Origin of the sequence: Actinokineospora pegani (assembly GCF_009745975.1) — a bacterium.
In the GTDB taxonomy this organism is placed as follows: domain Bacteria; phylum Actinomycetota; class Actinomycetes; order Mycobacteriales; family Pseudonocardiaceae; genus Actinokineospora; species Actinokineospora pegani.
Map to the genome: position 1 here is coordinate 57,672 of NZ_WHOL01000064.1, position 57,671 is coordinate 115,342.

A 57,671-nucleotide genomic window follows, 5' to 3' on the forward strand; every position below is an offset into this window, starting at 1 on the left:
GATCCCGCCGCCGGAGCTGCACTTCACCGGGCGCGCCGCCGAGCTGTCCACAGTGGCCTCGATGCTGGGCCCCCAGTCCACCGCCCGGATCTGCGTCATCAGCGGCCTGGCGGGGGCGGGCAAGACCGCGTTGGCCGTGCGCGCGGCCCGAGCGGCCCGGGACGACTTCCCCGACGGCTGCCTGGCCGTCGACCTGCGCGGGCACACCCCCGGCGCCGAGCAGGCGGGCGCGGGCGAGGTCGCCGGTCGGCTGCTGGGCATGCTCGGCGTCGAGGCGGGCCGGGTCCCCGGCGACGCCGAGGGCCGCACCGCGCTGCTGCGCGCGGTGCTGCGCGACCGGAAGGTGCTCCTGCTGCTGGACAACGCCCGCACCGCCGCCCAGGTCCGACCGCTGGCCCCCGACGGGTCGGGCAGCCGGGTGCTGGTCACCAGCCGCACCCGGCTGCCCGCCCTGGACGACGCCTGGCACCTGCCGCTGGGCATGCTGTCCGAGGCCGAGGCGGTGCTGCTGTTCCGCGCCGTGGCCGGGAGCAGCGCCCCCGACGACCACGCCGCGGTCGCCGAGATCACCCGCCGCTGCGGGCGGCTGCCGCTGGCCGTGCGGATCGCCGCCGCCCGGTTCGCCGCGGGCGGCTGGACCGCCGAGCGGTTCCTGGCCCGGCTCACCCGCGAGTCCACCCTGCTCGGCGCGCTCGACGACGGCGAGCGCGGTGTCGCCACCGCCTTCGCGGTCACCCACGACGACCTCCCCGACGAGCCGCGCCGCCTGCTGGGGCTGCTGGCCCTGCACCCCGCCGGGGTCGTGTCGACCGCGGCGGTGGAGGCGATGGGCGGCGTCGGCGAGGGGGAGGCCGACGCCGCCCTGGACCGGCTGCACGACGCCCACCTGGTCACCCGCGACGAAGACGGGGACCTGCGGGTGCACGACCTGGTGCGCGCCTTCGCGGTGCGCCACGCACTGCCCGCCCTGGCCCCGGCCGTCCGCGCCGCGGCCACCGACCGCCTCGTCGACCTCCTGCTGGGCACCGTGCACGCCGCGGACGAACTGCTCGACCCACACCGCTACCGCACCGACAGCGACGCCGCCCGCCCGGCCCGGCTGCCCTTCTGCGACGCGGACACCGCGCTGGCCTGGCTGCGCGCGCACTGGCCCGCGGCGGTGGGCGCGGTCGAACTGGCGGCGGGCGACCGCCGGAGCTGGCGGCTCGCCTTGCTGCTGCGCGCGTTCTTCTTCCACGACAAGCTGTTCGCCCCCTGGATCGCCACGCACCAGGTGGCGCTCACCGCCGCACGCGACCTGGGCGACCAAGCCGCGACCGGCCGACTGCTCAACAACCTGGGCATGGCCCACGTCGAACAGGGCGACGCCGACACCGCCGCCGAGTGCCACCGCGCCGCCCGGACCGCCTTCGCCGAGGCGGCCGACCACAACGGCGAGGTCGACGCCCTGTCCAGCCTGGCCTGGGCCAACCTGTACCGGGGCGACGCCGCGTCAGCCGCCCGCGACCTCGAGGCGACGCTGACGGCGACCCGCCGCACCGGCCGCACCCGCAACACCATGATCGCCCTGCGCGGCCTGGCCCTGGCCCACACCGCCCTGGGCGACACCGACCAGGCGCTGACCCACGCCAGCGAGGCCCACGAGTTGGCCCAGCAACCGGTGGACGCGGTGATGGGCCTGACCTGCCTGGCCTGGGTCCACTACAACGCCAACACCCTGGACGCCGCCCACGACCACTACCGCCGCGCCGCCGAACTGGCCGAACTGGCGGGCAGCCACTACGAACGAGCCCGAGCCCTCACCGGCCTGGCCAACACCGCCGCCCGCCGCGACGACCCGGACAGCGCCCGCGCCCTGTGGTCCGCCGCGGACGAGATCGGCCTCCCCGTCAACCGGGTGGTGGTAGGCGAAGGCCGAGCCCGCCACCTCCTCAACACCAACAACGACCAGCCCCCACCCCCATGAACCACCACTCCCCGCCCACACCCCCATCACCCAGCACCCCATCCCACCACCACACCCCACCCAAAAGCTTTGTCATCCCTGGGCCTCGACCCAGTCCTGGCCGCCCGTAGCTCCGCGGCCCCACGGGACAGGCCCCACCCAGCCACAAGCAAGCCTCTACCCCCTCAAAGCACCCCCACCAACCTGCCCGAGTCAATCTCAGCAACCGAGGACACCCCCGACAACCCCATCGTCAAATCGAACTCCGCGAGAACATTGCCAACAACATCAGCCACCCCCCGCCACCCGTCCAAAGCCAACCCATAGATGTGCGGCCTGCCAAGCGTCACCGCATCAGCCCCCAACGCGATCGCCTTGAACACGTCAGCCCCCGTACGAACCCCACTGTCGAGCACCAACGGATAACCCTCCCCCACAGCAGCCCGCACGCGGACCAACGCGTCGAGGGACGCCGTCGACCCGTCGACCTGCCGCCCACCGTGGTTGGACACGATCACCGCGTCCACCCCCAGGTCAACAGCCTTGCGCGCGTCATCGGGATGCAGGATCCCCTTGAGCACCACCGGCAACGAGGTCCGATCCCGCAACGTGGCGATGTGGTCCCAAGTGAGCGCGGGATTGGAGTAGACATCCAGGAAGGTCTCGACCGCCGCACGCGGAACCGGCGAGCGCAGGTTGTCCAGCAACCCGCCAGGGTGCTCCCGGCTGATCGACAACAGCGTGCGCACCGCCGCAGGCGTGACGCGCACATCCCGCGCGGGCCCGCCCAGCCGCTGCCGCACCAATTCCGAGAACCTGGGGTCCGATGTGTACTGCGCGATCCCGATACCCTGGGAGAAGGGCAGACTACCCAGGTTCAGGTCCTGCGGTCGCCACCCGAGCATGGTCGTGTCGAGGGTGACCACCACCGCCCCCGCCCCGATCGCCGCGGCCCGGCCGAGGAAGCTGTCCACGAGGTCCTCGTCGCGGCTCCAGTAGAGCTGGAACCAGCGCGGCGCGTCGCCCATGGCCTCGGCGGTGCGCTCCATCGGACTGCTGCCCTGGCAGGACAGGATGTACGGCACGCCCGCCGCGGCCGCCCCGCGCCCGATCAGCACGTCGGCGTCCCGGGCGACCAGCCCCGCCGCGCCCACCGGGGCCAGCAGCAGCGGCGTGGGCAGCTCGACGCCGAGCAGGGTGGTCGACAGGTCGCGCTCGACGACGTCGCGCAGCATCCTGGGCACGATCTCGTGCCGGTCGAACGCGGCGCGGTTGGCCGCCATCGTCCGCCCCTCGCCCGCGCCGCCCTCGACGTAGGCCCACGCCCTGGTCGAGCAGCGCCGCCGCGCGGCCTCGCGCAGCGCCGCGGCGTCGGTGGGCACCCGCGGTCGGGTGCCGGACACCCCGGCGCGGTAGATCGCCTCCTGGCGCAGCCGCCCCAGACCGCCTGTCAATCCGGTCATCGGTCCTCCCTAGGTCAGGCGGTCGAGCAGGTCGAACGCCTCGGTCAGCCGAGCCCGCTCGGCCGGGGTGTAGCGGTCCTGCAGCGCGCGGGCGAGCCACTCCTCGTGCTGCTCGCGGGCGCCGCGGATGACCTCCACGGCGAGCTCGCTGAGCTCGACGAGCTGGCGGCGGCCGTCGGTGGGGTCCGGGCGCCGGGTGATCAGCCCCTGGCCCTCCAGCGCGGTGAGGGTGGTGGCCATCGACTGCGGGCGGATGCGCTCCGCCGCCGCCAGCGCGCTGGCCGTGGACGGCCCCCGCGCGAGCCTGCTCAGCACGGAGGTCTGCGACGGGGTCAGCTCGTGCCCGTCGCCCACTTCCCGGAGCCGCCTGCGCAGCCTGCCCACCGCCGCCCGGAGGGCGTGCGCGGAGCGCACGGCGTCGGGGGAGATCTCGTCGCTCACCGCACCACCGTAAAACCCGCAGTTTTGACTGTCCAGTTTCACCTGACTACCCGGCCTGCGCGGCGGCCGCGCGACCCGCCGCCCGACCGGAGAACAGGCACCCGCCGAGGAACGTGCCCTCCAGCGACCGGTAGCCGTGCACGCCGCCACCGCCGAAGCCCGCGACCTCGCCCGCGGCGTAGAGGCCGTCGATGGGCGCCCCGTCGCCGCCGAGGACCCGCCCGGACAGGTCGGTCTGCAGCCCGCCGAGGGTCTTGCGGGTGAGGATGTTGAGCCGCACCGCGATCAGCGGCCCCGCCTTCGGATCGAGGATCTTGTGCGGGACAGCCGTCCTGGCGATCCGGTCGCCCAGGGTCCGCCGGGCGTTGTGGATGGCCATGACCTGGAGGTCCTTGGTGAAGGGGTTGTCCATCTCCCGGTCGCGCGCGACGACCTGCCGCTCGATGTGCGCGAGGTCGAGCAGCGGCTCGTCGGTGAGCTTGTTCATGCCCTCGACCAGCTCGGCGAGGGTGTCCGCGACGACGAAGTCGACCCCATCGCGCTTGAACGCCTCCACCGGCCCCGGCGCGCCCGCCCGGACCCGCGCGAGCATCAGCCTGGTGTCCTTGCCGGTCAGGTCCGGGTTCTGCTCGGAGCCCGACAGCGCGAACTCCTTCTCGATGATCCTCTGCGTGAGCAGCAGCCAGGAGTAGTCGTAGCCGGTCGCCCCGATCGCGCCGAGCGTGCCCAGGGTGTCGAAGCCGGGGAAGTTCGGCGCGGGGAACCGCGTGCCGCGCGCGTCGAGCCACAGCGACGACGGGCCGGGCAGGATGCGGATGCCGTGCCGGTCCCAGACGGGGTCCCAGTTCTGGATGCCCTCGGTGTAGTGCCACATCCGGTCGCGGTTGACCACCCGCCCGCCCGCGCCCTCGGTGATCGCCAGCATCCGCCCGTCGACGTGCGCGGGCACCCCGGTGATCATCCGCTTCGGCGCGGACCCCAACCGCGCGGGCCAGTTCCGCCGCACCGCGTCGTGGTCGGCCCCGATCCCGCCCGCGGTGACGATCACGGCCTGCCCGCGCAGCTCGAACTCCCCACCTCGACCCGCGAACTCGCCACCCCCCGCGCCGCGGCACTGGGCTCGAGCACACCCCCGCGCACCCCCACGACCTTCCCGCCCTCGACGACCAACCCGTCCACCCGGTGCCGGAACCGCACGTCGACCAGCCCGTCGGCCCGCGCCCGCGCGATCTTGGCCAGGAACGGGGCCAGCAGCCCCGGCCCGGTCCCCCAGGTGATGTGGAACCGGGGCACGGAGTTCCCGTGCCCGTCAGCCAGGTACCCGCCGCGCTCGGCCCACCCGACCAGCGGGATCCACCGCACCCCGAGCCCGTGCAGCCAGGCCCGCTTCTCCCCCGCCGCGAAGTCCACGTAGGCCCGCGCCCACCGCGCCGCCCAGTAGTCCTCCCCGCCGGGCTCCTCAACCCCGCGGTCGAACCCCGCACTCCCCTGCCAGTCCTGCCAGGCCAGCTCCACCGAGTCCCTGATCCGCATCCGCCGCTGCTCCGGCGAGTCGACGAGGAACAGCCCCCCGAACGACCAGAACGCCTGCCCACCCAGACCCGTCTCGGGCTCCTGGTCGACCAGGACCACCCGCCGCCCCCGCGCGACGGCCTCCGAGGCGGCCACCAGCCCCGCCAGCCCGCCCCCCACCACGATCACATCGGCGTCCATGGCCCGCAGCCTCACACACCCCGTGTTAAGCGAGCGCTCACCTCCCCGCCCACCCACCGCCACCACGGCGCGGTGGCGCGCCCCGGGGGGTCTTGGACGGTGGCCGGTCGGGATTCGGCGGCGACCCGGGGGTGCCGCCATTCGGCGGTAACAAGACGATCGGGACCTGGTGGGATGGCCGTCATGTATGACGCCATTGTGGTCGGTGGGCGGTGCGCGGGCGCGGCCGTGGGGACGCACCTCGCGCGGCGGGGGTTGCGCGTGCTCGTGGTGGACCGCGCGCGGTTCCCCAGTGACGTGTTGTCCACGCACTTCGTCTGGCCGCACGGGGCGAGTTACCTCAGCAGGCTCGGGGTGCTCGACGAGGTGTTGGCGGTGACGCCATCCCACGAGCAGGTGCACATCGTCAACGAAGGTGTGGCACTGCGTGGCGGGGTGCCCGAGGAGCTGCTGCGCAAGCAGTTCCGCGCGCTGCACGGCGACGACGACGGCGTCACCACGCAGTACTTCTCCGTCCGCAGGCACATCCTCGACAAGATCCTCGTCGACAACGCCGTCCGCGCGGGGGTGGAGTTCCGCGAGGGCTGCACGGTCAAGGAACTCGTCACCGACCCGGACGGCACGGTCGTCGGGATCACCGACCGGGACGGCAACACCGAGCGGGCGCGGGTGGTCGTGGGCGCCGACGGGCGGAACTCGTTCGTCGCGCGGGCGCTCGGGGTGGCGAAGTTCGACGAGCGGCCGCGGTGCACGTTCGCCTACTGGAGCTACTTCGACGGCATCCCGGTCGGCGAGGCGCGGATCCACCGGCGCGGCCGGCTGGGGATGGCCGTGGCGTCGACCAACCACGACCAGACCATGGTGCTCACCTGGGGGCCGAGCGAGTGGGCGGCGGACTTCCGCGCCGACGTCGCGGGCAACTTCCACCGGGCGCTGCGGCTGATCAGCGGCGAGGTCGCCGACACCGTCGCCGCGGCGACCGGGCGGGAGCGGTTCTACGGCACCCTCGACCAGGCCGCCTACCTCCGCGAGCTGCACGGGCCGGGCTGGGTGCTCGTCGGCGACGCCGAGTCGTTCAAGGACCAGTGCACGGCGCTGGGGATCACGCACGCCTTCCGCGACGCCGAGCTGGCGGCGGAGGCGGTCGCGGCGTGGCTGGGCGGGGTGGACCGGGAGACCGCGATGGCCGGGTACGCGGCGAAGCGGCGCGGGCAGAACGCCGCCGCCTACTACGACTACGTGTGCACGCTGGCGGAGATGAAGCCGCTGCGCCACGACGAGGTCCAGCTCTTCTCGATCCTGCGCGGCAACCAGGGCGAGATCGACCGGTTCATCGCGACCCACGTCGACGTCGCCCCGGTGTCGGAGTTCTTCGACCCCTCCAACGTCTTCCTGCTCAACGACACCGCGCGCGAGACCTCCGACCGGCACGCCGTGTTCGAGGACTTCGAGGCCACCTACCTGGCAGGCCACACCAACCCGTTCGCCCGCGCCGAGGCGGAGGCCACCCGATGACCAGCACCACCCAGCGCGAGGACGGCCAGATCGTCGCCGACCTGATCGCCGCCGCCGACCGCGCGGACGCCGCGGGCGTCGCCGAGGCGGCCCGCGCGGTCTCGGACATGATGCGCAACTGGGCCACGCACATCCCCTGGGAGGACCTGGAGGAGTTCGACGGGCTCGCCCCCGAGGCCCAGCGGCGGTTCCTCGAGGTGGAGTTCCCCGCCGTGCGCGCCGACCTGGAGCCGATGTGGGAACCGGCCGTCGCCGCGGCGCGCCTCGACCCGGACGAGGAGCACGCGCTCGACAAGAACGCCTACGACTTCTTCCGCCCCGTCGGCCGCGACCTGCTCGCCCGCACCGAGGAGTTCCACGGCTGGGTGCAGGCCCGCAGGCGCACCGAGACCTGGCAGTACTCGCGGGTGCTGGAGGCCGCGCCCGGCGGCATCGCCACGATCACCAACGACCTGAGCAAGCCCGCGCGCGGCATCAACTTCAACTCCCAGGACTACCTGTCGTTCAACACCCACCCCGCGGTCCGCGAGGCGGCGCTGCGGGCGATGCGCGACTTCGGGCCGCACAGCGCCGGGTCGCCGATGGTGCTGGGCAACACCCGCATCTCCGACGAGCTGGAGGTGGCGCTGGGCGAGCTGGTCGGCCTGGAGCACGTGACGCTGTTCTCCACCGGCTGGTCGGCGGGCTTCGGCACGGTCACCGGCCTGGTGCGCCAGGAGGACCACATCCTCATCGACCGCCTCGCCCACTCCTGCCTGCAATCCGGCGCGCGCGCGGCCACCCGCAACATCACCCGCTACGCGCACCTGGACGTCGAGGCGGTCCGCGCGCACCTCGTCGAGATCCGCGCCACCGACAGCCGCAACGGCATCCTGGTCATCACCGACGGACTGTTCTCCGTCGACTCCGACTGGCCCGACGTCCTGGCGCTGCAAGAGCTCTGCCACGCCTTCGACGCCACCCTGCTCGTCGACGTCGCCCACGACCTCGGGTCGATGGGCCCCGGCGGCACCGGTGTGCTGGGCGTGCAGGAGATGGTCGGGCGCGTGGACCTGGTGATGGGCGCCTTCTCCAAGTCGTTCGCGTCCAACGGCGGGTTCGTCGCGGCGCGCTCCCCGGCGGTCAAGCAGTACATCAAGATGTTCGCCGGGTCGCACTTCTTCTCCAACGCCCTGTCCCCGGTGCAGACGGCCGTGGTGCTCGAGGCGGCCCGCATCATCGGCACCGCCGAGGGCGACGCCCTGCGGGCCAGGCTGTTCACCGCCATCCACGCCCTGCGCGACGAGCTGACCGACCGCGGCCTGACCTGCATGGGCTCGCCCAGCCCGATCGTCCCGGTGCTCATCGGCAACGAGAAGCTCGCCAGGACCGTCAACCGCCTGCTCTTCGACCGGGGCGTGCTCGCGTTCATGGTCGAGTTCCCGGTCACCCCGACCGGCGCCTCCCGCTTCCGCCTCCAGGTGCAGGCCGCGCACGAGCCAGAACAGGCCCGTTCCGCGGCCCGCACCATCGAGGAGGCGTTGCGCGACGCGCGGGAGTACCTCTCCAGCGCGTTCGGCAACGAGTTCTAGGGGGATCGCCCGGCTCGGGGTGGTCTCGGCGAACAGCAGGTGGTCGGCGGCGCCGAAGCCGGTTCGGGACCAGGCCGATTCCGCTGGTCAGCGGCGCCGCACGGGCGGCGGTGCGCCCCGCACCGGGCGGGGCCCAGCCCGCGCCGCCGCGGGCTGGGACGATCGGGTGCGGTCTGCCGCAGTGGCGGTGCGCACGGCCGGGGGCCGCCCGCGACGTGGACAACCGGGTCCGCGGGCGGCATGCTGAGGTGGAGGGAGCCGACCGGCTTCGTGTTCGGTGTGGACGGTCGGCGCGGACGAGCGAGGAGGACGCGTGCAGTCTCCGACCCCGGTGGCGTCGACGCGGATGCGCGACGTGCTCGGCCACTTCGCCTCGGGCATCGTGGTGATCACCGCGGCGGGCCGCAACGGCCCGGTCGGGTTCACCTGCCAGTCGTTCGCCTCGCTGTCGCTGGACCCGCCGCTGGTCAGCTTCTCCCCGGCGCGGACCTCGTCGAGCTGGCCGGTCATCCGCGACATCGGCAGCTTCGGCGTCAACGTGCTCTCCGCCGACCAGCAGGACGTCTCGGCCGCGTTCGCCCGCCGCGGGGCCGACAAGTTCGCGGGCGTGCCCTGGCGCCCCAGCGACAACGGCGCGCCCGTCCTGGACGGCGTCTGCGCCTGGCTCGACTGCACCCTCTGGAACGAGTACGACGGCGGCGACCACACGATCGCCGTGGGCCACGTCCACGACCTGGCCGCCGACCCGACCCGCGAGCCCCTGATCTACCACCGCGGCTCCTACGGCATCGGCTAGCCGGCCTAGGCCTCCCGCTCGGGCTGGGCCGTCGTGAGCCCCACCCGCTCCTGCCTGGCCAGTCCTATCGCCGCCGCGACCCGCCGCCCCCGGAACCGCGTGTCGATGTACCGCTGGACGAGCACCCGCACCGGCGGCACGAGTCGGGCCCACCCCGGTGCCGCGATCACCCGCGAACGCCGTTCGATCCCCCTGACCAGCGCGTCCACCCCCACCTTCAACGGCGCGGGGGTGTGCATGGGCCCACCGGTGACGGCCTGGGCCGCCTCGGTGCCGAACCCCCGGCTGGTCATGTCGGTGTCCAATTCGGCGAAGTACGCCACCCCCACCCGGGCCCCGCTGCCCCGCAACTCGATGCGCAGCGTGTTCCCCAGCGCCTCCACAGCCGCCTTGGACGCGCTGTAGGCGCCCAGCAGCGGCAGGTGGGCCGCGGCCGCCAACGACGAGATCAGCACCGCGTAGCCACTGGGGTGCGCGATGTGCTCCCCGGCCGCCCGCACCGTGTAGTAGGCCCCGAGCACGTTGACCCGCAGGATCGACTCCATCACCGCCGGGTCCCCGCCCACCAGCGGCAACTGCGCCGCGATCCCGGCGTTGACCACGACGACGTCAAGCCCCCCGAGCTCCTCGACCAGCTCGCCGACAGCCCGGTCGACCTGCACCCGGTCGCCCACATCGCACACCCGCCACGGAGCGTCCCCGCACTCCCGCGCCACAGCCGCCAACTCGTCCGGCTCCAGCCCGGCCAGGGCGACGAGCGCCCCACCCGCGTGCAACCGCCGCGCCAGCGCGGCCCCGATCCCCCTGGCAGCACCCGTGATCAAAACCCGCATGACCGAACCCTAGTTTGCGAACGTCCATGTTCGCAAACCATGGCACCCACCCTCAATCGCCACCCGCCCCTTGCTCAACGAGTGACAAACCTGCCGGAAACGCCACACCCCCAGCCGCGAACCGTCAGAACGCAGCGCTCAACGCATCCCGGTAGACCCCGTAGGCCAACTCGTCGTTCTGCGGGGAGTGCTGGGCGAAGCGCTCCAACGTCACCGAGCTGTTGACCTCCAACACCTCCGCGACTCCGCCCACCGTCGCGATGTCCACCGTGCAGAACCGCAGCCCCAGCACCTCCGCCGCCCGCTGGGCCATCACCACCAACCCACCCCGGAACTCCCCCTCCGCGACCACGCCGGGCACAGCCCCCAACCGCAGGTTGTGCCGCCACTCCCCCTCCCCGGCCCGCACCTTCCGGTAGGTCAGCGGCACCTCCCCGTCCAACACCACGACCCGGTACTCGTCCTCGATCTCCCGATAGGGCGACAACGCGATGGCCCGGTACTTCCCCGCCAAGAACTCCAGGGCCCCGTCCAACTCGACCAGCGACGCGACCCGCATCACGTCGATCCCACCGCTCTCCATGTGCGGCTTGAGCACCAACGGCAACCCCACCGCGCCCACGACCTCAGACCACCGCTCCCGTTCGACCCCCTGGAACCGGAACAGCTCATGTCCGAACACCGGCACCCCCGCGCCCGCCAACAGCGTCGAGGCCCCCGCCTTGTCCGACGCCAACTGCGACGCCGACGCCAGGTTCAGCGGGAACGCGTAGCCGATGACCGTCCTGGTGACCCCGTCCCGCCGCACACGCGCGATCCAGTAGTCCGACAACCACTCGACGTCCAGCCCCAGCTCAGCGGCGGCCGCGCTGAGGTGGCGGACGAAGGTGGGGCGCAGTCCCGCGCCGAACGTGGTCACCATGCGGGGGATTGTGCCGAAGCCCGCACGACCCGACAAACGGCCATCCACAGGGGAGCGCGGGTCGGCGTCCTCGGCGCGGACCGGGTGGCGGAGGCGTCAGCCGCGGACTGGTCCCCGCCTGCCCGCCATCGCGTACCCGACAACGCCCACGGCGATGATCCCGATGCCCGCCCACGCCACCGGCCCCGGCGCGCTCGCCCCCAGCACCAGCGGCTCGGCCAGCGCCACGAACACGACCTCGCTGGCCTGGGTCGCCTCGACCGCGGCCAGGTGGGTCGGGTTGTCCCGGACCCGGCGGGTCGCGGCGAAGAACAGCGCGGTGGCGATCACCCCCGACGACACGGCGACCACCAGCGTCCCCACGAGCTGCGCGCCGGACGGCGCCCCCGCGCGGACCCCGCCGACGACGGCCAGCGCGATCCAGCACGGCAGGCTGCCGACGGTCATCACCAGCACCCGCTGGAAGGTGTCCAACCCGCCGCCGAGGTCCATCGACTTGCGGTTGCCCACCGGGTAGGCGACCGCCCCGACCAGCACGGCCGCGATCCCGCCCAGGAACGACCAGTGCACCCCGCCAGGGGCCTCCGCGACGGTCAGCCCCACCCCCGCGAGCACGAGCAACGACAGCCCCACCGCGACGGCGGGCACCCGCTTGCGCGCGGCGTCGCGGTAGAGCAGAGGGGCCAGCACCACCCCGCAGACGATCGTGACCTGCCACACCGCCGCGACGACCCACCCCGGCGCGCTCACCGACGCGAAGCACAACGGCGCGTAGAACAGCCCGAACCCGACACTGCCCCACAGCACCCACCGCACCGGCGCCACCTTGAGCGCGTGGACCACCGGCCCCAGCCCCCGGCGGGCGGCCACGACCGCGAAGAAGATCGGCAACGTGATGAAGTACCGCAGCGCCGCCGTCCACTCCCACGCCCCGCCGCCCAGCGCCAGCCCGCGGTTGGCCACGAAGGACACCGAGAAGAACAAGGCGGACAGCAGCCCGACGCCCATCGCCGCGGGCAGTCCACTCAAGACGAGTGGGCGCGGGCGCAGGGTCGGGTTCAGGGGCAGCGCGGAGGACACGGGCGCATTGTGCGACAGGCCCTGTCACCCGATCCAGTGACTTGACCGCGTTACTTCCTGACCATCGCCCAGACCGCGTCGCCGAGGCGCTCGTGCAGGTCCGGGTCGGACCGGCCGGTGCGCACGTAGTCAGCGAGGTAACCGCCCAGGCACAACGAGGCGACGACATCCAGATCGATCCCGGCGCGCAGCTCGCCACGAGCGCGCAGGTGCTCGAGCACTCGCGCCAGCGCGGCCAGTTGCGGCTCCACCACGTGCTCCCGCACGACCGCCAGCAGGGCGGGGTTGCCGCGCGCCTCGGCGATGACGTGGCCGGTCATGCCCACCCGCTGGTCATCCGCCCACGGCGGGGCGGCGCGCCGGATGGCCTCGGTGATCGCGTCGCGCGCCGTGAGCCCCGTGACCTCGATGGGCGCCTGCCCCGCCACCGCGCCGCGCACGGTGAGGTCGATCGCGTCCACGACCAGGTCGTGCTTGTTCGCCCAGCGGCGGTAGAGGGTCGGTCGGGTGACACCCGCGTCGGCCGCCACGTCGCCCAGCGTCATCGCCGCGTAGCCGTCGTTGGCCAGTCTGGCCAGGGCCGCGCCGAGGATCGCCTCGTCGACGGCGGGGTCGCGGGGCCTGCCTGCCTTCGCTCGTCCACTCACCCGAAGAGGCTACCGCGGATTGCTTTACATGACTGTCTCGTAATGTATCTTGGAGTCATGAGACCACCGGGAGGAGAAAGGAGACGATGCCTGCCTTGGACACCCTGAGACCTGCGCGCCCACGCACCTGAGACTCCTCGGCACAACGCTGCTTGACAACTCCACAGTGGACATCGCCGAGCGGGCCCGACCAGCTCACTCGGGCTCCTTGACGTAGTCCGCGTACTGGGCGGCGTCCATCAGGCCGTCCGACGAAGCCGAACCGTTCACCACCACCAGCCAACCGTCGCCGTAGGGATCGGTGTTGATCAGCTCCGGCGAGTCGTCGAGTTCGGCGTTGACCGAGTCGACGACGCCGGTGACCGGCGCGTAGATCTCACTGACGGCCTTCACCGACTCCATGGTGCCGATGGGCTCCGCCTCCTCGAACCGGTCCCCGGCGCTGGGCAACTGGACGAACACCACGTCACCGAGTTGCCGTTGCGCGTAGTCGGTAATGCCGATCGTGAGCTTGCCGCCTGCCTCGCGGACCCACTCGTGGTCCTTGGTGTAGCTGAGGTCCTCGGGGATGTTCGGCATCGCGCTCCTCCGCTGGGCCAGACCGGCGACGTCGATCATGCCAGTCCGGTGCTGGCCCGGCTTCTCCCCAAACGGGGGACAACCCGGCTGCGGAGGGTCGTGTCGAGCCGGTCCCGGTTCGGTGCTGCGCCATCGGGGTGACGACAGACGGGAAACCCCCGGGGTTTCATTAGCCTGGGCGCCATGGGCCGCTTCGCGTGGGTGGACTGGGGGTGGGTCAGCGCCTTCACCGTCGTGCTCGCGGGGGCGTTGGGAGCCCGCAGGCACGAGCGGGCCCAGGCCGCCCTCCGCGCGGCGCGGATCGCCGCGGGCGACGAGTGGGCCCCGTTGTCCATGGGGCTGTTGACCGGCGGCCCACGCCGAGCCGTCGACACGGTGATCGTCGGCTTGGTCGACCGCGGTGTGCTGGCGGCTCGGGCAGGTGTGCTGACCCGGGTCGGTGGCACGGGAACCCTGTCGGCACCCGAGCGCACTGTCGTCAACTCAGTCGGGCAGGGCGCCCGCTTGTCGCGCCTGCGATTGGACACCGCCGTGGCCGAGAAGAACCTGCTCGCCTTGGTGTACCAGACATTCCGCGTACGCGGCCTGGTGGTCGCCCCTGGCTGGCGCCGCCACCTGGGCACCATCGCGGGCACGCTCGCGCTCAGCGGGATCGGCGCCGCACTGGTCATCCTCCTCCGCTCGCCCACCACGGGCCCCGCCCCCGCCCTGGGCTTCGCCTGCTTGGTCGCCGTCCCCGCCGCGGTGCTCGCGACCCGCCGCGAGCGCTGGGGCCACGACCCCAGAACAGCCCTGGGGCACCGCGTCTCCGAACTCCTGGCGCTACACCCGCCCCCGACCCTGGCAGACGCGGTCGGCGCCCGGGGGATCACCGCCATCCCAGACGAGGCGCTGCGCGCCGCGATCCTCGACGTCGAGCCGGACGGCACCTGGCACCCCTCGACCAGGAGTGCCGCCAACGACCTCACCGAACTCCGCTGGCTGGGCGCCGACCTCATCCAGAACAAGCTGTGACCTGGGTGGACCCGCTCGACCACCAGTTCCTGACGAAGTCGTGGCCGGGTCGCCAGGCGATGCGGGCGCCGGTGCCCTGGCGCGTGGGCGTCGCCGGTACTCCGAACCGCCACGTCGAGCCCGGTCAGCACTCTGGAGCGGATGAGGGCCGCGTCCGGCCCGCTGGTCGCGAGGCCCGGGAATCGCGGCCGGGGCCAGGACTCCAGGGATGGCGCACCGCCGAGTCCATGGCGTCCCCGCGAGGGGCTGCCGTGCCCGCACCCGGGAACGGGTCTGGCCCGGCACGCGGGGCGCGTGCCGGGCCAGACCCGTCGACTCAGCGGACTACTTGAGGGTCAGCGGTGTGGTCACCACCTGGTCGGGCAAGCCCGGGTAGCTCATCCGGACGGTCACCGAGGTCTGGCCCGTGGGCCTCTTCGCCGTCTTCCACAGCAGGACGTTGCTGTTGGTCAGCACGCTGAACAGCGGGGCCGTGGCCGCGAAGGACTGCGCGCCGGAGGCCGAGACCTCGAGGCGGCCGGAGAGCGCGACCAGCAGCGACGTGAGCAGCGGGACCGGGCGCCCGGTCGCGTCGACCAACTGGAACCGGACCGGGACGATGTCGCCCGCGGTGGCCTGGGCCGGGGTCAGGACCTTGATCCCGTACTGGACGACCTGGGTGAGCGTCGCCGAGCTGGGGCTGGGGCCGGTGTAGGCGGCCGTGACCGGGTGCGCGCCGACCGCGAGGGTCGACACCGGCGAGGAGACCGCCTCGCCGTCGACGACCGGGACGGGGTCGCCCAGGGCCTCGCCGTCGACGGTGAAGCGGACCGTGCCGCCGGTCGCGCCCGCGACCGTGGCGGTGAAGCGGACCGGTGCGCCGATCACCGACGGGGTGGCCGATGACGTGAGCACCGTCGTCGTGGTCGCGGGGGCCACGACGACGGTGTAGGCGCGGGTGCTGTTCGACACGGCGTTGGCTCCGGTGACCGTGACGGCGAACGAGCCCGCCGCGGTCGGGGTGCCGGTGACCGTGCCGGACCCGCTCAGGGTCAGGCCGGGCGGCAGGGCGCCGTCGGTGACGGTGAACGCGACCGGCTCGCCGCCGGTGTGGGCGATGGCGGCCGAGTAGGCGGCGCCCACCTTGCCGTCGGGCAGTGCGCCGCCCAGCGACACCGGGTCGACGGCGGTGAAGACCACCTCGGCCGAGGTGGCGCCGGTCAGGTCCGCGTCGCCCGCGTAGTCGGCGACGGCGGTGCGCGCGCCCGCGGTCGGGGCCGCGACGGTCAGCACCGCGCTGCCGTCGGTGATCGCGGCGGTGCCCAACGGGGTGGAGCCTTCGCGGAACACGACCTCGCCGGTGGCCGCGACCGGGCCGGTGACGGTGGCGGTCAGGGTGACCTGCCCGCCGGTCGCGACGGTGGCCGGGGCCGCCGCCAGCGACACCGCCGACGCCGCCTTGCCCACCCGCACCGAGGTCGCGAACTCGGTGGCGCCGTGGACGTTGGTGGCGCGCAGGGTGAACGCGAACTCGCCCGCCGCGGTCGGGGTGCCCGCCAGCGTGCCGTCCTGGCCGAGGGTCAGCCCGGGCGGGAGCGTGCCCGAGGCGACCGACACGGTGGCCGGGCCGCTGCGGGTGAACCCGAACGCGTAGGGCGTGCCCACGGTCCCCGCGCCGGGCGTGCCGGACAGGGTGGCCGGGGCGCCCAGGTCGATGCCGACCAGGACCGGGTCGTGGTCGCTGGTGCGGAACCGGTCGGGGGCGTAGAGCGAGGCGACCTGGGCCGGGGTCTTGAAGTCGGTGTTGTAGTCCAGCACCGACGGCTCGTCCGCGTTGTGGTGCGCCTCGCCCGCGCCGGTCACCTGCGGCGTCAGCGACGCGGAGGCGAGGGCGTGGTCGAGGTAGCCCCACTGGCCGTCGAAGACGTAGGAGTACGTCCGCGCGCCCTGGTGCCGCTTGGCCAGGTTGGTGAACCCGGCCGCCTCGAGGACGGCGACGGGGTCCTCGCCCGCGTAGGAGTTCAGGTCGCCGACGACCAGCACGTCCGGGTCTGCCGCGCCGGGCACGACGGTCGACGACAGCCACGAGGACAGTGCCCGCGCCTGCTCGGTGCGGCGGGCGTTCCAGCAGCTCTGCCCGTCGCCCTGGTCGGCGTCCGGGCCCGCGGTCGGGCAGGAGCCCTTGGACTTGAAGTGGTTGGCCGTGACGGTGACCCGGGCGCCCGCCGGGGTCTGGAACGCCTGGGCCACCGGGCGCCGCTCGAAGACCGGGTCCTGGTCGACGAACGTCGCGCCCGCCACCGGGGTCACCCGCGCCGGGCGGTAGAGCAGGCCGGACTTGATCGCGTCGGTCCCGGCCACGTCGACCACGCCGGTCGCCGCGTCGAAGTCGACGAACGCCCACGAGCCGGGGCCGTCGACGGCGTTGAGGGCGTCGACGAGCGCCTGGATGGCGCTGGCGGACCCGTAGCCGTCGTTCTCGATCTCCTGGATGCCGGTGATGTCGGCGTCGAGGAAGCGCAGCGCCTCGACCTGCTTGACCAGTTGGCGCTGGTACTCGGCGTCGTTGTCCGCGCCGCGGCAGTCGGCCGGGCCGCCTGCGGTGCCGAAGCGGCAGCCGGTGTAGGTGTTGAAGAAGTTGAGCAGGTTGGCGCCTGCCACCCGCACCCCGCCCGAGCCGACGTCGGGGGTGGTCGTCGGCCGCGGGTTGGCCGGGTCGAAGACCGCCGTGCCGCCGAGGGCGCCGATCGGCCGCAGCCGGTAGGCGTTGCCGGAGGCGGAGTTGCCGCCCCAGGTGTAGGTCAGCACGCCGACCGGGTTGGTGACCGTGTCGCCGCCGCGCAGCGTGTTGGCCGCCGACAGCGGCTGCCCGCCCCGGCCGAAGGCGATCGGGTCCGGGTTCTGCGCCTGGGTGGCGTCGTCGAGGATGATCCGGTTGCGGTTGTTGGCGTTCTGCTGCGCGGCGACCGCGGCGCGGTCGGTGGCCGGGAGGATCGAGGTCGGCTGCGGCAGCTTGCCGCCGGCGGAGACCACTACCTGCCCGAACCGGCCGAGCTGGAAGTGCTCGGTGACGGTCAGGGTCTGCTGGAAGCGCACCAGCATGCCCTCGTAGGGCTCCAGGTCGGCCGCGTCGGAGCGGGGCAGGGTGACCTCGACCGGTGCCACTGTCCCCTGCCGCCCGCAGGGTCGCACGCCGGTGGCCGATGCGGTGATCTGCGTCTGCCCCTGGTATTCCGACACCGGGCCGGTGACCTCGACGACGTCGCCGTTGGCGACCAGGTCGGCGCCGTTGTCGAACACGAAGACGCCGTCGGAGGTGGCGGCGTCGCCGTCGCCGGAGTCCTGCAGGTAGAAACCGCGCAGCGAGGGCTGCGGGCCCTCGTGGTCGGCGACGACGGTGCCGCGCACGGTGACCGTCTGGCCCGCCTTGGGGCTGGTGTCGGTCGTGCCCTGCACCGAGCCGATCGTGGCGGCCGGGACGGTGCAGGCCGGGGCCGCGCCGACGGTCACGGTCGCGCTGATGGACTTGCGCCGCGCCAGCGGCAGGTCCTTGGCGATGACGCCGTCGCCGTAGAAGACGGCGTCACCCGAGTCGGCGAGCACCCGCACGGCCGAGGTGTCCAGCAGCGGGTTCGGCACCGAGGCGATGGCCTCCGGCTTGCCCGTCGCCGCCACCGCGTCCAGCGAGCCCGCGCGGATCACCGGCTGGCTGGCGGGGTCGCCGTCCCAGGTGTAGAAGCGGAACTCCCCCGCCGCCCCGGTACCGCCGTCGGACGGGCCCGCGATGACCAGGTACTGGTCGGCGTCGTTCTTGCGGATCTCCCGCACGCCGCGACCGCCGAGGTCCCAGCGCAGCGCGGTCCCGAAGGTCGCGGTGGCCGAGGTCGGGTTGGCGGTGACGAGCGCGGCCGGGTCGGCCAGCGGGATGACCACGGCCTCGCCGTCGTCGGTCAGCGGGCCGCGCAGGCCCAGCAGCAGGCTGCCGTCGGGGGCGAACTCGGCGGCCTCCAGGTTGAACCCGGTCGGGCCGCCGTCGAGGCCCTCGGGCGCGCGGGTGGCGGCCGCGGCGAGGCCGAGCGCGCCGCCGTTGGCGTCGTCCCAGGCGATCAGGTCGTCGCGCAGGTTCTGGTGGCTGCCGCCGAGGGCCAGCGTGGTCGAGGGGCCGGAGCCGGTGACGGTGGTGCTGAACAGGGTCTGGCGGTTGAGCCGGGTCTTGGCCGAGGAGTTCTGGCCCTGCGAGCCGATCCAGTAGACGGTGTCGCCCCGGCGCGCCGCTGCCTCGATGTCGATCTCGCGGGTGACGTCGGGGTCGCGCAGCGCCAGGCCCGCGGCCCGCACGTCCAGCGAGGACACCGGGTAGCGGGAGTGCTCGCGGTCGTAGACGCGCAGCACGTTCGTCTCGTCATCGGAGACGACCATCGCACCGCCGCCGAGGTCGACGGCGGCGGAGGCGTCGCTCGCGCCGTAGTGGTTGCGGGTGCCCGCGGGCAGCGCGCCGGAGACCGAGACCGGGAACGTGGTGCTGGCGGACTGGGCGCCGTCGGTCACGGTGACGGTCAGGGTGGTGTGCCCGACCCCGACCGGGGTGGGCACCAGGGTGCGGGTGTCGCCCGCCCCGGTGGTCTCGCCGGTGGCGACGGCCGGGTTCGCACTGGTCACCGTGGTGGTCAGGCCGCCCGCGGCGGACTCGGCGTCGGCCACCTCCACGGTGCGGACCGCGGGCGGGTTGTCCGGGTCGCCCAGGGTCAGGGCCAGCTCGGCGACCGGGACCGGGCCGATCGTCGGCGGGGTGTTGGGCGCGGTCGACACCGTGACGGTGGCGGCGCGGCTGTCGGCCGTGCCGCCGGGGCCGCTCACCCGGACCCAGTAGGAGCGGGTGGCGTCCAGCGCGGGGGTGGTGAAGGTGGCGCTGTCGGTCCCGACCGGGGTGCCGGTGTCGCCCGCGGCGCCCTCGAACCACTGGTGCGACAGCGGTCCGGTGCCGTTCGCGGTGACCGCCAGGGTGGCCGAGCCGCCGCTGCCGACCGCCACGTCCTCGGGGTGGCCGGTGATCCGCGGCGCGGTCACCGGGGCCTCGCCGGTCGGCGCGAACGCGACGCCGCGCAGGACGGTGTTCGCGGCGCCGGTCGCGAGCAGCGTCCCGGTGGCGGCGATCGGGGCGTTGAACGCCGCCGCGTCGTCGACCTTGACCAGCGCGCCGGAGCCGGAGCTGGTGGTGGCGAACAGGGTCACGCCGTTCGGGGTGACCTGGCCGGTGAGGCCGCGGGCCGCGCTGCCGTTGGGGCGGAAGGAGCCCTGGGCCGACCACGCGGTGCCGGTGGAGGAGAACTTGAGGATGCCGCCGCCTGCCGAGTCGTCGGCGACGTAGAGGGTGTCGACGCCGGGCACCGCGGGGTCGCGGTCGAGCGCGACGACGCCGTAGGGGCTGGCGGACGGGGCGATCAGGGCCGCGGTCTGCCCGGGTGCGGTGGCCTGGTCGACCGAGTAGACCCCGCTGGTCCCGGAGCCGGTGGAGAAGAACAGCTCGCCGTCGACCGCGGAGACCGACCGGATGTTGGTCGGGCTGCTCGCGAGCTGCGCGGACGCGCCACCGCCGAAGGGCACGTGCCGCAGGCCGCTGGTGCCGCCCGCGGCCCAGAAGCCCGCCCCGTCCGCCGAGGTCGCGCTGCGCACGTTGTTCCCGCTGAACGCGTCGGTGACCGCGGTGGTCGTGTCGACGCCCCCCGCGCCGTCGACCCGGGCCAGGACCCGGTTGACCGAGGCGGTCGTCGAGGAGGCGACCGACGCCGTCCCGGGGGCGGTGTCGTACCCGGCGAGCGTCAGGTACCGCCCGTCCTGCGACCGCGACAACGACCCCTCCGACGTCGCCGACCCGCTGGTCGTCAGCCGCCGCCCGGCGGCACTGGCCGACGTGGGCAGCGGGATCGTGCGCACCAGCGCCCCCGCCGCGGTGTACTCGTCGAGGAACACCGGGGCGGCGGCGCTGGACAGCGCCCCCACCCCCGCCCCGACCCGCAGGACGACGACGTTGCCGGGGCTGAACGGGGCCGCGGCGGCGGGACCGGCCGAGGCGACGACGGAGACGGTGGGCGCGACGACGAGGGCGGCGACCAACGCGGTCGACCACCGCCCCGGTCGACGCGGGGGTCGGACTGTGCGGAGTCGCAAGGGTGCTCCAAGCGGCGGGGGACCAGGGCGCGGGACCCCCGTCCCGGAGGTCGCCGCATGGTCTCGTCGCGGGCCTGCCCGGCCGCGTTACCGCTCGTGGCCGAACGACCCGTGCTTGTCACCTGCTGTTCCCCCGGTTGGCAGACACCGTGGCGGTGCGTGTCCACCCGTGCTCGGCGCGCGACCGCTCAGTCCTGGTCGCCGGCGGTCTCGGGCTCTGGTTCGACCGGGTCGCGCTTGGCGGGCGCGGGGAAGACGAACGCGCCGATCATCCAGCCGATCCCGGCGAGCGCCGCACCCTGCGCGGTGGCCTCGACCTTGGGGTTGCCCAGCGGGTGGAACGCGAGCGCTGCCTCGTCCCCCTCGACATCTCGACGGTCGGCGAGTCGATGAGGTTGACGAGGTACAGGCCCAGGGGCAGCAGCAGGCTGAGCGTCCCCAGGGCGAAGCAGGTCATCCGCGTGTGGATCACCTTGGCACAGCCGTCAGGCCTGCCCGCCGAACTGCTGCGGGTTCGGACCCGTCTGCTGCTGCGGCGGAGTGCCTTGGGGGTGCTGCGACTGCTGCGGGGTCGGGCCGGTCTGCGGGTTGGGCTGCTGCTGCGGGGGCTGGGCACCGTACTGGCCCTGCGGCGGGGTGGGCTGCCACCGCTGCGGGGCGGGACCCTGCGGCGGGTGGGCCGGGCCTGCCTGCCTCTTGCCGGGCGCGGTGAACACCAGCCCGCCGACCATCCACGCCACCCCGGCGATCCCGGCCGTCTGCGCGACGGCGTTGAGCGATGACAGCTTCGTGAACAGCTCGAAGTCCTCGGAGGGCGCCGCCTCCTGCACCGCCCGGAACGACGACACCCCCACCGTGGCCGGTCTGCTGCTCACGTCCCCGTAGGCCGCCTCCACCAGGCTGAGGACGAAGAACCCCAGCGAGACGAGCAGGCTCAGGGCGCCGAACACGAAACAGGTCATCCGCATGGCGGATACCTTCGCATGTCCCACCCGGTCCCGGGCCGGAAGCGGTTCGGGCCCCGCCCCGGGACCCGAACCGAGAACCTCAGCCGGGAACCGGCTCCCGGACCGGCGACACCAGCGGCGCGATCGTCCCCGCCGCCGCCTGGGCGCGGTGCAGGGCGATCTCGGCCGTGGGGCCCTCGGCCAGCAGGATGCCCGTGCACGCCCGCTGGTCGGCCAACTGGTCGACGACGTCGCCGACGGAGGCCGTGGGGTACCACTGCGGTGAGCCGGGGAAGCCCGGCAGGCGGTCCAGGCCGGACCAGCCCGCGAGCGCGCCCGTCGTGGTCGGGTAGACCAGGACGAACCCCGACGCCGGGCCGGTGGGGTCCGGGCCGTCGAGCAGGTCGGGGCGCTGGCCCAGGGCCATCGACACCATCGCGGCGTAGACGTTGGTGGACAGGGATCGGCACAGGGCCTCGCCGACCAGCGCGCCGCCGATGCGGGCGTTGACCTCCACCACCTCCGGGCCGTCCGCGGTGAGGATGAACTCGGTGTGGGCGAAGCCCTGTGCCAGGCCCGCCACCGCCAGGACGCGGGTGATCCAGTCACCCAGGCCCTCGGCCTCGGCGGCGGTGAAGGCGACCGGGAAGGCGGCCGCCTCCTCGCGGCGGGCGGGTTCCGGGGAGATCTGCCTGCTCATCACGCCCAGCAGCCGGGTCTGCCCCGCCCAGGTCACCGTCTCCGCGCTGTAGAGCGGGCCCGCGAAGTACGGCTCGGCGACCAGGTGGCCCTTGAGCGGGGACGTCGCCGCCTCGGCCAGCGCCGCCGCCAGTTCCGGCTCGTCGCGGCACAGCCACACCGCGCGCGAGGAGGTGCCCGCCGAGTCCTTGACCACCAGGGGCAGGCCGACGCTGGCGGGCAGGTGGCCCAGGTCGGTGGTGGCGGGGCCGCGGCTCAGTCCGGCGGCGTGCAGGCGGGTGCGGACCTGGCCCTTGTCGCGCAGCACCCGCACGGCGGCGGCGTCGGGGCCGGGCAGGCCCAGGGCCGCGGTCAGCTCCGCGCCGGGCAGGGCCCAGGTGTCGGTGGAGCTGATCAGCCCGGCCAGGTCGTCGACGTCGCGCAGGGCGGCGAGGCAGGCGGCCGGGTCGGCGGTATCGACGTCGACGACGTCGAGCTGGTCGGGGTGGAGGCGGGACAGCTCGTGGGTGTAGATCGAGCGGTGGCCGGTGAGCAGGCGCAGCCGGTGGCCCGCGGCGGCCGCGGCGTCGACGAGCCTGCCCAGGCCGAAGGTCAGCGCCTCCAGCAGCACGATGGTCACGAGGCGCGCTCCTGGGCCGGGATGAGGTCCGGGTGGGCGTGCCCGCGGCGCTGCCAGTCCATTGTGGACCAGGGCGGTGCCAGCTCGTCCAGGGAGCCGATCTCCACCGGGGCCAGCCCGGCCGGGTCCAGCGCGTCGCGGTGCGCGGCGAAGACCTTGGCCACGTACCGGTGGCCGGTGTCCGCGCCGATGACCACGTGCGTGCGGGCCGGGTCGCGCCCGCCCTCCCAGCGGGCGGCCAGGTGCGCGGCGCCGGTGGACAGGCCCGCGAACACGGCGTGCTCGCGCAGCAGGCCCACGGCGGCGGCGCGCGCGTGTTCGAAGTTCATCCAGTGCACGCGGTCGTAGAGGTCGTGGCGGACGTTGCCGAACGGGATGGCGCTGCCGATGCCCGCGATGATCGCGTCCGGGTCGGTGAACCGGTCGCTGCCGAAGGTGATGCTGCCGAAGGGCTGCACGCCGACCAGCCGGGTGGCCGGGTCCGCGCGGCGCAACGCCTGGGCCAGGCCGCCGGTGGACGCGCCGGTGCCGACGCTGCCGACCACGGTGAGCGGCCCGGCGGGCAGGGCGGCGCGCAGCAGGCCCGCCAGCTCGGAGTAGCCCAGGTAGTGCACCGGGTCGTGGTACTGGCGCATCCAGTGCATGTCCGGGTGGGCGGCCAGCAGCTCGCGCACCCTGGCGACCCGGCCGCGCTGGTCCAGGCGCAGGTCCTCGGACGGGGGCATCTGGTCGACGGTCACGCCCAGGACCTCCAACTGCGCGCGCATCGTGGCGTCGACGGTGGTCGAGGCGACGATGTGGCAGTTGAGGCCGTAGCGGTTGCACGCCATGGCGAGCGCGAGCGCGTAGATTCCGCTGGAGCTGTCGACGAGCGTCTGCCCCTTGCGGATGATCCCGGCGTCGAGCAGGTGCCGGACCGCGCCGAGGGCGGCGTAGACCTTGAGCGTCTCGAACCGCACCAGCACCGTGTTGGGCGACAGGCGGATCAGCGAGGGGGTCTTGATCGCGTCGGTGATGTGCTCGTGCACCACGGCGGTGGGGGCCTGCACTGTCATGGCGCTCACCGGCCGATCGAGCGCAGGTACCCGGCGATGCTCTCCGCCGCCCGGATGTTGCGCGGGCCGGAGACCATGTCGCCGTAGGACAGGACGTGGAACCGGTTCTCCTTGACCGCGGGCGTGTTGGCGAGCTGCGGCAGGGCCTTGAGGAAATTGATCTTCTCGGTGGCGGGCTGGTCGGCGTAGTCGACGACGATGATGACCTCGGGGTCGGCCTCGACCACCGACTCCCACCCCACGGTGCTCCAGCCCTTCTCCAGGTCGGCGAAGGCGTTCTTGCCGCCCGCCACATCGATGACATCGGTGGGCGCGGCGTGCTTGCCCGCGGTGAACGGCTGGTCGTTGCCCGAGTCGTAGACCCACACCCGGGCCCGCTCGTCGGCGGGCGGGGCGCTCTCGCGCACCTTGTCCGCGCGGCCGCGCAGCTCCTCGACCAGGGACTTGGCCCTGTCCTGCACGCCGAAGATCCCGCCGAGGTTGAGCAGGTCGGTGTAGAGGGCCTCCAGCGGGGCGGGCTGCTGCTTGTCGCCGTCGGGGAAGGCCCAGCAGGTCTCGGTGTGCACGTAGCTGTTGACGCCGACCTGCTCCAGCAGCTTCGGGGTGATGCCGCGGGCCTCGGAGAAGCCCCCGTTCCAGCCCGCGATCACCCAGTCGGCCTTGGCGCCGACGACGACCTCCCGGCTGATGCGGCCGCTGCCCAGCCGCTCGACCTCGGCGTAGTCGTCCTTGTAGTCCGAGCCCGCGATCGAGGGGTCGCCGAGGGAGTTCATCACGTAGCCGCGCATCCTCGGCGCCAGGCCGAGCGCGAACATCTTCTCGACGCCGGACACGTCGTAGGCGACGGCGCGTTGCGGGGTGGGGTAGTCGACCTTCTGGCCGCAGTTGGTTACTTCGGCGGTGGAGGTGGAGCCGGAGGGCCCGGCCGCGGTCGGCTCGACCGTCGCGCCGCAGCCCACGAGCAGGGCGGCGACCGCGGCGAGCACGGAGAGGCGGGGGAGGGTCATGGTGCTCACAGGGGGATTTCCTCGGTGTTCGAGTCGACGGGGAGGTCGAAGAGCAACTGGGGGGCGCCGGTCACCGGGTGGGTGACGACGGTGACCTCGACCCCGAACACCGAGCGGATGGTGTCGGGGGTCAGCACCTCCGCGGGTTTGCCGCAGGTGACGAGGCCGCCCTTGCACAGCAGGGCTATCCGCTGGCACACCGCTGCGGCGAGGTTCAGCTCGTGCAGGGCGGTGATCACCGTGAGTCCGCAGCCGCGCAGGAACACCAGCAGCTCGACCTGGTGGCGGATGTCGAGGTGGTTCGTCGGCTCGTCCAGGACCAGGACGGCCGGTTCCTGCACCAGCGCGCGGGCCAGCAGCACGCGCTGCCGCTCGCCGCCGGAGAGGGTCAGGATGCTGCGCGCGGCCAGGTGCGTGATGTCCAGCCGGGCCAGGGCGTCGCGGCACAGCCGCCGCTCGCGGGCGTCGAGGCGCAGGTTGCCGCCCTGGTGCGGGGCGCGGCCGAGGGCGACGACCTCCTCGACGGTGAAGTCCAGCTCGGCGCGGCTGTCCTGGGTGAGCGCGGCGATCTGCCTGGCCGTGTCGCGCATCCCCTTCTCGGACAGGTCGTCGCCGTCGAGCCAGACCACGCCGCCGGAGGGCTTGAGGGCGCGGTAGACGCAGCGCAGCGCGGTGGACTTGCCGCTGCCGTTGGGGCCGAGCAGGCCCACGACCTCGCCCGCGCCCACGTCCAGGCAGAGCTTGTCGACCAGGACCGTCCCGGAGATCTCGACCGAGACGTCCTGCAGCCGCAGTCCCATCGGCTCGACCGGCATCACTTGCCTCCGAACGCGTAGCCGCGGGTGCGCATGACGTACAGGAACACCGGGACGCCGATCAGCGCGGTGATCACACCGAGCGGCAGCTCCTCCGGCGGGACCAGGGTGCGGGCCAGCAGGTCGACCCAGATCAGGAACACCGCGCCCGCGAGCGGGGCCACGGCCAGCAGCCTGCGGTGCCCGGAGCCCACCAGCATCCGCACGACGTGCGGCAGCACCAGGCCGACGAAGCCGATGGCCCCGCTGACCGCGACGAGCAGGCCGGTGACCACGGCGGTGAGCAGGAACAGCCAGCGGCGCAGGGCGGCGGCGTCGGTGCCCAGGCTGGCCGCGGTCTCGTCGCCCATCGACATCACGTCGAGCGCGGTGCCGCGGCGCAGCAGCAGGACGATCGCGATGACGACCCCCGCGGTGCACAGCGGCAGCGACTCCCACGACGCCGAGCCCAGGCTGCCCAGCAGCCAGAACAGCACCGTCTGCGCGGCCTGGCCGTTGGGCGAGAGGAACACCAGCACGCTCATCGCGGCCTGGAACGCGTACGCCAGCGCGACACCGGTGAGCACCAGCCGCAGCGGCGTCAGCCCGGAGCGGCTGCGCGCGGCGAGGTAGACCAGCGCGGTCGCGCCCAGCGCCCCGAGGAACGCCGCGGCCGACAGCGCCAGCACGCCCAGCCCGGCGAACAGGCCGAACACCACGACGGCGGTCGCGCCGACCGACGCGCCGGAGGAGATGCCCAGCACGAACGGGTCGGCGAGCGCGTTGCGCACCAGCGCCTGCACCGCCACGCCCACCGCGCTCAGCCCCGCGCCGACCACGGCGGCGAGCAGCACGCGCGGGGTGCGCACGTTCCAGACGATGGCGTAGTCGATGACCTCGTCGGCGCGGATGGTGCCGCCGGTGAGCGCCTTGCCCAGCAAGCGCAGCACGTCGGGCAGGGCCACGGTGACCGGGCCGAGCGCGATCCCGGCGACGACCGACAGCGCCAGCGCGCCGGTGAGTCCGATGAGGATGATCGGGAGCGGGAGCTGCTTGGCGGTGACCTCGCCCGGCTCGGCCAGCAGGCGGAACGCGGCGGCGGGCGGCGCGGTCTCAGTTGCCACGGGTTCCTCGCACGATGAGTCGGCGGGCGGTGTTGTCGTAGGGGCTCAGGTCCCAGTCGCCGAAGCACTCGACGGTGGCGAACCCGACCTCGCGCAGCAGCGCCCGGATCTCCGCGGCGCTGTAGATGAACGAGTGGATCGACTTCCGCTTGACCACCTCCCCCGCGACGAGCGTCCAGTCGGTGCGCAGCCGGGTCCAGTCGTCGAGGATCGTGTCGCGCATGAACACGGTGCCGCCCTCGACGTCGACCGCCTGCGGCCGCCCGACCCAGCTCGCCAGCACCTCCTTGCCCAGCAGGTCGAGCACGAGCGAGCCGCCGGGGGCCAGGCTGGCGTGCGCGTTGCGCAGCACGGTCAGGTTGTCGCCCGCCTCGGTGAAGTAGCCGAACGAGGTGAACATGTTGATGACGAGGTCGAACTCGCCCGGCGCGACGTAGTCGAGCATGTCGGCCCTGACCAGGTCGGCCGACACCCCGGCCGCGGCCACCGCCGCCCGGGCGCGCTCGAGCATGGCGGCGCTGAGGTCGACGCCGGTCACCCGCGCGCCGCGCCTGGCCAGCTCGACGACGTGCAGGCCGGGACCGCAGGCCAGGTCGAGCACCCTGGTGTCGGCGCCGACCTTGAGCAGCGGTGAGGTGTCCGCGAGGGTCGCGGCCTCCTGGCCGCGGCGGGCGGGGAACATCACGCTCGCGAAGTCGACCCAGAGGTCGTCGTCGTCGTACCAAACCATGCCGCTCCGCTCATAGATCCGACTCGGTAGATGGGTCGGTGTGCGGTACAGCCCAGTTCCCGCCAGGGGTCGGGCTTTTTCCGGCGTACTGGTTTTCGCCGTGCGGATCCCCCGTCAGTCAGGAAACATCACGGTTTTCGACAAGTTCGCCGGGCGCTCAGGCGCGGACCCGGGTCCCGGCGACCGCGGCGCCCACCGTCGCGACGCCCAGCGCGACGGCCATGCCGGGGTAGCCCGCGACGGCGAGCCCGAGCCCGCCCAGCGAGGCGCCGAGGAAGGTCCCGACGCTCATCGCCGCCGAGGTCACGCTCAACACCGCCCCGCGCTGGGCCCCGGCCCGGCGCACCAGCAGCGTGATCAGGCAGGCGGCGGCGATGGCGTGCGCGACGCTGAGCACGGCGGTCAGCAGGAGCGCCACCCACAGCACGGGAACGGTCAGCAGCACCACCACGGCCACCGCGCCGACGGTCAGCGACAGCGGCATCAGCACGCGCGGGCTGACCCGGAGCCGGTCGGCGGCGGCGAGTTTGCCGCCCGCGAGGTTGCCGAGGAAGAACGCGGTCCCGCTCAACGTCCAGACCAGCGCGAAGGGGCCCGCGCCGATGCCGAACACCTGGTCGTAGTAGGCGGCGAGGTAGGCCAGGTAGCCCATGAACGCCGTCGACCGCAGCAGCGCGACCAGCAGCAGCGGGGTCAGGCCGGGCACCGTGGCCAGCGCCCGCAGCGACGCCAGGTAGCCGACCCGCTCGGGTCGCTCGACCTCGCGGCCGCCCCGGCCCCGGACGATCACGGCGGCCAGCAGCACCGACAGCACCGCGACCATCACGAAGTCGCCGCGCCACCCCCACAGCAGGGCGGGCAGGGCCACGACCGGCGCGGCCAGCATCGCGGTCAGCGACTGGGTGGCGGTGACCAGGGTGGCGGCCCGGCCCGCGGCGGCGTCGTCGTCGAACCGGTCGGCCGCCGCGGCGCCCAGCACCGGCTGGGTGATCGCGAGCCCGGCGCCGACCAGCAGGCAGAACACCGTCAGCGCGGCGACCCCGCCGAGCGCGCCGACCCCGGAGGCCAGCGCCAGCACCAGCAGCCCGCCCGCGGCGGCGACCGGCCGGGGCACCCGGTCGATCAGCGGCGCGAGCAGCGCCCCCGCGGTCAGCGACGCCAGGCCGCCCAGCCCGCGCAGGCCGCCGACCACCGCGACGTCGGCTTGGGCGTCGGCGGCGATGGGCACCAGGTAGGTGCTGAAGATGGTGTAGGGCACCAGCCCCAGCGCCGAGGCGGCCAGCACGGGGCCGAGCATCCTGGCCATCCGCCAGTCGCTCGGCAACTCGCGCTGGGGGGTCTGGGCTGACACGACACCACCTCGTTCCGACCGGTCGGGCACCGGCCGCTGTGGACCTTCCCGGACCCGGGGAACTTTCGCACACCCCCACCCGACCGTTGCGATGATCCCGCGAACCCCCACCCCCGATGGGAGCCCGGTGACCACCGCCCAAGGCTGTCCGGTGCACGACTACCCCTTCCGCGAACCACACGAGCTGGACCTGGAGCCCGAGTACGCCCGGCTGCGGGTGGCGGAGCCCCTGAGCCGCGTCCGGCTGCCCTACGGCGGCGAGGCGTGGCTGGCCACCGGGCACGAGGACGTCCGCACCGTGCTCAACGACCCCCGGTTCAGCCGGGCGGCGCTGCTGGGCCGCGAGGTCCCCCGCACCTCGCCGCGCCCGCTGCGCGACAGCACCCTGCACACGATGGACCCGCCGGAGCACAACCGGTTGCGCCGGTTGGTCTCCTCCGCGTTCACCCCGCGCAGGCTGCGCGTGCTCGCCGAGCAGACCCAGCACGTGGCCGACGCGCTGGTCTCCCGGATGCTCGACGAGGGCCCACCCGCCGACGTCGTCTCCGGCCTGGGCACACCGCTGCCGGTGGCGATGACCTGCCGCCTGCTCGGCGTCCCCCGCGCCGACCACGACCGCTTCACCGCCTGGGTGGACGTCGCGCTGGCCACCACCGCGTTCCCGGCCGAGGAGATCCAGGCGGCCTTCGACGCGCTCAAGGCCTACCTCGCCGACCTGGTGGCGACGCGCCGCGAGACCCCGGCGGACGACCTGCTCAGCGCGCTGGTCTCGGCCAGGGACAACGAGGGCAGGCTCAGCGAGGACGAACTGGTGGTCCTCGGTGTCACCCTGCTCTACGCGGGCCTGGACACCACCTCGAACCACATCGGCAACTTCACCTACAACCTGCTCACCCACCCCGAGCAGCTCGCGGCGCTGCGCGCGGACCGGGGCCTGCTCGACCGGGCGGTGGAGGAACTGCTGCGGTTCACCCCGATCGTCACCTCGGCGGGCTTCACCCGCGTCGCCCTGGCGGACGTCGAACTGGGCGGTGTGCTGGTCGCCGCGGGCGAGTGCGTGATGGTGCAGATGGACGCCGCCAACCGCGACCCCAGGGTCTTCGACCGCCCCGACGACCTGGACATCACCCGGGACAAGCCACCCCACCTGGCCTTCGGCCACGGCCCGCACTACTGCGTGGCCGCCCAGCTCGCGAAGATCGAACTGCGGATCGCCCTGGGCACGCTCCTGGACCGCCTCCCGGGGTTCACCCTCGCCACCACCGACCTGCGCTGGCGGTCAGGCCGCATGGTGCGCGGCCTGGAGGCACTCCCCATCACCTGGTGAGACAACCCCACCCGCGCCCCTGTTCCGCCCCCGGAGCAGCGCGCCCACCCCGGCGAGGAGTCCGTTCGCCGGCCTACCCCGCGCCAGTCGTACGGGCCTCATCCGATCGGAGGAGGTCATCACGAGCACGGGCGACCCGGGAACGCACGGTGCCGATGGGACACCCGCAGACCTCCGCCGCCTCCGCGTAGGAGAACCCGAGGACCTGGGTCAGCACCAGCGCCTCCCGTCGCTCCTCCGTGAGCCCGTCGAGCAGCACCCCGAGCTCGACCACGTCGGTGAAGCCGGAAGCGTGGTCGCGGGCTTGGTGCTGCTCGGCGGCGGCCACCCAGTCCTCGGCCGCCGAGCGGCGGGGCCGCGCCATCGCGGTGCGCACGCTGTCGACGACCACGCGGCGGGCGATCGACAGCAGCCAGGTGCGCGCGGTGGCCCTGGCGGCGAAGCGCGGCAGGCTGGGCAGGGCGCGCAGGTAGGTCTCCTGCGTGAGGTCGTCGGCGAGGTCGGCCGAGGCGAGGTGGGCGGTGAACTGCCACACGTCGCGCTGCGTGGCGCGGATGAACGACTCGAGGGCGCGGCGGTCGCCCCGGCCCGCGGCCAGCGCCCAAGCGGTGATCTCCTCATCCCGTGATCGCACAAACCGGGAGAGTAACCGAACAGGCGGGGGAACTTTAGTCCTGACTTCCGCGACAATAAGAGGTATGGACTGCCTGACCTGCCGCGAAGCCCTCTCGGCCCGGCTCGACGGCGAGGCGGAGCCCGTCGAGCAGGCGCGGACGGACGACCACCTGGCCGAGTGCCAGTCCTGCCGCGGCTGGCAGGCCCGGGCCGCGCGCAGCGCCCGCCTGCTGCGGGTGCGGCCGGTCCCCCGGGTCCCGGACCTGACCGCCCGCATCCTGGACGAGGCGCCGCTCCCGGCGCGCATCCCCGGCCTGGTCCCCCGCACGCTGCTCGGCCTCGTCGCCGTCGCGCAGCTCGGCCTGGCGCTGGCGCAGATTTTCGGCACCGGCCCGTCGTCGCACGGCGAGCACGGCGGGGGACCGCTGTCGCTGCACCTGTTCAACGAGAGCACGGCGTGGAACCTGGCCCTGGGCATCGGCTTCTACTGGGCGGCCTGGCGCCCGCGCGGCGCGTCGGGCCTGCTGCCGGTGCTCACCGGCTTCGTGGTGGTCCTGCTCGGCTACTCCGCGCACGACCTGATCACCGGCGCGGCCCCGCTGAGCCGGGTCCTCGGCCACGCCCTCGTCCTCGCGGGCTGGCTGCTGCTGATCATCCTCCGCCGCGCCCTCCGCGACCCGGCCCCCGGCGACAAGGCCGCCGAGGACACCGCCCGCCGCCTCGACCTCGCCGACGAGCCGCCCCTGGCCGACCCGGGCGCGGCCGACCAGCCGGGCACGGGCCGCCACCTGCGCCCGGCGGGACGGCACCACGCCGCCTGACCGCGCAGGCACAGGCCTGAGCGCGCCCGAGAGCCACTCGCGGGTTCCGACCACCTCGGGCAGCGCTGGGGGCGGGCGGCGCCTGGTCAGGCGGCTCTCAGGGCGCTGATGACGGCCGAGGAGGGCACCGGCAGCGAGAACATCGGGAAGTCGTGGGCCAGGGCGTTGTCGTGCTCGGCCACCGAGGTGGCCGCGAGGCAGTCGGTCAGCGTGATCACCCGGTAGCCGTTCTCGTACCCGGTGCGCATGGTCGACTCGACGCAGCAGTTGGTCAGGAACCCGCCGAGCACGATGGTGGTGATGCCCTTGCCGCGCAGGATGAAGTCGAGGTTGGTGCTGGCGAAGGTGTCCAGGCCGCGCTTGCCCTCCACGACGATGTCGCCTGCCCGAGGCGCCAGGTCCTCGACGATCCGCGCGCCCCACCCGCCCTGGACGAACGCGCCGCCGTCGACGACGCCCTTGAGGATGCCGTAGGGGTGCCGGGAGAGCTCGTGGTAGCCCTCGGCGAAGGCGATCGGCGCGTGCATGATCGTCACCCCGGCGGCGCGCGCGGCCTCGACCAGCGCCACGGTGTTGGCGAGCATGCCGGTCTTCGCCATCACCTCCGAGACGGCGTCGTGCAGCACGCCGCCCTCGGTGGTGAAGTCGTTCTGGTACTCGATGAGGACCACGGCGGTCGTCGCGGGGTCCAGGGTCAGCGGCTCGGTCATGCGGTCGAGTCTGGTCGACCGTGGCGCCGCTGACGATCACCTCGACGGCCTAACAGGCGGCCAGCATCCCGTCGGCGGTGCGGTTGATCTCGTCCTGGTTGGTCCCCCTGGCCGCGGCGATGAACGCGCGGGCGGCCTCGCGGCACTTGGTGGCGCTGGCCAGCGAGCGCTGGGCGGAGGCCTTCTCCGTCTCGGCCGTCTTCGCCGCCTCCTCCGCCTTCTTGGCCGCGTCCTCGGCCTTGGTCGCCGCGTCCTGCGCCTGGCTGATCTCCGCACCCCTGGCGTCGAGCCGCCCGGCGAGGTCCGAGGCGTCACCCTTGGCGCCCAGCCACAGGAACAGGAACACCCCCGCGGCGGCGAGCGCGAGCACGACCACGCCGCTGAGCGCGATGAGCGCGCCGCTGCCGCTCTTCCTGGGCGGCTCCTGCGCGGGGAAGCCGCTGGGGTCCGACGGCGGGAAGCCGACCGCGGGCTGCTGCCCGGTCATGTGCGGCGCGGGCGGCGGGCCGGCGCCGGGGCCCCAGCCGGGGTTGGGGTTGTAGGCGCCGCTGCGCGGGTCTTGGCCGTACGGGGTCGACATGTTCGCTGCCTTCCGGAGGGAAAGGGTGGGATGACGCCAGTGGTCTGACACCGTCGGTAGGCGGAAGGCTCCCGCAGCCACCCGATTGGACTAATGAGAACAAAGTGTGCCGGATCCGCCAAGCCGTGCCGCCACCCGGGTGGACCCGCCCGAGGACCGCCCGCGCGCGCCAACACGGGCAGAACACGGTTTCCGCACCGAAAAAAGGAATCACCGGCAGGTCGAACGCGGCAACGCGAGTCCGATTTCCGCAGTCCCAGTTGCCAGTATTCATCATTGCCAGTCATTGCCATATTCACAGCGTATCGTCGCAGGTGAACGGCGGTCCCACTTCTGGTCTATTCCTGATGGCACGCCGAGCCAATATCGTTCATCGAGTGCGGCAAACCCTGCAGCCGCGCATTCCCTGCGAAGAACGGAATCCCACGCATGCGCAAGTTCAGCTTGGCAGCCGGGCTCGGCGTCGCCGTCGTGTCCGCCGCACTCGTGGTCACACCCGCCCAGGCCGAGGCGGCGGTGGCCGAGGGCGCCATCGTCGGCGCCGGGTCACCCACAGCGATCCCCGGTAGCTACATCGTGAAGCTCAAGGACGTCAGCACCGCCGACTCCGGGACCTTGTCGTCGCGGTACGGCGGCCAGGTGGAGCGCGTCTTCCACTCCGCGCTCAACGGCTTCACCGCGAAGCTGACGGAGAAGCAGGCGAAGCGGCTGGCCGCCGACCCCTCGGTCGTGTCGGTCGAGCAGAACCAGGTCGTGCGCCTGGCCGCCACCCAGACCAACCCGACGTGGGGCCTGGACCGCATCGATCAGCGCAACCTGCCGCTGAGCCGGTCCTACACCTACAACTCGACCGGCACGGGCGTGAACTCCTACGTCATCGACACCGGCATCCGCATCACGCACTCCGAGTTCGCCGCGAACCGGGCCAAGAACGGTTACGACTTCGTGCAGAACGACGCTGTCGCCCAGGACGGCAACGGGCACGGAACGCACGTCGCGGGCACGATCGCGGGCCGGACCTACGGCGTGGCCAAGAACGCCACCGTCTACGCCGTGCGCGTGCTGGACAACAACGGCTCCGGCACCATCGCGGGCGTCATCGCGGGGGTCGACTGGGTGACCGCGAACCACAAGAAGCCCGCCACCGCGAACATGAGCCTCGGCGGCGGCGCGTCCAGCACCCTGGACGCGGCGGTGCGCCGCTCCATCGCGGCGGGGGTGACCTACGGCCTGGCCGCGGGCAACAGCAGCACCAACGCCTCGTCGTCCTCCCCGGCCCGGGTCAGCGAGGGCCTCACCGTCGGTGCGACCACCAACACCGACGCCCGCGCGTCCTACTCCAACTACGGCAGCGTCCTGGACATCTTCGCCCCGGGCACCAACATCACCTCGGCGTGGAGCACCGGCGACACGGCGACCCGCACCATCAGCGGCACCTCGATGGCGACCCCGCACGTGGTCGGCGTCGCGACCCGCTACCTGCAGACCAACCCCGGGGCCACCCCGGCGCAGGTCGCCAGCTACCTGATCGGCCAGGCCACCTCGGGTGTGGTGGGCAACCCCGGCTCGGGCTCGCCGAACCGGCTGCTCTACGCCCCGCCGAGCCTCTGAGCAACGAGCCTGTGAACGACGAGCCTCTGGACAACGAGCCTCTGGACAACGCAGTGGCCTCGACCTGAGACAGCCCGAATGGTCACGGGCCCCGGCGCTTCCCCGGCGCCGGGGTCCGTGAGTTCGTGGGCCGGGCGCTAGACCGGCGGCACCGCCCCGGGCAGTTCACCACCGGGGTTGTCCTCCTCGGGGCTGTCCCGCTTGGACGCGCCCGCCTGGACAGCCTCGGGCACGCCCACCAGCAGGACCGCGGCGGCGGCGATCATCGCGCAGAAGACCAGGAGCGGGACGGCGACCACCAGCCCCACGATCGCCGCGGTGACCGCCAGACCGACCAGCGCGATCCGCATCGGCCCGGGGACGGCGCCCTCGGCCTGCTCGGTGTGGAACGCCGAGACCATGTCCGGGTCCTCGGTCTGGAAGCGCCGCTCGATCTCCTCGAGGGCACGCTGCTCGTGCCAGGTGAGCCGTTCGCTGTCCATCGCCGCACCACCTCCGTGCCAAGCCGTTCGATATCCACTTGCCCAGCCGAGAACGGGATGAAACACCTCGGTCCTCCCGGGAGGCTCAAAAGCACGACGACGACGGCAGGCCCCGGTCCCTGGAGACCGGGGCCACGTCGGACGTTACCCCTGTTTGACGCGGATATGAACCGTCGCGCACAACTCAGAACAACTTCGACAGCCTCCTGCTCGATTCCGAGGTGCCCGCCGCCGCGGCCGTGTAGAGCCAGGCGAACAGCACCCACATCGCCGCGAAGATGAACCCGACGCCCAGGTAGCCGACGGTCCAGAGCACCGCGGGGGTGTCGGACTTGCGCTCGCGCTGCAGGAACTCGATCTCCGAGAGGAACTCCCGCGACCCGGACTCGGCGGCGATCTCCGGGGCGTTGGCCGCCGGGTCGTCGGGCGCGTAGATGGGCGCCAGGGCCAGGACCCGGTTGGCGACGTGGATGCGGATGCCCGCCTTCCACTCCCCGTAGACCGGCAGCGGCTCGGCGGTGCGGTAGACGCCGTCACCGGTGCGGATCAGCGGGTCCGTGTAGAAGTCGCCGCCCTGCCAGGCGAACCCGTTGAGCCAGATCGCCTCGTCGCCCAGCGCCGGGTCGGACAGGGTGACGGTGGCGTGGACCCAGCGCGGCTCCCCGCCGCCGTGCGGGTTGGAGATCTCGCGGCCCTGGGCGGACTCGGTGAGCCGGACGTCCGCGGCCAGGCCGGGCGGCGGGTCCTGCGGCACGACGACGGCGGCGGCCGTGCCCACCACCAGCAGCGCGCCGACCAGGCCGCCCAGGTGCCTGGCCCGCAACCGCGCGGCAGGCGTGCCCTCGGCCGGGCCGTCCTCGGCGGGCCGGGTGGCGATCTGCTCGACCCGCTGGTACTGCCACACCCCGACCAGGGCGCCACCGACGCCGGCGAGCGTGCCGAAGACGAGGAACAGCGGCAGTTCGTGCGCGGGCCAGGGGTTGGGCATGAGCCACTGGCTGAACAGGTACTCGCCGAGCATCCCCAGGGTGCCGACGCCGAGACCGGCCACGACGCCGTAGCGCCAGTCCTTGCGGGTGCCGATGACCAGCGCGACGACCTCGATGACCACGGCCTCGGCCAGGTAGGGCAGCGGCGTGGCCAGGTGCAGGTCGTCGAGGAACGGCACGATGGAGAACAGCAGGCGGCTGGCCAGGAACAGCCCGATCGCGATGAGCGTGCCGCCCGGCCCCCAGGACATCCGCGCGTAGACCAGCGTCCAGGCGCCGATCATCGCGACGAGCACGACCTGGGACAGCATCGGGAACTGCGGGACGCCGAGGTCGAACTCCATCAGGAAGGTGGAGGCGCCCATCATCCACGCGCCCGCCAGGACCGGGCCCTGCAACCGGATCGCGAGCCCGTTCGCGCCGACCTGCCTGGCCTCGGCGCGCAGCAGCATGATGCCCAGCACGACGCAGACGCCGCCGCCGATCATCAGCACGTGCGTGGGGCCCCACTCGGTGACGTCCTGGCCGAACAGCCGGTGCCAGACGTCGTCGAGCGGGAACCCGGCGACGCCGACCAGGCCGGTGGCCATCATGAAGACCGCGCCCATCGGCACCCGCCAGTGCGGGCCGATGCGGAAGGTGCGGGCGGGCAGCTTGCCCTTGGCCAGGCCCGCGCTGAGCACGCCGCTGGCGAAGATGCCCAGCAGCCCGAAGTAGATGGGGAAGTGCGACGGGTTGGCCAGCGGCCCCTCGTCGCGGCCGAGCTCCATGTGGATGGGGACGTCCCAGTAGACGCCGATGAGCGCGGCGACGCCGGAGGCGCCCGCGGTGACCATGGGCAGCGCGGCCCAGCGGGGCAGGCCGCCGACCTCGCCCATCCAGTCCGCGACCCGCCCGATCAGCGTCTTCTTGCCCGCGCGTTCGCGGATGACGAACAGCGCGAGCGGCAGGAACACCGCGAAGAACATCAGCAGGGCCACGACGATCTGCCCGAACTCGGCACCACCCGCGGGGGGACTGCCCTCCTGTGCGACCAACACCATGCTCGCCTTCCTCGCCGAGAGACGGTGGAGTACCCGAACTGGCAGTAGCAGTGAACGAAAGTAACTGTTACTTTGGATAACACCTTAGAGCCGCCGGGGCCCGGCGGCAATACCGCTCTCTGGAGCAATCCGAGCCGGAAAGGACGCGCGATGCTGCGCATCTCCCTGGTCGTCGCCGCGCTGCTGGCCTTGGTCGCGGGCTGTTCGTCGGGCTCGGCGCCCGCGTCGACCACCGCGGCCGAGCAGGTCTTCGAGTTCACCGTCGTCGACGGGCAGCGCACCGCGGGCCCGAACCGGGTCGAGGTCACGCCTGGGACCCCGGTGGTCATCAAGGTGACCACCGACGCCGACGACGAGCTGCACGTGCACGGCTACGACGAGCTGGCCGCGCTCAAGGCGGGCGAGCCGGGGCAGGTCTCCTTCACCACCGGGGCCACCGGCGTGTTCGAGGTCGAGCTGCACGGCAGCGGCGCGGCGATCACCTCGCTGCGCGTCGCGGAGTGAGCCCCGGGCTCGTCCTCGCGCACGGCCTGGGCGGCCGTTCGGACCTGCCGGTCCCGCTGTGGCTCGCGCTCAACGCGGGCGCTGCGGCGGTGCTGGTGTCGTTCGTGGCGCTGACGGTGCTGTGGCGCACCCCCCGGCTGCGCGGGTCCGCGGGCGGTCGGCCGGTGCGGCTGTGGGTGCCGCGCGCGGGGCTCAAGGCGCTGGGACTGGTGCTGCTGCTGGGTTTCCTGGGTGTGGCGTGGTTCGGGCCCGCGGCGCACAACCCGGCCCCGGCGTGGTTCTACGTGTGGTTCTGGGTCGGCCTGGTCCCCGTCTCGCTGCTGTTCGGCCCGGTCTGGCGGCTGGCGAACCCGCTGCGCACGCTGGCCTCCTGGCTGGGCCGGGTCGTGCCGTCGCGGGAGCTGCCCGAGCGCTGGGGCCGCTGGCCCGCGGTGGTGAGCCTGTTCGCGTTCCTGTGGTTGGAACTGGCCTCCGGGTTCTCGGACTCGCTGCTGGCGGTGGCCGTGTTCGTCACCGCGTACTCGGTCGTCCAGGTGATCGCGGGCGCGGTGTGCGGACCGGGCTGGTTCGACCGCGGCGACGGGTTCGAGCTGTACTCGACGCTGATCGCGGGCCTGGCGCCGTGGGGTCGCCGCGACGACGGGCGGCTCGTGCTGCGCAACCCGCTGGACGGGCTGACGACCCTGCGGGCGCTGCCCGGCCTGACGCCGTTCGTCCTGCTGGTCCTGGGCTCCACGGTGTTCGACGGCCTGACCCGGCTGCCCGTGTGGACCTTCACCGGATCGATCGCCGCGGGCACCCTTGGCCTGCTGGGCGCGGTGGCGCTGACCGCGGGCGCCTACGTCGGCGCGATCGCGCTGACCCGCCCGTACCTGCGCAGGGGCGTGCACCCCTTCGACTCCCTGGCCCACACCCTGGTCCCGATCATGGTCGGCTACACGGTGGCGCACTACTTCTCGTTCGCCGTCTTCGAGGGCCAGCGCGGCTGGGGCGCCAGTGTGGACTACACAGTGCTGTCCGCAGGTGTCATCGCCGCCGTCCAGATCGGCGGCATCGTCCTCGGCCACGTCCTCGCCGTCACCTCCGCCCACGACCAGTCCTTGCGCGACCTGCGGAAGGGGTATGAGCGCGTGGGCCAGTACCCGGTGCTGGCCCTGATGGTCGGCTACACAGCGGTGGGGATCGCCCTGGTCTCCGGGGTGTGAGCATGACACTGCCGGTGGTCATGATGCACCAGGGCGGCTGGGACGAAATGCTCATCTTCGTCGGGCCGGTCGGCATCATCGTGCTGCTCATCGTCGTGGCCCGCCGCCAAGCGCCTCCCCCGGAGGACGACGACGAGTAGCAGCGGATGGCCCGCCGGACCACAGCGGCCGTCAGAGCCGTGGCGCGGACCTCCGCACGTGCTGCCACCCCGAGCCCCGTCGACTCCTCGCGCGGGGTGGCAGCACGTGCGCCCTGTGGGGGTTCAGGCCACGGCGGGGGCGAGCTGCTGGGACAGCCAGTCGGCGACCTCGGCGACCAGGCCGGGGTCGACCGGCTCGGTGAGCTGCCTGCGGTAGTCCTCGCGGGAGGGGTCGCCGGGGTCGCGGCGCAGCAGGTGGGTCAGGTCGGGCACCCGGCGGACCACCACCGGACCGGGCACCAGTTCGGCGATGCGGTCGAGGTCGGCGGGGTCGACGGTCAGGTCCTTGGCGCCGGTCAGCGCGAGGACCGGGGCGCGCACCTCGGCCAGCTCGGTGGCCGGGTCGTAGCGGACGAAGTCGCGCAGCAGCCGGGGCAGGCGCGGGTCGTCGGCCTCGGCGCGGGCAACGGTGCGCTGCACCTGGTCCTGGGCCGATCGCCCGCGCAGCCGCAGCCACAGCCTGCTGCGGCGGGGCAGGTCGGCGGTGGTCCAGAGCCGGGCGCTGTCGAGGTAGACCTGCTTGCCGCTGCGCGCGGGGCAGGCCAGCAGCACGGCGGCGGCCACGTCGGCGCGGGCGGCGAGGCCCATGGCGTGCAGGGCGCCGTCGCTGTGCCCGACGACGCCGACCGGGCCGATGTCGGCGCGGGCGCCCAGGGCGGTCAGCGCGGCGGTGGCGGCGGCGCGGTGCTCGGTGAAGCCGAGGTCGCGCCAGCGGGCGTCGGCGTGGCCGCAGCGGTCGTAGCGGTAGGAGGCGATGCCGCGCGCGGCCAGCCCCTCGGCCATCGCCCGGCCCAGGCCGAGCGCGCCCGCGGGGACGTCGCCCTCGCGGTCGGCCCGCCCGGCCCACAGCAGCAGGACGGCGGGGTGCGGCCCCTCGCCGTCCGGGAGCGCCAGGGTGCCCGCGAGCGGGGCGGCCCCCCGCTCGATCTCGATCTCCATCTCGGCTTCGCGCATCGACCACTTCCCGGTCCCGGTGGCAACGACAGCGGACGATCTTCCTCCCCCACCCCGCCGCTGCCCAAACCCCTGTCACCAAACTGTGAGATGACGCTGTGCTATCACCACAAAGCCGTCGTTTCCGATTACGTACAGCCAGATGGTTCATCCAACCGTGCTGATCGTTTGTATTGTCTAGGCCGAATGGGTCGGCCATAGTGACGGAGTGAAACTGCGCGCCGTGTCGGTCTTCCTCAAGCTGCTCCTCGTCGTGGGGGCGGTGGCCGTCGTGGCCGGGGTCGGCGTGGGGTGGGTGGTCACCACCGCGTTCACCGGCGGGGTGGCCACGCTGCCCGCCGACGCGCTCGACACGCTCGTGGACCGGCCTGCCGAGGAGCCCGGCGACCCGCTGACCCTGCTGCTGATCGGCACCGACTCCCGGGCGGGCGAGGACGACGGCAGCGGTGTGCGCGGCCAGCGCGCCGACAGCCTGATGGTCATGCGCGTGGCCCCGGACCGCTCCCGCGTCGACGTGGTGTCCATCCCGCGCGACTCGTGGGTCGACCTGCCCGGCCGCGGCCAGGCCAAGGCCAACGCGGCGCTGGCCTTCGGCGGGGTGCCGATGACCACCCAGGTGGTCGAGGGGCTGACCGGCTGGCGGGTGGACCACGTGGTGGTGGTCGACTTCACCGCCGTCCGCGAGATCACCACCCAGCTCGGCGGGGTCACCGTGCAGAACCCGGCGGCGAGCACCGACCCGCGCACCGGCCGGACCTTCGCCGCGGGCGCGCTGCGGCTCGCGGGCGACGACGCGCTCACCTACGTCCGCCAGCGCCACGGCCTGCCCGGCGGCGACCTCGACCGGATCGTGCGGCAGCAGAAGCTGCTCAAGGGCATCGCGGACGAGCTGCTGACCAGCCAGACCCTGACCGACCCCAACCGGTTGCGGCTCGTGCTGGCCGCGCTCGGCGGGCACGTCACCATCGACGCGGGTCTGGCCGGGCCGGGGCTGCCCCGGGTCGCCTCGGCGGCCGCGGCGGTGCCGGTGGACAGCAGGCACTTCTACACCGCGCCCGTCAGCGGGTCGGGCCGCTCCGCCGACGGGCAGGCCTACCTCGAGCTGGACCGGGCGACGCTGGCCTTCGCCTGCGCGGAGATCGCCGCCGGGCGCACCCCGCCGCTGGCACAGGGGACCGACACGATCGGGTGAAACGCCGGAATCGCCGCCGACGATGCTGCTCGGTGCTGCGGACATGGCGACTCACCGGAACGGTCCTGGCAGGCGTCCTCCTCACCCCGATGGTCTTGGGCGAGGGGGACCGAACGGCCGCCACCCACGAGGGGGGTGCGCACCCGGCGGGCAGGCACGTCGTCGCCAACGCGCAGGCGATGATCCCGACCGCGACCAAGCTCCCCCGCACCGGCTGGACGGCCACGGCGACGAGCGGCACGCCCGCCGCCGTGCTCGACGGCAGCGCCGCGACGCTGTGGGAGTCCGCGGGCGCGCTGCCGCAGTCGATCACCCTCGACCTGCGCCGGACCCGGCTGGTCTCCGGTCTGGCGGCCACGCCCCGCGCGGGCGGCGGGCGCGGGGCCATCGGCCGCTACGAGGTCCGGACCAGCCTGGACGGGACCACCTGGGGCGACCCGGTCGCCGCGGGCACGCACGCCGACGACGCCGCGGTGAAGACGATGTCCTTCGCCGTGACCGGGGCGCGCTTCGTGCGCCTCACCGCGCTCACCGAGGCGGGCGGGCGCGGCCCGTACGCCGCCGTGGCGGAGCTGAACGTGCTGGGCGACCCCGGCGCCCCGGTCCCGATGGCCGAACTGGCCCGCGCCGGGTGGACCGCGACGGCCAGCGACCAGGAGACCAGTTCCGAGAACGGCGCCGCGTCGAACGTGCTGGACGGCGACAACAGCACGATCTGGCACTCCCGCTACAGCACCGCCACCGCCCTGCCGCACAGCATCACCCTCGACCTCAAGCAGCCCACGGCCGTGGGCGGCCTGCTCTACCGGCCCCGCCCCAGCGGTGCCAACGGGCGTGTCGGCGAGTACCGGATCTCGGTCTCCACCGACGGCGCGAACTTCGACGACGTCGTGTCCTCCGGCGTCTGGCCGGACGTGAACGCCGTGCAGGACGCCGGGTTCAGCCGGGTCGCCACCGCGCGGTACGTGCGCCTGACCGCGCTGACCGAGGCGGGCGGCCGCGGCCCGTGGACCTCGGCGGCGGAGATCTCACTGCTGGGCCCGCTGGCTGGCGTGCACGCGCCGATCACCCGCGCGGGCTGGACCGCGACCGCCGCGGCGCTGGTGGACAACGACCTCGCGACGACCTGGCGCGGCACGTCGTTCACCGTGGACATGAAGCGCGCGCAGCCGGTCAGCTCGGTCGTCCTCACCCCGACCACCGCCGACCGCGTCGGCGCCTTCACCATCGCCACCAGCACCAACGGCACCACCTTCAGCACCGCCGCCACCGGGACCTGGGCCGCCGACGGCGCGCCGAAGGCCGTGGCGCTCACCGCGAACGCCCGCTACCTGCGGCTGACCACCACGCGCACCGGGGCGGCGGCCGAGGTGCACGCCTACGGCCCGCCGGCCGAGCCGGTCAGCGTCGGCCCGCTGCCCCGCGACGGCTGGACCGCGACCGCCTCGGACCAGGAGACGGCAGGAGAGAACGGCGCCGCCGCCAACGTGCTGGACGGCGGCGCGGGCACGATCTGGCATTCCAAGTGGACAGCGCCCGCCGCCGCCCTGCCGCACTGGATCGCGCTGGACATGAAGGCGCCGCAGGCGATCGCGGGCGTGCAGGTGCTCCCGCGCGGCGACAGCGGCAACGGCAACATCGGCCAGTACCGGGTCGAGACCAGCCTCGACGGGACCTCCTTCACCGTCGCCGCGACGGGTTCGTGGCCCGACAGCACGGCGACGAAGACGGTCCGGTTCCCGCAGACCCAGGCCAGGCACGTGCGGCTGACCGCGCTGACCGAGGCGGGCGGCCGCGGCCCGTGGACCTCGGCGGCCGAGATCGACGTCCTCGCCGCCTCGGCCGCGCCCGACGCGAGCAAGACGGGCCTGTGGGGCGCGACGATCGGCTTCCCCATCGTGCCGGTGGCCTCCGCGCTGCTGCCCGGCAACAAGCTGCTGACCTGGTCGGCTTACCAGGCCGACAACTTCGGCGGCAGCAACGGCTACACCCAGACCGCGATCATGGACCTGACCACCGGCGAGGTCACCCAGCGCCGGGTCGACAACACCGGGCACGACATGTTCTGCCCCGGCATCTCCCTGCTCGCCGACGGCCGGGTGCTCGTCGCGGGCGGCAGCGACGCCCAGAAGGCGAGCATCTACGACCCGGTCACCAACGCGTGGACCACCGCCGCGCCGCTCAACACCGCCCGCGGCTACCAGTCGCAGACCACCCTGTCCAACGGCGACGTGTTCACCGTCGGCGGGTCGTGGAGCGGCGGCGAGGGCGGCAAGGTCGGCGAGGTGTACTCCCCCGCCAGCGACTCGTGGCGGACGCTGTCCGGCGTGCGGCCGGAGCCGTTCGCCACCGCCGACCCGCAGGGCGTCTACCGGGCGGACAACCACACCTGGCTGTTCACCGCGAGCGGCGGCCGGGTCTTCCACGCCGGGCCCAGCAAGCGGATGCACTGGGTCTCCACCACCGGCAGCGGGTCGGTCACCGACGCGGGCCCGCGCGGGGACAGCGCGGACGCCATGAACGGCAACGCGGTCATGTACGACGTGGGCAAGATCCTCACCGTCGGCGGCGCGCCCGCCTACCAGGACTCCGACGCCACCGCGCGCGCCTACACCGTCGACGTCTCCACGGGCACGGCGCAGGTGACCAGGGTCGGCGACCTGGCGTTCGCGCGGGCGTTCGCCACCGGGGTGGTGCTGCCCGACGGGAGCGTGCTGGTCATCGGCGGGCAGGCCCGGCCGGTGCCGTTCAGCGACCAGACCGCCGCGCTGACCCCGGAGCTGTGGGACCCGGCGACCGGCCAGTTCACCAGGCTGGCGCCGATGGCCGTGCCGCGCACCTACCACTCGGTGGCGAACCTGCTGCCCGACGGCAGGGTGTTCGCGGGCGGCGGCGGGCTCTGCGGCGCCTGCGCCACCAACCACCTCGACGGGCAGATCCTCACCCCGCCGTACCTGCTCAACGCGGACGGGACGCCCAAGCCGCGCCCCGTGATCACCTCCGCGCCCGCCACCACCGCGCACGGGGCCGCGCTCACGGTCGGCACCGACCGGGCGGTCACCGGGTTCTCCCTGGTGCGCGTCGGCTCGGTCACCCACACCGTGGACACCGACCAGCGGCGGGTGCCCCTGGTCCCGACCGCGCTGAGCGCCACCTCGCACCAGGTGACCGTGCCCGCCGACCCCGGCGTGGCCCCGCCGGGCAGGTACCTGTTGTTCGCGCTCGACGCGAACGGGGTGCCCAGCGTGGCGAAGGAGATCAGGATTGGCTGAGGTACATCCCGGTACCACCTATCGGGTATAGACGGGTACCCCAAGTCGTTGGTTATTCAGGAGTGTGGAGGTAGAAACTCGTGACTCCTCGGTTGTCGACGATCCTGCGCATATCCGGTCGACCGTGGACGAACATCTCCGGCCGCACGCCCATCCGGTGTTCGCCGGTCCTCGACGAACGGTCGACGACACCGATTCCGTGGTAGGGCAGCAGCTTGGCGCTGCACTTGAACTCGGGGAACAGCCGCAGGCCCAACACCGGGATCGGCTTGGTGTGGATGGTCGCGCGGATCGCGCCGGGGAAGGCCCGCTCCTCCCACTCCAGGTCGGTCGCGGCGAGCTTGCCCGCCCGGTACTCCGCCAGCGCCCACTCGGCCCTGGCCAGCAGCGGCGCGTGCATCCCGGCCTGCTCGGCGAAGGTCGCCCGCAGCTCGGCGAAGTCCAGGCCGAGCTTGCCGATGTCCAGGCTCGCCACCATGCTCGAGACCCACCTGGCGTGCTCGTCGGCGCCGAGGCCGTCGGCGAGCGGGTCGCGGCGCAGCCGCGCGAACCACAGTTCGAACCGCCGCTGGAACAGGTCGGCGGTCGGCTGCAACAGGTCGGTCATGTCGTGCAGCACCAGGTGCCCGCCCAGGCCCAGCGCGTCGATCCGGTCGCGCAGCTCGATGACGTAGTTGAGCGCCTCGATCGAGGTCACGCCCATGGACGGGCTGTAGAAGGTGCTGTCGGAGACGATGTGGAAGACCGCGCCCGGCTCGTGCAGGCCGCCGATCAGGCGCGCGATCCTGGCCAGGTGCAGCAGCGCGACGTCCTCGGCGGCGGTGGCCCGGTGCGTGTCGAACCGCTTCACCGGGTTCCCGATGACGCAGAACGCCGGGATGACGACCTCCACCGGCCTGCCCTCGGCGACGCAGGCGGCCAACCGCCGCCGCCACGGCGAGTCCCGGCCGCCGAAGGCCGCCCGCGAGTTGAACTGGAACGCCCGGTGGTTGAGCAGCGCGAGCAGCCGCTCGGTGGTGTCGTCGGCGCTGTGGCGGGCGAGGAACCTGGACCAGGAGAACCGGGGCGTCACCGCGCACTCGCGCACGAGGTCGCGCAGCTCGTCGTCGAGCTCGCGCACGATGTCGGCGGCGCCGCGCCTGGGGTCGGCCTCCGGCCATTCCGGGCCGTCGAACAACCTGGAATCGGTAATCGCCTCGCCGTGCGCGGCAACTGCCGCGTATTCGTCGGATCGAACCCCGAATGCAGCGGTGGACACCACGGGATTCCCCCTTGTCGACGACATCGCAATTGTCGTCAAACATTCGGCAACGGGGTGTGTCGTGTCAAGCGTCGGAAAGTTCCCGACGTGATTTCCATGAGGCGGTGAGCACTTTACATCGGCGATCTATCACGCCCGGAGCCGCGATTTCCCGGGGTGGGCCACGACGAGAGCGGGGGTGGGACCAACCGGTCCCACCCCCGCGCAGGCGCCGCACGTCAGAGGGACTTCTCCAGGCGGGACGACAGCAGGCGGATGAAGCGGGCCGAGTCGGCCAGCTCGCCGCCCTCGGCCAGCACCGCCATGTCGTGGACCAGGGACGCGGTCTCGGCCAGGGCCGGGTCCTCGGGGTCGGCCTGGTGCGCCGCGCGCAGGCCGGAGACCAGGCCGTGCGCCGGGTTGAGCTCCAGGATGCGCTTGACCTGGGGCAGCTCGTGGCCCATCGCCCGGTACATCTTCTCCAGGTTGGGGGCCAGGTCGTCGCTGTCGCCGACGACGCAGGCGGGGGAGGTGGTGAGGCGGGTCGACAGGCGGACCTGCTTGACCGAGTCCTTGAGCGAGTCCGACATCCAGGTCAGGAAGTCGGCGAACTCCTTCTCCTGCTCCTCGTCCTTGGCCGCGTCGTCCCCGCCGAGGTCGACCTGGCCCTTGGCGATGGACTGGAACTGCTTGCCGTCGTACTCCGGCACCGCGTCGACCCACATCTCGTCGATGGGGTCGGTCAGCACGAGGACCTCGTAGCCCTTGGCCTTGAGGGCCTCCATGTGCGGCGAGTTCTCCACGACCGCGCGCGAGTCGCCGGTCATGTAGTAGATGTGCTGCTGGCCGTCCTTCATCCGCTCGACGTAGCCGCGCAGCGAGGTCTGCTGCTCGGCGTCCAGGGTGGACTCGAAGGAGCAGACCTCCAGGATGGCGTCGCGGTTGTCCGGGTCCTGGACCAGGCCCTCCTTGACCGCGCGGCCGAACTCCGACCAGAACGTCTTGTACTTGTCCGCGTCCGAGCCGCGCAGCTCCTTGACCGTGGTCAGGATCTTCTTCACCAGGCGGCGGCGGATGAGCTGGATCTGGCGGTCCTGCTGCAGGGTCTCGCGGGAGACGTTGAGCGACAGGTCGGCCGCGTCCACGACGCCCTTGACGAACCGGAGGTACTCCGGGATCAGGGACTCGCAGTCGTCCATGATGAACACGCGCTTGACGTAGAGGTGGATGCCCCGGTTGGCGTCGCGCATGAACAGGTCGAGCGGGGCGTGCGAGGGGATGAACAGCAGCGCCTGGTACTCGAAGGTGCCCTCGGCCGACATCTGCACCGTCTTGAGCGGCTCGGCCCAGTCGTTGGCGATGTGGCGGTAGAAGTCGGCGTACTCGGTGTCGCTGACCTCGCTGGCCGAGCGGGCCCACAGCGCCTTCATCGAGTTGAGGGTCTGGACCTCGGTGGTCGGCTCCTCACCCTCCGCGCCCGGCTTCTCCACCGCCATGCGGATGGGGTGGGTGATGAAGTCCGAGTAGCGCTTGACGATCTCGCGCAGCTTCCACTGCGCGGTGTAGTCGGGCATCTGCTCGTCGGCGTCGGCGGCCTTGAGGTGCAGGGTGACCGCGGTGCCCTGCGGGGCGTCCTCGACCGGCTCGATGGTGTAGGTGCCCTCGCCGCCGGACTCCCAGCGGGTGCCGGTCTCCTCGCCCGCGTACCGGGTGACCAGGGTGACCCGGTCGGCGACCATGAAGCTGGCGTAGAAGCCGACGCCGAACTGGCCGATGAGGTCCTGCGCGCCCGCCGCGTCCTGGGACTCCCGGACCATCTTGAGGAACTCGGCCGTGCCGGACTTGGCGATGGTGCCGATCAGCCGGACCACGTCGTCGCGGGTCATGCCGATGCCGTTGTCCCGGACCGTCAGCGTGCGCGCCTCGGCGTCCACCTCGACCTCGACGTGCAGGTCGGACGTGTCGACCGACAGGTCCTTGTCCTTGAAGGCTTCCAGCTTGAGCTTGTCCAGCGCGTCCGAGGCGTTGGACACCAGCTCCCGCAGGAACGCGTCCTTGTTCGAGTAGATCGAGTGGATCATCAGCTGCAAGAGCTGGCGCACCTCGGCCTGGAACTCGAACGTCTCCACCTGGGTCGTCACGTCTTTCCTCCCGGTCGCACATCCTCCGAAACCGGCGCGATCGTACCGGTGCCGCCCGGGGCGGTGGCTATGGTGGCGGACATGAGCCAGCAGGACCGGACCCGCGCGGGCTACGACGCCATCGCCGCCCCCTACGCCGAGCACTTCGCCGACGAGCTTGACGGCAACCCGCTGGCCCGGTCGGTGCTCACCGCTTTCGCCGAACTGGTCGGCGACGGCGCCGCACTGGAGGTGGGCTGCGGCCCCGGCCGGGTCACCGGGTTCCTGCACGGGCTCGGGGTCGACGTCGCGGGGCTGGACCTCTCGCCAGCGATGGTGGCGCTGGCCCGCGCCGCCCACCCCGGCGTCGACTTCGCCGAGGGCGAGATGGCCGCCCTCCCGCACGCCGACGCCTCGCTCGCCGGGCTGCTCGCCTGGTACTCGGTGATCCACACGCCCCGGCCGGAGCTGCCCGCGCTGTTCGCCGAGTTCCACCGCGTGCTGGCCCCCGGCGGGACCCTGCTGCTGGCGTTCCAGGTCGGCACGTCGACCAAGCACTACGACGAGCTGCTGGGCCGGGCCGTCGACCTGGACTACCACCGCCTCGACCCGGCCGAGGTCACCGGCCAGTTGGCCGACGCGGGCCTGGCGGTCACCGCCACGCTGGTCACCGAGCCCGCCGACTGGGAGACGACCCAGCAGGCCCACCTGCTCGCGCGGAAGGGCTGAGACCGGCGGTCCGGGGTACACCAGGGGCATGACGCTCACCGTTGCTGTGCTGGGGACCGGGATCATGGGCGCGGGGATGGCCCGCAGCCTCGCCCGCGAGGGCCACTCCGTCCGGGTCTGGAACCGCGACCGCGCCAAGGCCGAGGCCGTGTCGGCGGAGCTGGCCGGGGCGCTGTTCGACGCCATCGCGGTCGCGGACTCCCCCGCCGAGGCGGTGGCGGGCGCGGACGTCGTGATCACCATGCTGTTCGACCTGGCCGCCACCGAGTCGGTGATGGCCGAGGCGCTGCCCGCCGTGACCGGCACGTGGGTCCAGTCGGCCACCGTCGGCCTGCCCGGCGCCCTGGCCCTGGCCGGGGCGGCGGAGCAGGCGGGCGTGCCGCACGTGGACGCGCCGGTCCTGGGCACCCGCGCGCCCGCGGAGCAGGGCAAGCTCACGGTCCTGGCGGGCGGGTCACCCAGCGACCCGGTGACCACCGTCTTCGACGCCATCGGCGCCAGGACGGTCTGGGTCGGCCCGACCCCCGGCGACGGCCACCGCCTCAAGCTGACCACCAACGCCTGGGTCGTCTCCCTCACCGCCGCGACCGCGCAGAGCGTGGAGCTGGCCACCGGCCTGGGCATCGACCCGGCGCTGTTCCTGGACGTGATCGCGGGCGGCCCGCTGGACAGCGGCTACGCCCAGGCCAAGGGCGCGGCCATGGTCGCGGGCGAGTACCCCACGTCCTTCGGCCTGGACGGCGCGGTGAAGGACTCGACCCTGATCGCCGAGGCGCTCGCGGGCGCGGGCAAGGACAACAGGCTCATGGCGGCGGTGAACCACCTCTACGCCACCGCCGCCGAACGCGGGCACGCCGGGGACGACATGGCGGCGGTCAACCGGGGCTTCTGATCGTCGCGCCCGATCCGATCGTTGATCGGCCTGCTCGCGCAGACCGGCGGCCTGTGACCCGACGCGCCGGGGCCCCCGGGGAGCAGCTCCCCGGGGGCCCGGTGGTTCAGTGCGCGCGGTGGGTCAGACGACCTCGACCTTGGTGATCACGACCTGCTCGGTGGGCACGTCCTGCATCCCGTTGGAGAACCCGGTCCGCACCTTGCCGATGGCGTCCACCACGTCCTTGCCCTCGACGACCTCGCCGAACACCGTGTAGCCCCACCCCTGCGGGGTCTTGGCGGTGTGGTTCAGGAAGTCGTTGTCCGAGGTGTTGATGAAGAACTGCGACGTCGCCGAGTGCGGCACGCTCGTGCGCGCCATGGCGACGGTGTACTTGGTGTTCTTGAGTCCGTTGTCGGCCTCGTTCTCGACCGGCGAGTTGGTCGGCTTCTGCTTGAACGAGGTGTCGAAGCCACCCCCCTGGGCCATGAAGTTGTCGATCACCCGGTGGAAGATCGTGCCGTCGTAGTGCCCGGCCTTCACGTACTCCAGGAAGTTCGCGACCGACTTGGGCGCCTTCTCCTCGTTGAGCGCCACAACGACGTCGCCCGCACTGGTGCTGATCCTGACATTGGTCATGCCTCTATCCTGACACCCCGCGCGGAGACGGGGGCACTCGGTCCGCGAGCTCGGGGTGCGCGGCCACCGCCGCCGCGATAGCCGAGGGGTCCGGCACTGGCGAGTGTTTGAGGTAAAGGTCGACGATCCGGCCGGTGAGCTCGGCAAGCAAGCCCCCCGATCTGGCCTTGAGCAGGACTCCGAGGAGGCGGGCAAAGGCCTCGGTGTGCCTTCCTGGCGGAACATCTCCGACCGCTTGCGGCAGGCCCCAGATCCTGCCCGCGCCCAAGATCATCGCCATGGTCCACGACAGTGCGAAGTCCAGCGCGTCCTCGTGGGGCTGGAACCACTGTTCGTCGTAGACCAAGGCTTGACCGAACCTCGTCGCCAGCACCTGCTCGCGCTTCACGCTGAGGCGTGCGCGGTTGATCGTAGTCGAGAACTGGGCGGTGTCCATGAAGGTCAGTTTGCAGTCCACCAACTCCAAGATCGAGAAGGTGGCGGTGGCCGACACATGGTCCAACCCCGCCCACCACAAGCTGCACAACGATTCCCACGTCCCCCCCTCTGGATGTGCGAGGAAGTCCGCTAGGGGTAGGGATTGTCCAGGAAACAGCGCGACGTGGAGGAGCACGAGGTTGGCGGAGTAGGTCGCCAGGTGCCGAACATGGTCCACCGGCTTGGGCTCGTACCGAGTCTCCGCACGCCGCCTGCTGCGAACTTCGGTCAGCAGGGTGACGAGAACCTTCGCGACGCGATGTGCCTCCTCGGCTGGCATCTCGCCGCAGAGGTCTTCCAGGAAGCGCAAGGTCGGTCGCCGGGTGGCCAGGGACTCGTGGGACAGCAGGGCGGACAATAGGTCGTCAGCCGGGGAACTCATCCCGTAGCGGCCGCTGAACGCGGCCCGGGTGACGTCCACCAGCTCGTCGAGCACGCGGATGGCGACCAGATACTCGCCGAAGGTCGCGTGCAGGAACTCGTAGTGCCGATCCTCCCCGTCCGCACCCATGTCGCGCTCTGAGGAGTGGACGAAGAAGAACTCGCCGAGGACGCGATCACCGGGGTCGTGAATGTCGTCCTTGTCCAGCGCCGCCAGGTCAGCAGCCAGTTCGCGGGCCGTGATGTCCTGCCTGCCCCGGTTGAACATGCCGAGGGCCGCCGTGGACAGCCGCCGGAGGTGCTTGTGAACGGCGGCGTCGACCTCGTCCGGGGTGGGAGTGCCGGACTTCTGGGCCTCGCGGATGGCGAAGTACTCGAGCAGCCGCTGGTACACACTGGCGGACGACATGTGCTCGTTGACCAGCGGGTTGTCCGGGTCCGCGAAGTAGATGGCCAGCATGAGCAGCAGCAGCGGCTGGGCAGTCAGGTCTCGCTGGTGAAGCGCTGAGTCGAGGGCGAACTCCTGGGTCGAGCCGCCCTCGATGCCCGCCGCGTTCGCCCGGTGCCATACCCGCAGCCACTGGGCGATCTGGGTGTCGTCGAAGTTCTCCAACTTGACCACGGGGGTGCCCCCGGGAACCTCCACCCGGTCGGACACCACCGTCCGGGACGTGACGACCACAACGACCGGGTGGCCCTGGACCGCCTCGGTTCGCTGGAAGTCAACCACCGCCTGGAGGTAACCGTACAGGCGCGTGTGGGTCTGCTGCAGCAGCTCGTCAAGACCGTCGAGCACCACGACCCGGATGGTGTCCTTGCTCTGGTCGACGAGATCGGCCCACTCCGTCCGGCGGTTGGTTGCGTCGTCCAGGGCCTTCTGAATCTGTTGGTGCACAGGGGCATCGCCGCTGACATAGCGCAGCGGAACCCGCACAACCGTGTGCGTCTCGGCAGGCAAGCGGGCAGACAGGACCTTGGTCAACAGGCTCTTGCCCGCCCCCGGGTGTCCCAGCACCAGCAGCGGCGTCCGGGTGGCCGCCGCAGATGTGAAGTGGGCGAGCAATCCCAGGTCGAGGTGCTCTTGGACGGGCCGCTCCTGCCACCACTTGTCGTCGGCCAACGAGGTTCCCGAGCGCTTCACCGCGAAGCGGTACCTCGGGCTGACGAAGATGTCCTCGACCCGGGGGAAGACCAGGTGCCGCCCGTACTGCTCCGCCGACTGGCGGGCGATGATCGGCTCGTCGAGCACCGCCCGATTGACCCGGCGCACGGTGTCGCGCAGGTCGGTTGTGGTCGCCTCGGGGGCGATCCCGCTGAAGAACGTCTCCATCCGGGCCAGCGCCGCGTCGTGGCTGTCCAGCAGGCCAAGGACGTCGTCTCCGAGGACGCGGAGTTGCTCGCGGGTGGCGGCGTGCTCGCCGAGCTCGGCCCAGACGCGGAACTCGGGCACCTCGGCGACCAACTCGCGGAAGTAGCCGACGTAGCGCTCCTCCGCGTCGATCTTGAACCGCCCCGGGGTCCACCAGATGCCGGAGACGCGCAGGAAATCGGCGGTGGACCAATTCATCCCGTCGAACCACGCCACGACGTGCTCCACGTTCTCGGCGAACCCACGCTCGATCGACGGGGCCGGGATCTCCTGCTCCGCCAAGGCCCGGCCCAACGCGGACTCGTGGGCCGTCCGCACGGTCTCCGCCAGGTCCGTTGGCACACGCTGCCGAGCCAGGAACTCGCGCAGGGCGTCGAAGTAGGCGGCCGCGACCAACGTCGAGTGGGCGGCGAGGACAGCCGCGTGGCGTTGCGGGGCGGGGACCCGTTTCATCGAGTTCACCCTGTCGCGCAGCAGGCGTATGAACTCATTCTTCTGGTCGACCGAACCCCACACCACGACCAGCACAGCGGCGGCCGCCGCCGGGGCGAAGGTGACAGCGGCCGCCCCGGCGGCGAGGATCAGGCCGCCGGATACCTTGTCCAGGCGGTTGATCCACTTGTCGTCGTGCTTGCCGAGGACGCGCAACGCGCCCTCGTACGTCAGCGGGTTCTCCCGGGCCATGCGCCCGTTGTACACCGCACGGCTACCCCACGGCAGGTGCTTCCGCGAACGCGTCCGCGGGCGCCATCGGGATCTGGAAGTGCGACGCCCCAGGACCCCACTCCACCCCGTAGATCCCGCCCAACTGGTTCAGCAGGTTCAACGGCGTCGACAGCAACCGGGGCGTGTCAGCGCTGGACACGGTCACCCGCAACCGGTGCCCGGCCTCGACCCGCGCGAACGTCGTCGGCACCTCGATGTCGTACCGGGTCTTGGCGCCGATGCGGACCGGTTGCTTGGCCTCGAGGGTGTAGGGGTGGAACGGGAGCAGGTAGCTGCCATCCGGCGCGCGCCAGCTCCGGGACTCGTCGACGGCGCGGTGGCTGCCCAGGAGGGAGCCGCTCGCCACCGGCCGGGAGAGGCCGTTGGGGGCGACCGTCGAGACCGTGACGGCGAACTGGGTGTCGGAGCGGGAGGCGGTGGCGAGGATCGAGGCGGAGAGCGGGCCCGCGATCGTCTGCGGCGAGTCGAAGGGCTCGGTGGTGTAGGTCTTCCCGAGCAGCGGCAACTGGGTGAGGTTGTCGTTGTAGGTGCAGGGCGGGGGGAGCCGCAAGGCGTTGAACACCGCCACCAGGCCGCCCGCGGTGGCCTGGTCCAGGCCGCGGTTGCAGGGGACGGCGAGGGGGGCGTAGATGATCGTGTCCGTGCCGGAGCGGGTCGGGGCGGTGGTGGACAGGGAGCCGTGCGCGCCGGGGTGCAGGACGGTCGGGGTGGCCTCGGGGAAGGGGAAGTGGGTGGCGCCGACCCAGCGGTCGGTGCCGACCTCGTTGAGGCGCAGGGGCGGTCCGGTCAGACCGGTGTCGACGCCCTTGAGGTGGTGGTCGAACCACTGGACGCGAAGGCGGTCCATGTCGATCCCCGCGCCCGCGGTGACGTGGTGCCAGGGGCCCATCACCATGCGGTAGTCGGGGTCGACGGGCTGGTCGGGGGTCATCGGCCTGCCCTGCTCGCCGCCCGCGGCGATGGTCTGCAAGTCGTTGTAGAGCAGCAGTTGGCCGCGTTCGAACACGTCGTCCCAGCCGCCGACCATCTGGATGGGGACGCCGGTGGCGACGACCTGCGGGAGCACCGAGCGCGGGCTGCGGGAGCGCCAGTACGGCCCGTCGTTGACCAGTTCCCCGTTGCCCACGGCCTGCAGCAGCAGGTCGGCGTGGAAGCTGAGCAGGCCCGCCGCGCGCTGGAGCAGGACCGTGGCCAGGTCGGGGTTGCCCGCGGTGGCGGCGTTGACCAACTGCATGAAGCCGGTCATGGCCAGGTAGAGCACGTTGGAGGCGACGCCGAAGTTGCCGCCGGGGAAGGTCATGTCCCGGTAGGGGTCCAGGCTGGGCACGATCGGGAACATCGCCTTGACCGGGGAGTCCTCACCCAGTTCGGCGACGGTGAAGAACTGGTTGATCGCCATGTAGGACGCGCCCTCGAGGCCGACGACGCCGCTGGAGTTCGGCAGGTCCGCCGCCCACCGCACCAGCGCGGCGCCGTCCAGCGCCTCGCGCTTGCCCAGGAAGTCCCAGACGCCCTGCGACCCGCCGGTGCCGCGCACGTCGGCGATGACGTTGATGTAGCCGCGCTCCACCAGGTGCCGGTTGCCGCCGCCGAGCAGCGCCAGGCCCGCCTCCGGGTCGGTCAGGCCGGGGGCGACCGACATCAGCGCGCCGTAGGGCGTCTGGGTCAGCACCACCGGGAACGGGCCCTCGGCGGGCGTGCCGTCCGGGTTGGTCGGGTAGTGGACGTCGGCGCGCAGGACCGTGCCGTCGTCCATCGTGACCGGCACCTCCTGCCGCGAGCCCATGCCGAACACGGCGGGACCGGGCGCCCAGTCGGCCGTCGCGGCGGGACCGGAACCGACGAGGCAGAGCCCGGCGAGCAGGGTGACCGTCAGCAGACGGGCGAGGAAAGCGGACATTTTCTGGTTGTACCGCGCGACTTGACGACACCACAACCTTTATCGCCCGATCCGGTACCAGGTCGTTTCCGGGCTCCGACCGGCGCGTTTGCGCAAAAAACATGAAACTTATCAGACCTTGGCTCGATATCGCCCAGCGTCACGGGAACAGCGCTGACGTTTTCATCCATAACGGTGAAATAGGCCCCATTTGTCCTAGCCGGAACACCGCGATGAGCACGGAAGGTCATTTCCGGAATGCGCTCCCGCCCGCACCGTCGGCGGAACTCACGCCACCACCAACCGGTACCCGACATCCGCCGAGTCCAGCCCCGACAGCCCCCCGTGCCGCCGCGCCCACGCCCCGGAGTCCACATCGGACCGAAGGGCGGCCGTGCCGCGCTCCACCACGGGACCGGGCAGCGCGGCGATGCCGGAGATGCCCGCCCGCACCCGCGGGTCCAGGTACCGCTCGGGGCGACGCCAGAACGCGGCCAGGAACCCGTCCGCGCAGTCCCACGGCACCTCGACGGTGGAGACAACCGCGGTGGGGCCGAGCCCCGCGCGGACGGCGTCGACCGTCGCCAGCCCGCGTTCGCGCTCGGCCACCTCGGGCAGGTAGTCGGCGACGAGCCAGAAGCGGGCGACCACCTCGGGGTCCCAGGTCAGCACGACCTGCCTGCGCGAGACCCTGCGCAACTCGGCCAGCCCGGCCGCGACGTCGGTCCAGTGGTGCGTGGTCAGCAGCGCCATGCCCACGTCGAAGGAGGCGTCGGGGAACGGGAGGCGCTCGGCGACCGCGCGCACGACGGGCGCGGCGCCGGGCGGGCGCTGCCGCACCATCGTCACCGAGGGCTCGACGGCGACGAGGTCGCGGTCGGCCGGTTCGTAGGACCCGCTCCCCGCACCGACGTTGACCACCGTGCGCGCGTCGCCGAGCGCGACGGACAAGGCCCGCGCGATGCGCGGGTCCGGACGGCGGGTGGTGGCGTAGCCGCGGCCGAGCGCGCGGTAGGGGTCGGTCACCCGACCAAGGTGACCGAGACGTGACCCACGCGCAACGGGTTAAACCACGGCCGCGAGCGCCGGGGCCGTTTGCCCTCCTCACGCCAGATGGGGCAGGGTCGCTCGGAACCACCGCCGACCCAGGAGCCGCCAGCGATGACCCCTGTGGCCACCAACCAGCGGGTCTCCGCATCGACGAGCCGCACCCCCGCAGGTCACCACCGTCCCGAACTGCAAGGTCTGCGGGCGCTGGCGGTCATCCTCGTGGTGGTCTACCACGTGTGGCTGGGCCGGGTTTCCGGTGGTGTTGACGTGTTCTTCGTCATATCAGGCTTCCTGGTCACCGGTCAACTCGTGCGCGCGACCACGCGCGGGGGCATCCCGTTCCGCTCGCACTTCGGGCGGCTGCTCAAGCGGCTGGTCCCGTCGGCGACGGTGGTGCTGGTGGCCGTCGCGGTCGCGGCGGTGTTCCTGCTGCCCGGCAACCGGTGGCTGCAGACGGTCCGCGAGATCACCGCGTCGGCGCTCTACGCGCAGAACTGGCAACTGGCTTTCGACTCGGTCGACTACTACGCGCAGAACAACACCGCCAGCGTCGTGCAGCACTTCTGGTCCCTGTCGATCCAGGGCCAGTTCTACCTCGTGTGGCCGCTGCTGGTGGCGCTGGTCGCCGTGGTCGCCCGCCGCCACCCCCGGCGGGTGCTGGCGTTGACGCTGACGACCATCACCGCGGCGTCGCTGGCGTACTCGGTGCACCTGACGGTCGTCAACCAGCCCTACGCCTACTTCCACACCGCCACGCGCGTGTGGGAGTTCGGCATCGGCGGCCTGCTGGCGCTGGCGCTGGCCCGGGTGCGGCTCGATCGGCGGCTGCGCGTGGCGCTGGGCTGGGGTGGCGTGGTCGGGCTGGTCGGCTGCGGCGCGCTGATGAACGTCGGCGCCATGTTCCCCGGGTGGCTGGCGCTGTGGCCGGTCCTGTCGGCGTGCTCGGTGATCCTGGCCGGGCAGACCGCGAGCGCGTTCGGCGCCGACCGGTGGCTGTCGCTGCGGCCGCTGTCCTACGTCGGCGACATCAGCTACTGCCTCTACCTGTGGCACTGGCCGGTGCTGGTCTTCTACCTCGTGGTGCGCGACAGGGTGGAGGTCGGCCTGCTGGGCGGGTTGTTCATCATCGCCCTGTCGGTGGTGCTGGCCGTGCTCACCCACCACCTGGTGGAGGAGCCCGTGCGCAAGTCCGGCATCGGCTCGGTGAAACCCTGGGGCGCCTACCGGATGGCCGGGCTGATGCTGGTCGCCGTGCTGGGACTCGCCCAGGTCTGGCAGCACGTCGCGGTGCGGCAGGCGGACCGGTTCGCCGGCATGGTCGGCGACCAGGACCACCCCGGCGCGGTGGCGCACGTGCTCGGCTACGAGTTCGAGGGCGACGACGACGCGGTGCTGATCCCGCCGATGGTCACCATCGGCGACGACTGGCTCAACACCCCCGACATGACGTGCGGCAGGCGCGCGGGCACGCGCCAGTTGGACGTCTGCACCAGCACCTACACCGACACCCCCACCAAGCGGGTCGTGATCGTCGGCGACTCGCACATGGGGCAGTTGACCAACGCGTTCTACCCGATCGCCGAGCGGCGGGGCTGGGAGCTGACCCTGCTCGCCAAGGGCGCGTGCACCTACTCGACCACCTCGGAGCAGTACCCGGGCGACCCCGGCTGCCTCACCTGGATCGACGAGG

44 protein-coding genes and 1 pseudogene (2 of these 45 cut by a window edge) are annotated in these 57,671 nt (G+C 72.8%); 16 read left to right on the forward strand and 29 right to left on the reverse strand.

What is annotated here, in order from left to right; genetic code table 11:
- Positions 1 to 1,966, forward strand: the 3' portion of a protein-coding gene (locus tag GCL84_RS08720) for a helix-turn-helix domain-containing protein (RefSeq protein WP_156754883.1). It extends 236 nt beyond the left edge of the window; the window shows 1,966 of its 2,202 coding nt (coding positions 237-2,202); its start codon lies beyond the left edge, outside the window; it ends in the stop codon at positions 1,964 to 1,966.
- 164 nt (positions 1,967 to 2,130) lie between these two features.
- On the opposite strand, the gene GCL84_RS08725 is transcribed toward GCL84_RS08720, so the two are convergent.
- From GCL84_RS08725 to GCL84_RS08735, 3 genes and pseudogenes are all read right to left on the reverse strand, one after another.
- The gene (locus GCL84_RS08725) at positions 2,131 to 3,408 is read right to left on the reverse strand and encodes an alpha-hydroxy-acid oxidizing protein (RefSeq protein WP_156754884.1); all 1,278 of its coding nucleotides are present in this window, start codon (positions 3,406 to 3,408) and stop codon (positions 2,131 to 2,133) included.
- 9 nt (positions 3,409 to 3,417) lie between these two features.
- A complete protein-coding gene (locus GCL84_RS08730; protein WP_197523111.1) occupies positions 3,418 to 3,849 on the reverse strand; it encodes a MarR family winged helix-turn-helix transcriptional regulator in 432 nt (143 codons plus the stop codon).
- A gap of 46 nt (positions 3,850 to 3,895) precedes the next feature.
- Positions 3,896 to 5,562: pseudogene (locus GCL84_RS08735) on the reverse strand (FAD-binding dehydrogenase).
- A 183-nt stretch (positions 5,563 to 5,745) separates the two neighbouring features.
- On the opposite strand from GCL84_RS08735, the gene GCL84_RS08740 reads away from it, so the two are divergent.
- The 3 genes from GCL84_RS08740 to GCL84_RS08750 all read left to right on the forward strand — a co-directional run bounded on the left by GCL84_RS08740 (position 5,746) and on the right by GCL84_RS08750 (position 9,444).
- On the forward strand, positions 5,746 to 7,077 hold the full coding sequence (locus GCL84_RS08740) for an NAD(P)/FAD-dependent oxidoreductase (protein ID WP_156754885.1): 1,332 nt from the start codon (positions 5,746 to 5,748) through the stop codon (positions 7,075 to 7,077).
- Positions 7,074 to 8,648, forward strand: a complete 1,575-nt coding sequence (locus GCL84_RS08745) for an aminotransferase class I/II-fold pyridoxal phosphate-dependent enzyme (RefSeq protein ID WP_156754886.1) — start codon at positions 7,074 to 7,076, stop codon at positions 8,646 to 8,648. Before GCL84_RS08740 ends, GCL84_RS08745 begins: the two co-directional genes overlap by 4 nt.
- Positions 8,649 to 8,961: 313 nt before the next feature.
- Entirely contained in the window at positions 8,962 to 9,444 is a 483-nt protein-coding gene (locus tag GCL84_RS08750) for a flavin reductase family protein (RefSeq protein ID WP_328618761.1), read from the forward strand.
- Positions 9,445 to 9,449: 5 nt separating this feature from the next.
- On the opposite strand, the gene GCL84_RS08755 is transcribed toward GCL84_RS08750, so the two are convergent.
- The 5 genes from GCL84_RS08755 to gcvH form a co-directional block, all read right to left on the reverse strand.
- Entirely contained in the window at positions 9,450 to 10,277 is an 828-nt protein-coding gene (locus tag GCL84_RS08755; protein ID WP_156754887.1) for an SDR family NAD(P)-dependent oxidoreductase, read from the reverse strand.
- A gap of 124 nt (positions 10,278 to 10,401) precedes the next feature.
- Entirely contained in the window at positions 10,402 to 11,199 is a 798-nt protein-coding gene (locus tag GCL84_RS08760; protein ID WP_156754888.1) for an ATP-grasp domain-containing protein, read from the reverse strand.
- Between the two features lie 96 nt (positions 11,200 to 11,295).
- Entirely contained in the window at positions 11,296 to 12,279 is a 984-nt protein-coding gene (locus GCL84_RS08765; protein ID WP_156754889.1) for a DMT family transporter, read from the reverse strand.
- Between the two features lie 50 nt (positions 12,280 to 12,329).
- Positions 12,330 to 12,926 carry a TetR/AcrR family transcriptional regulator gene (locus GCL84_RS08770; protein ID WP_156754890.1) on the reverse strand — a complete coding sequence of 199 codons (597 nt, stop codon included), beginning with the start codon at positions 12,924 to 12,926 and terminating at the stop codon, positions 12,330 to 12,332.
- A gap of 195 nt (positions 12,927 to 13,121) precedes the next feature.
- Entirely contained in the window at positions 13,122 to 13,544 is a 423-nt protein-coding gene (gcvH, locus tag GCL84_RS08775) for a glycine cleavage system protein GcvH (RefSeq protein ID WP_235926093.1), read from the reverse strand.
- A 144-nt stretch (positions 13,545 to 13,688) separates the two neighbouring features.
- Here gcvH and GCL84_RS08780 point away from each other — a divergent pair, with 144 nt between their 5' ends.
- Positions 13,689 to 14,519, forward strand: a complete 831-nt coding sequence (locus tag GCL84_RS08780) for a DUF2207 domain-containing protein (RefSeq protein ID WP_156754891.1) — start codon at positions 13,689 to 13,691, stop codon at positions 14,517 to 14,519.
- Positions 14,520 to 14,843: 324 nt separating this feature from the next.
- On the opposite strand, the gene GCL84_RS08785 is transcribed toward GCL84_RS08780, so the two are convergent.
- The 9 genes from GCL84_RS08785 to GCL84_RS08825 form a co-directional block, all read right to left on the reverse strand.
- Positions 14,844 to 20,612: an ExeM/NucH family extracellular endonuclease gene (locus tag GCL84_RS08785; protein ID WP_156754892.1), complete on the reverse strand. Its 5,769-nt coding sequence runs from the start codon at positions 20,610 to 20,612 to the stop codon at positions 14,844 to 14,846.
- Between the two features lie 539 nt (positions 20,613 to 21,151).
- On the reverse strand, positions 21,152 to 21,634 hold the full coding sequence (locus GCL84_RS08790; RefSeq protein ID WP_156754893.1) for a hypothetical protein: 483 nt from the start codon (positions 21,632 to 21,634) through the stop codon (positions 21,152 to 21,154).
- Positions 21,635 to 21,713: 79 nt separating this feature from the next.
- Positions 21,714 to 22,931 carry an ATP-grasp domain-containing protein gene (locus tag GCL84_RS08795; protein WP_156754894.1) on the reverse strand — a complete coding sequence of 406 codons (1,218 nt, stop codon included), beginning with the start codon at positions 22,929 to 22,931 and terminating at the stop codon, positions 21,714 to 21,716.
- The gene (locus GCL84_RS08800; RefSeq protein ID WP_235926105.1) at positions 22,928 to 23,986 is read right to left on the reverse strand and encodes a pyridoxal-phosphate dependent enzyme; all 1,059 of its coding nucleotides are present in this window, start codon (positions 23,984 to 23,986) and stop codon (positions 22,928 to 22,930) included. Before GCL84_RS08800 ends, GCL84_RS08795 begins: the two co-directional genes overlap by 4 nt.
- Before the next feature lie 5 nt (positions 23,987 to 23,991).
- Positions 23,992 to 24,993, reverse strand: a complete 1,002-nt coding sequence (locus GCL84_RS08805) for an ABC transporter substrate-binding protein (RefSeq protein WP_156754973.1) — start codon at positions 24,991 to 24,993, stop codon at positions 23,992 to 23,994.
- Between the two features lie 5 nt (positions 24,994 to 24,998).
- Positions 24,999 to 25,808: an ABC transporter ATP-binding protein gene (locus tag GCL84_RS08810; RefSeq protein ID WP_456236893.1), complete on the reverse strand. Its 810-nt coding sequence runs from the start codon at positions 25,806 to 25,808 to the stop codon at positions 24,999 to 25,001.
- Positions 25,808 to 26,824, reverse strand: a complete 1,017-nt coding sequence (locus GCL84_RS08815; protein WP_197523120.1) for a FecCD family ABC transporter permease — start codon at positions 26,822 to 26,824, stop codon at positions 25,808 to 25,810. Before GCL84_RS08815 ends, GCL84_RS08810 begins: the two co-directional genes overlap by 1 nt.
- Positions 26,825 to 26,900: 76 nt before the next feature.
- Positions 26,901 to 27,641 carry a class I SAM-dependent methyltransferase gene (locus tag GCL84_RS08820; RefSeq protein WP_156754896.1) on the reverse strand — a complete coding sequence of 247 codons (741 nt, stop codon included), beginning with the start codon at positions 27,639 to 27,641 and terminating at the stop codon, positions 26,901 to 26,903.
- Positions 27,642 to 27,798: 157 nt separating this feature from the next.
- Positions 27,799 to 28,992 (reverse strand): MFS transporter, encoded by a 1,194-nt coding sequence (locus GCL84_RS08825; protein ID WP_235926094.1) that lies wholly within the window; start codon positions 28,990 to 28,992, stop codon positions 27,799 to 27,801.
- Between the two features lie 151 nt (positions 28,993 to 29,143).
- On the opposite strand from GCL84_RS08825, the gene GCL84_RS08830 reads away from it, so the two are divergent.
- Positions 29,144 to 30,319 carry a cytochrome P450 gene (locus tag GCL84_RS08830; protein ID WP_235926095.1) on the forward strand — a complete coding sequence of 392 codons (1,176 nt, stop codon included), beginning with the start codon at positions 29,144 to 29,146 and terminating at the stop codon, positions 30,317 to 30,319.
- A 73-nt stretch (positions 30,320 to 30,392) separates the two neighbouring features.
- Here the strand turns inward: GCL84_RS08830 and GCL84_RS08835 are convergent, their stop codons facing one another.
- Positions 30,393 to 30,953, reverse strand: coding sequence for a sigma-70 family RNA polymerase sigma factor (locus tag GCL84_RS08835; RefSeq protein WP_235926096.1), 561 nt, complete (start codon positions 30,951 to 30,953; stop codon positions 30,393 to 30,395).
- A gap of 64 nt (positions 30,954 to 31,017) precedes the next feature.
- On the opposite strand from GCL84_RS08835, the gene GCL84_RS08840 reads away from it, so the two are divergent.
- Positions 31,018 to 31,755 (forward strand): zf-HC2 domain-containing protein, encoded by a 738-nt coding sequence (locus tag GCL84_RS08840; RefSeq protein ID WP_197523112.1) that lies wholly within the window; start codon positions 31,018 to 31,020, stop codon positions 31,753 to 31,755.
- An 86-nt stretch (positions 31,756 to 31,841) separates the two neighbouring features.
- Here the strand turns inward: GCL84_RS08840 and GCL84_RS08845 are convergent, their stop codons facing one another.
- Both GCL84_RS08845 and GCL84_RS08850 read right to left on the reverse strand, forming a co-directional pair.
- Complete coding sequence (locus GCL84_RS08845) at positions 31,842 to 32,465, reverse strand: cysteine hydrolase family protein (protein WP_156754899.1); 624 nt, start codon at positions 32,463 to 32,465, stop codon at positions 31,842 to 31,844.
- A gap of 49 nt (positions 32,466 to 32,514) precedes the next feature.
- On the reverse strand, positions 32,515 to 33,045 hold the full coding sequence (locus GCL84_RS08850) for a hypothetical protein (RefSeq protein ID WP_156754900.1): 531 nt from the start codon (positions 33,043 to 33,045) through the stop codon (positions 32,515 to 32,517).
- 429 nt (positions 33,046 to 33,474) lie between these two features.
- On the opposite strand from GCL84_RS08850, the gene GCL84_RS08855 reads away from it, so the two are divergent.
- A complete protein-coding gene (locus GCL84_RS08855; protein WP_156754901.1) occupies positions 33,475 to 34,656 on the forward strand; it encodes a S8 family peptidase in 1,182 nt (393 codons plus the stop codon).
- Between the two features lie 137 nt (positions 34,657 to 34,793).
- Here GCL84_RS08855 and GCL84_RS08860 read toward each other — a convergent pair whose 3' ends face one another.
- Together GCL84_RS08860 and GCL84_RS08865 are read right to left on the reverse strand one after the other, a co-directional pair.
- The gene (locus GCL84_RS08860) at positions 34,794 to 35,138 is read right to left on the reverse strand and encodes a DUF3040 domain-containing protein (RefSeq protein ID WP_156754902.1); all 345 of its coding nucleotides are present in this window, start codon (positions 35,136 to 35,138) and stop codon (positions 34,794 to 34,796) included.
- A gap of 184 nt (positions 35,139 to 35,322) precedes the next feature.
- Positions 35,323 to 37,170, reverse strand: coding sequence for a hypothetical protein (locus tag GCL84_RS08865; RefSeq protein ID WP_235926097.1), 1,848 nt, complete (start codon positions 37,168 to 37,170; stop codon positions 35,323 to 35,325).
- A 150-nt stretch (positions 37,171 to 37,320) separates the two neighbouring features.
- Here GCL84_RS08865 and GCL84_RS08870 point away from each other — a divergent pair, with 150 nt between their 5' ends.
- Genes GCL84_RS08870 through GCL84_RS29190 form a run of 3 tightly spaced genes read left to right on the forward strand, consistent with a single transcriptional unit; the run spans position 37,321 to position 39,019 of the window.
- Positions 37,321 to 37,674 carry a hypothetical protein gene (locus GCL84_RS08870; RefSeq protein ID WP_156754903.1) on the forward strand — a complete coding sequence of 118 codons (354 nt, stop codon included), beginning with the start codon at positions 37,321 to 37,323 and terminating at the stop codon, positions 37,672 to 37,674.
- Positions 37,671 to 38,879: a hypothetical protein gene (locus tag GCL84_RS08875; RefSeq protein ID WP_156754904.1), complete on the forward strand. Its 1,209-nt coding sequence runs from the start codon at positions 37,671 to 37,673 to the stop codon at positions 38,877 to 38,879. The genes GCL84_RS08870 and GCL84_RS08875 overlap by 4 nt, the downstream gene beginning before the upstream one ends.
- Before the next feature lie 2 nt (positions 38,880 to 38,881).
- Positions 38,882 to 39,019, forward strand: a complete 138-nt coding sequence (locus GCL84_RS29190; RefSeq protein ID WP_197523122.1) for a hypothetical protein — start codon at positions 38,882 to 38,884, stop codon at positions 39,017 to 39,019.
- Between the two features lie 123 nt (positions 39,020 to 39,142).
- On the opposite strand, the gene GCL84_RS08880 is transcribed toward GCL84_RS29190, so the two are convergent.
- Positions 39,143 to 40,033: a serine aminopeptidase domain-containing protein gene (locus tag GCL84_RS08880; RefSeq protein ID WP_156754905.1), complete on the reverse strand. Its 891-nt coding sequence runs from the start codon at positions 40,031 to 40,033 to the stop codon at positions 39,143 to 39,145.
- A gap of 208 nt (positions 40,034 to 40,241) precedes the next feature.
- Here GCL84_RS08880 and GCL84_RS08885 point away from each other — a divergent pair, with 208 nt between their 5' ends.
- A complete protein-coding gene (locus GCL84_RS08885; RefSeq protein WP_156754906.1) occupies positions 40,242 to 41,225 on the forward strand; it encodes an LCP family protein in 984 nt (327 codons plus the stop codon).
- Between the two features lie 32 nt (positions 41,226 to 41,257).
- Complete coding sequence (locus GCL84_RS08890) at positions 41,258 to 44,497, forward strand: discoidin domain-containing protein (RefSeq protein ID WP_156754907.1); 3,240 nt, start codon at positions 41,258 to 41,260, stop codon at positions 44,495 to 44,497.
- Between the two features lie 52 nt (positions 44,498 to 44,549).
- On the opposite strand, the gene GCL84_RS08895 is transcribed toward GCL84_RS08890, so the two are convergent.
- Together GCL84_RS08895 and htpG are read right to left on the reverse strand one after the other, a co-directional pair.
- Positions 44,550 to 45,674 carry an L-tyrosine/L-tryptophan isonitrile synthase family protein gene (locus GCL84_RS08895; protein ID WP_156754908.1) on the reverse strand — a complete coding sequence of 375 codons (1,125 nt, stop codon included), beginning with the start codon at positions 45,672 to 45,674 and terminating at the stop codon, positions 44,550 to 44,552.
- 302 nt (positions 45,675 to 45,976) lie between these two features.
- Positions 45,977 to 47,878, reverse strand: coding sequence for a molecular chaperone HtpG (gene htpG / locus GCL84_RS08900; RefSeq protein ID WP_156754909.1), 1,902 nt, complete (start codon positions 47,876 to 47,878; stop codon positions 45,977 to 45,979).
- 81 nt (positions 47,879 to 47,959) lie between these two features.
- On the opposite strand from htpG, the gene GCL84_RS08905 reads away from it, so the two are divergent.
- A complete protein-coding gene (locus tag GCL84_RS08905; RefSeq protein WP_156754910.1) occupies positions 47,960 to 48,586 on the forward strand; it encodes a class I SAM-dependent DNA methyltransferase in 627 nt (208 codons plus the stop codon).
- Positions 48,587 to 48,614: 28 nt separating this feature from the next.
- Positions 48,615 to 49,478 carry an NAD(P)-dependent oxidoreductase gene (locus GCL84_RS08910; protein ID WP_156754911.1) on the forward strand — a complete coding sequence of 288 codons (864 nt, stop codon included), beginning with the start codon at positions 48,615 to 48,617 and terminating at the stop codon, positions 49,476 to 49,478.
- Between the two features lie 123 nt (positions 49,479 to 49,601).
- Here the strand turns inward: GCL84_RS08910 and GCL84_RS08915 are convergent, their stop codons facing one another.
- The 4 genes from GCL84_RS08915 to GCL84_RS08930 form a co-directional block, all read right to left on the reverse strand.
- Positions 49,602 to 50,099 (reverse strand): peptidylprolyl isomerase, encoded by a 498-nt coding sequence (locus GCL84_RS08915; RefSeq protein WP_156754912.1) that lies wholly within the window; start codon positions 50,097 to 50,099, stop codon positions 49,602 to 49,604.
- 4 nt (positions 50,100 to 50,103) lie between these two features.
- Positions 50,104 to 53,010 (reverse strand): NACHT domain-containing protein, encoded by a 2,907-nt coding sequence (locus tag GCL84_RS08920; protein ID WP_156754913.1) that lies wholly within the window; start codon positions 53,008 to 53,010, stop codon positions 50,104 to 50,106.
- Positions 53,011 to 53,032: 22 nt separating this feature from the next.
- Positions 53,033 to 54,952, reverse strand: a complete 1,920-nt coding sequence (locus tag GCL84_RS08925; protein ID WP_156754914.1) for a CocE/NonD family hydrolase — start codon at positions 54,950 to 54,952, stop codon at positions 53,033 to 53,035.
- 267 nt (positions 54,953 to 55,219) lie between these two features.
- Entirely contained in the window at positions 55,220 to 55,957 is a 738-nt protein-coding gene (locus tag GCL84_RS08930; RefSeq protein WP_156754915.1) for a class I SAM-dependent methyltransferase, read from the reverse strand.
- Positions 55,958 to 56,092: 135 nt separating this feature from the next.
- On the opposite strand from GCL84_RS08930, the gene GCL84_RS08935 reads away from it, so the two are divergent.
- Positions 56,093 to 57,671: the 5' portion of an acyltransferase family protein gene (locus GCL84_RS08935; RefSeq protein ID WP_156754916.1), read on the forward strand. It continues 455 nt past the right edge of the window; 1,579 of the gene's 2,034 nt are visible here — the first part of the coding sequence; the start codon lies at positions 56,093 to 56,095; the stop codon falls past the right edge of the window.

Excerpts from the sequence above, each read along its gene's own strand:
- GCL84_RS08780 (WP_156754891.1), top strand. The coding sequence starts at position 13,689 with ATGGGCCGCTTCGCGTGGGTGGACTGGGGGTGGGTCAGCGCCTTCACC.
- GCL84_RS08840 (WP_197523112.1), top strand. The coding sequence starts at position 31,018 with ATGGACTGCCTGACCTGCCGCGAAGCCCTCTCGGCCCGGCTCGACGGC.
- GCL84_RS08725 (WP_156754884.1), bottom strand. The coding sequence starts at position 3,408 with ATGACCGGATTGACAGGCGGTCTGGGGCGGCTGCGCCAGGAGGCGATC.
- GCL84_RS08910 (WP_156754911.1), top strand. The coding sequence starts at position 48,615 with ATGACGCTCACCGTTGCTGTGCTGGGGACCGGGATCATGGGCGCGGGG.
- GCL84_RS08870 (WP_156754903.1), top strand. The coding sequence starts at position 37,321 with ATGCTGCGCATCTCCCTGGTCGTCGCCGCGCTGCTGGCCTTGGTCGCG.
- GCL84_RS08740 (WP_156754885.1), top strand. The coding sequence starts at position 5,746 with ATGTATGACGCCATTGTGGTCGGTGGGCGGTGCGCGGGCGCGGCCGTG.
- GCL84_RS08845 (WP_156754899.1), bottom strand. The coding sequence starts at position 32,465 with ATGACCGAGCCGCTGACCCTGGACCCCGCGACGACCGCCGTGGTCCTC.
- GCL84_RS08880 (WP_156754905.1), bottom strand. The coding sequence starts at position 40,033 with ATGCGCGAAGCCGAGATGGAGATCGAGATCGAGCGGGGGGCCGCCCCG.
- GCL84_RS08855 (WP_156754901.1), top strand. The coding sequence starts at position 33,475 with ATGCGCAAGTTCAGCTTGGCAGCCGGGCTCGGCGTCGCCGTCGTGTCC.
- GCL84_RS08810 (WP_456236893.1), bottom strand. The coding sequence starts at position 25,808 with ATGCCGGTCGAGCCGATGGGACTGCGGCTGCAGGACGTCTCGGTCGAG.
- GCL84_RS08920 (WP_156754913.1), bottom strand. The coding sequence starts at position 53,010 with ATGGCCCGGGAGAACCCGCTGACGTACGAGGGCGCGTTGCGCGTCCTC.
- GCL84_RS08915 (WP_156754912.1), bottom strand. The coding sequence starts at position 50,099 with ATGACCAATGTCAGGATCAGCACCAGTGCGGGCGACGTCGTTGTGGCG.
- GCL84_RS08800 (WP_235926105.1), bottom strand. The coding sequence starts at position 23,986 with ATGACAGTGCAGGCCCCCACCGCCGTGGTGCACGAGCACATCACCGAC.
- GCL84_RS08745 (WP_156754886.1), top strand. The coding sequence starts at position 7,074 with ATGACCAGCACCACCCAGCGCGAGGACGGCCAGATCGTCGCCGACCTG.
- GCL84_RS08805 (WP_156754973.1), bottom strand. The coding sequence starts at position 24,993 with ATGACCCTCCCCCGCCTCTCCGTGCTCGCCGCGGTCGCCGCCCTGCTC.
- GCL84_RS08905 (WP_156754910.1), top strand. The coding sequence starts at position 47,960 with ATGAGCCAGCAGGACCGGACCCGCGCGGGCTACGACGCCATCGCCGCC.
- GCL84_RS08820 (WP_156754896.1), bottom strand. The coding sequence starts at position 27,641 with ATGGTTTGGTACGACGACGACGACCTCTGGGTCGACTTCGCGAGCGTG.
- GCL84_RS08925 (WP_156754914.1), bottom strand. The coding sequence starts at position 54,952 with ATGTCCGCTTTCCTCGCCCGTCTGCTGACGGTCACCCTGCTCGCCGGG.
- GCL84_RS08760 (WP_156754888.1), bottom strand. The coding sequence starts at position 11,199 with ATGGTGACCACGTTCGGCGCGGGACTGCGCCCCACCTTCGTCCGCCAC.
- GCL84_RS08865 (WP_235926097.1), bottom strand. The coding sequence starts at position 37,170 with ATGGTGTTGGTCGCACAGGAGGGCAGTCCCCCCGCGGGTGGTGCCGAG.
- GCL84_RS08790 (WP_156754893.1), bottom strand. The coding sequence starts at position 21,634 with ATGCGGATGACCTGTTTCGTGTTCGGCGCCCTGAGCCTGCTCGTCTCG.
- GCL84_RS08755 (WP_156754887.1), bottom strand. The coding sequence starts at position 10,277 with ATGCGGGTTTTGATCACGGGTGCTGCCAGGGGGATCGGGGCCGCGCTG.
- GCL84_RS29190 (WP_197523122.1), top strand. The coding sequence starts at position 38,882 with ATGACACTGCCGGTGGTCATGATGCACCAGGGCGGCTGGGACGAAATG.
- GCL84_RS08860 (WP_156754902.1), bottom strand. The coding sequence starts at position 35,138 with ATGGACAGCGAACGGCTCACCTGGCACGAGCAGCGTGCCCTCGAGGAG.
- gcvH (WP_235926093.1), bottom strand. The coding sequence starts at position 13,544 with ATGATCGACGTCGCCGGTCTGGCCCAGCGGAGGAGCGCGATGCCGAAC.
- GCL84_RS08850 (WP_156754900.1), bottom strand. The coding sequence starts at position 33,045 with ATGTCGACCCCGTACGGCCAAGACCCGCGCAGCGGCGCCTACAACCCC.